Genomic DNA, 57,671 nt, shown 5'->3' on the forward strand with positions numbered 1-57,671 from the left:
GCCTTCTCATCTGCCAGGCCGACCGCCATCCCCCGGCCCTCACCGTCCTGCAGACAGTCGCCGACGGCTACCGCGAACTGGCGACGCAGCAGATCAAGCTTGCCCACGACCTCGACGACCTCATCACCCGACGCATCGTTCAGACGGCAACCGCTGACAACGACCCGCTGCGAGCGGCGATCAGCCAGCCCGACGACGCCGAAGCAGACGGACGAGTCGCCCTCGTGCAGGCCGTCCGCACCGCCCGACATCTACTTGCCACACAGGACCGAGCGCCCGTCCTGCTGCCCGCGCCCCGCCAGCCCGCGGTCATCACCCGCGACGACGTCTCGACCGCCGCGCAGCCCCTCCTCGATCAGGTACCCGACGCAGTCGGCGAACTCCTCGACGCGGCTGACGTCGACAAGCAGCACCTCGCCGGCGTCGTGTTGAGGCCAGCTCACGGTCTGCCGGCGCTGGCGGACCACCTCGCCGCAGCTACCGGCACTGTCCCCACTCTCATCGACCAGTCCCATGCCCTCGCCGACGGCGCCCTGCACCTCACCACCACCCACCAGCCGGGCCCCCGTGCCGCCGCCGCACGGCTACCCCGCGTCCGGCTCCGCATCAGCGACCTCACCAGCGCCCTGGTCATCGGCGCCTGCTCCCTCACGCTCCTGCTTCAGGCGGTTCTTACCGCGTACATCACCACCGTCCAGCTCCGGGTCGTCGGTGTGCGCACCTCATTGCCGCAGCTGGGCACCGCCGGCGCGCTCGCAATGCTGACCGCTTTCGCCGTAGCGCATCTCGCCCCCACCACCTGGCTCGCTGGACCGCCCACGCCATCGGCGCCCGAACCGGCAACAGGCAGCCTCATCCGCCGCGGATACTTCGCCGCCGCCGTCGGCGGCGCGGTCGCCGCAGCCCTCTACGGCCTCGCCACCGGCACCGCAGTCGGGTACGACTACACCCCGTACCTGAAGTGGACCCTCAGCGGTGCCCTACCACTGGCCGCCTGCGCCGCTGTCATCGCCACCATCGCGCCCCGGATCCCCGCCGACGCCCTGCCGGCCTGGCTGGCGCTGACCCGCCCAGCGATCACCCACGTGGCCATCGCCACTGCCGGAATCTTCCTCATGCGGGCAGCACTGACCCTCACCACCCCCGTCGACCTGACCGGCATGCCCGGCCTCGCCGGCAGCGCCGGAGCGGCCCTCGTCGGCGTGGCCACCGCCCTGACCGCCAGCCGAAGCCGCACCATCCGCACCATCACCGCACCCGGCCTGGCCATCGGCCACGCCCTCGTCTTCACCCACGACACCACCACCGCCCTGACCGTTGGCTACCTCATCGCACTCACCTGGTGGGGCATCCGACTCACCGCACAAACCCTGCGACTCGCCTTCCCCACCACGGCAACGGCACTGCACCACCTCCTCGACCGCACTAACGGCTAGAACCCCCAAAAACGCAGGCGTAGGCACCGTCGGCTCCACCAATCGTTCGGAATGCTCCTCGTCCACCTTCACCCGGATCCAACGCACACCGAGACGCGGGTGGCACAGCGCAACGGCCACCGCCCCCGCACCCTCACGAGACGGCCGGTCGCCACCGGCGTACGTGCCGACGGCTGGCGGGAAGTCCTCGGCTTCGCCGTCGGTGACAGCGAAGACGGCACGTTCTGGCCCGCCGACAATCAACCGCAAAATTGAACAGCCCAAAGCGCCTCACGCAGACGACCTACACCACGCCGCGGGACGTGACGCGGCCCGCCATCGGCGGGGCGACCATCAACGGTGCTGGTTGCTGGGCAAAGACCTTCCCGTCGACCCATCCGGGGAGGTCCGCGTCCCGGCAACCTGCGTCGCCATCCGGTTCATCGTCTGGGTCAGCTGCTGGCTGCCTTCGTTGAGGTGCTGGACGGCGGACTGGAGGTGCGAAATCATCATCTCGCCGAAGATCCGCAATGCTTCCTGGGTGGCTGCCGTGTGGTTGACGTCGTTGCCGGCGTTGCGCCGGTAGTCCTGCACGGCCTGCTCGGCCTCCTGGCGGGCGTTCTCCACCGCTGCCTGCATGTAGTTGTCGTACTGAGCGCGGGCGTACTCGGCGACTCGGCGGGCGTAGTCGTGAGCCTGGGCGATGATCTGCTCGGCCTCCCGCTGCGCGCCGGACAGCACGTTGACCTGCTCGGCCGCCGGTAGCTTGGCCGCGGTGTCGGTGCTCGGGATCACCCCATGTCGATGCAGCTCGAGGTGATCGTTGAGCCGCGCGTTCTCCGCGTGGATGTTGGCCACATGCGCGGCCAGCAGATCCAGCTCGTCGGCTACCTGCATCCGGAACCGGTCCACGTCCGTCGGCTCATAGCCCCGCCGGGTGAACGAGGCGCTGTCGAACCGCCACCGCCGCACCCGATCGGCAGTCATGCGTACCGGGGCGCTCTGGGCGACGTGCCTGCCGTCGTACCTGCTGATCGGGGTCGCGCTCACCGGACACCTCCGGACTTGTCGGGCGCGGCTGGTGGTCGCCACGCCGGCCCGTACCAGTGCTCGCCGAACCCTTCGTGGTGAAGCTGATCGGCGTGGTAGCCCGCCTGGGTCAACGCGGTCACCGAGTGGGCCACCATCTCGTCGGAGCCGCACACGTACACGTGCCGGGACCGCCAGTCCCCGTCGGCCAACGCACGGTCCACCGGGCGGATCACCTCGCCGGGCCGCCGGAAGTCCATGCCCGCCACATAGGTCACCGTCAGCCAGGGCCAGGACGACGCCAACTTGTCGATCGCGTCGGTGTCGTAGAACTCGAGGCGGGTCCGCGCCCCCAGATACACGGCGACCTCTCGTCGGGAGCCTTCTGCCGCGACCTGCTCCAGCAGCGCCTTCATCGGCGCCCACCCGGTGCCACCGGCCAGAATCAGCAGGTCGCCCGAGCCGGCCAGCCGAAGGTTGAGCCGGTCGCCCACGGGCGCAGCCAGGTGAATCCGGTCCCCTGGCGCACAGCCGTACACCAGCCGCGAGGAGACAGCGCCGCCGGGCGCTGCCCGCACGTGCAGCTCGATCGTGCCATCACGGCGGGGGGCGTTGGCCGGCGAGTAGTACCGCCAGGCACGCACCACCGGGTGCGAGACGCCAATCGACTGGCCGGGCGTGAACTCCAATAGGTAGTCGGGTCGTACCGTCAGCACCGCCACGTCGAACGTCCGCAGCTCGTGGCTGACGATCTCCGCCTCCCACCACGGAGGGTCCACCGCCTCGGCCTTCTCCGCGGCCTCGATCATGACCTGAGCGATCAGCCCGTACGCGTCGCTCCAATCCTTGGCGAGCTCGTCGGTCCACGCCTCGCCGAGAAAATGCCGCAGCGTCACCAGCAGCGCCTCACCGACCGCCGGGTAATGCTCCGCACGCACCGCGAACTTGCGATGGTCCGCCCCGAGCTGCCGCAGAAACTCCACGAGCCTGTCGACCTGATCCACGTGGGACACGATGTGCCCCAACGCGGTCACCAGCCGGTCCCGCTGGCCGGCCATGTTCGTCGGGAACATCTGCCGGGTCTCGGGATAAGCCAGGAACAGGGTGGAATAGAAGTACAGCGGGACCTGCTCTCCGTGCGCGGCGACCAGGGACCAACTCTCCTTCAGCCGTGCCACATCCATGTCAGACGCCCTCCGGCCTGGCAGGCGTCACCACCTGGTCCTGCACCTTTGCCAGGACGTCTCGAACATGGGCGATGACGTCCTCCGGAACGCCGAGCTCGGTCAGCGTCGCCACCAGGTGCGCCCCGACGATGTCGTAGTGGGCCGCCGGGATGCGCAATGGTCGATGCGCCTCGGCGAGCCCGCGACCCGGGTACTCGTCCGGACCACCGAGCACCACAGTGAGCATCAACGCCAAGTGCCGCCGCTGCTGCGCCATGTCAACGTGATCGAAGTACCCCGCCACCTCCGGGTCGGCGAGCACCTTGTCGTAGAACACGTCCACGGCCGCCTTCACGGAAGCGGCGCCACCGATGCGCTCATAATGGGAAAGGCGGTTCTCTTCCGTAACCGTCACGGTCAGTCCTTCCAAGGGGCGGTTCCCGCACCTCGACGCTGAGGGCTCGGACCTATCGGCGCGATGGCGGCAATCCGCCCCCCATCGACACCTAATAGGCCGTGTCGGACCATAGCCGTTCGCCGCCGATCTCGCGAGCCCCCGTGTGAGCAGGCAAGACTCGTCGCAGACGCGGACGCGACCGCATCCGAGTCCTGACCACATCGCTGTGACCGAACATGATCGACCTGTGTGGGAAACGCCGGCTCCCAGGAGCGCGGATTCGACTCCCCCGTCCCCCGCGGGTGTTCCTCAGACGCGACATCGGGGGCCCCACGTCCCGTCACAACAGATCACGGTGGTACTGGCGGGGCATGCAACCGGGCACGAGAGGATCGACAGGCAGGGCACGCTACTCGCGGCTGTCGAAATGTCACTCCGACGTTCGAGGCCCCGAGGTCAGCTGCGAGTCTGGGGACGGCGCGAAGTCCGATGCGCCTTGCTGCTCATGCGGGTCCGGGGCGGGCCGGGCTCCATGTGGGCATGGTGTTCACCTCGTCAACCCTCGCTGTCGCGCTGCTCCCGCTCGACGACACCCCGGCCGAAACTGACCACATGGTTTCCGGGCGGTTTTCAGGAACACGATTCTCACGATTCAGGCGCGTTGACAAACCAACCACCGGCCCGGGCGAGCAGCGTAGGACAGCGAGGGGACGGTGGCAGGGCCCACCGATCATGAGGCGCGGTAGCGAGCTCCCCCGCGACGTGCGCTGTCGACCGGTGGGGGGCACGTCCCGGTAACGGATGTCGGGCGGGACGTGGAGGTGGAGGACGCCCCGCCCAACTGCGGGCAGCCGGGGTGCATGTCCTTGACGGTATGTGCATCAACGATGGGGCATGGCGTTACAGCGGCTTCGGCTCTCCTGGAAGCCTCCCCATTCGCCTCGGTCGGGACTCGCCGTCATCATCGACACGTCCAGGTCCGCGGCCCCAGCGTCATGGCCGACCGGCCTCGACCGACTGCGTGTTCGACCGATGGGGAGTCTCAGAGCCCGGTCGCGGGTCCGCGTCCTCCCGCCGGCGCCGCCGAGGCCGCGACGCGGACGTTTCCTCGATGGACCCTTCGCCGGCGTCGGGAACGGTGCCGGGTGGTGTGGTACGGCTGGCCGCGGTGTCTACCAGGTCCGGCAGGTCCCGACCGGCAACCAGGGGCAGGTCAGGCTTGCCTGCCACGATCGCCTCGCCCTCCGGGTCGGCGACTGGGGCTACCGGTGCCCATCCAGTCGCGGTTCGCGGTGCCGTTCTGCGGGCCGCTGCTGGCGGCGCGGCGTCGACCGGCTCCGCGACTGAGCCTGGCGCCTCCTTGGTCGGCGATGCCTTCGCTCGTCTGGTGGCCGACCGGTCTGATGTTTTGCGCGGCGTCCGGCGCGGTGCGGCTGCCGGCAGGAGTGGGGCGAGCTCGGCGTGCAGCGCCGCCCAACCAGAGGCGCGGGACGGGTCGGGCTGACCCGTGGTAGTGAGCGCGTCCGTGCTTTCGGGCCGCTCCGACTGCCGGTCGGTCTGGTCCCGCTTCGCCGCCCGGGACCGCTGCGCTGGCGGTCGCTCGGCACCGTCTCCGGCCTGTTCGGTGGCGTTCGGCTGCTGAAGGGCGTCCCCGGTCGAGCTCAGCGGCCCTGAGCCGTTGGAGGCTGCGTGCGCCGAAGGGAGTACGGCGGCAGCGTCCGCCACCGGAGCTGCGTCCGGCGCGGTGGCCGAGAGCGTGAGCGGCGCAGCGCACCTCGGCCCGCCGGCGCGACAATGGCGGTCGGACCCGACGGCACCGTCGTGGGCAGCGTGTCTGGCGGCTGCGTGGAAGGTGCCGTCTATGACCTGTGCGCAGAGGTCATCGAAACCGGCCGACCGCGCGTGCAGCGCTACGGGATAGGCGACGACGACGCGTTCACGGTCGGGCTCACCTGCGGCGGCACCATCGAGGTACTGGTGGAGCGGATCGATCGGCACACGTTCCCCCAACTGGACGAGGTCGCACGGTCGATCGAGTCGAGCGAGCCGATGGCGGTCGTCACCTGCGTGGACGGGCCTGCAGACCGGCTCGGTGCCCGCCTGCTGGTCTGGGGCGACCGCCACGCCGACTCGCTGGGATCCGCGCGGCTGGATGCCGCCGCCGACGACGACGCCCGAGGGCTGCTCGCCGCCGGCCGGACCGGCGCGCTTCACTACGGCCCCGACGGCGAACGGCGGGGTGAAGGGCTGACACTGTTCGTCGCGTCGTACGCACCGCCGGCTCGGATGATCATCTTCGGGGCAATCGACTTCGCCGCGTCCGTGGCGCAGATCGGCAAGTTCCTCGGGTACGACGTGACCGTGTGCGACGCTCGACCCGTATTCGCGACGCCGAAGCGGTTTCCCGGCGCCGACCGGGTGGTCGTCGACTGGCCGCACCGCTACTTGCGCGCCGAGGTCAACGCCGGCCGAATCGACAGCCGTACCGTGGTGTGCGTGCTCACCCACGACCCCAAGTTCGACGTGCCAGTACTGCAAGTGGCACTGCGGGAGAACCTCGCGTACGTCGGGGCGATGGGCTCCCGCCGCACTCACGATGACCGGCTCGCCCGGCTGCGCGCGGCGGGCCTCACCGACAAGGAGTTGGAGGCGCTCTCCTCCCCGATCGGGCTCGACCTCGGCGCCCGCACCCCGGAAGAAGCCGCCGTGAGCATCGCCGGTGAAATCATCGCAGCCCGCTGGGGTGGCACCGGGGCCAGACTGACATCACTGGCCGGCCGCATCCACCACGGCTGATGCCTGCCGCGGCCCACAGATCCGAGAGCTACCCGGATCGTGGGCAACACTCAAGGCTGGATCTGACGTAGGGGTGGCAACCCCGTCGCAGCCCTGCCGACCGCGGAACGTGTTCGTCCACGCCTCGTCCTACGACGGAGGCATCTGCCGGCGCGGAACGTCGTGCTGCTCACCACCGTCCTGTCCGTTCCCGTGCTCGCTGGGATCGCCGTGCTGCTCGGCTGATCACGATATCGTAGAGATATCGGCCCATAGCCGGGCAAACTTGGACAGACATCGTCGTGGCTCCTAGCGTGGGGGGTTTGATCGTGTCGAGGAGCGGCCCGAGCGAGGACTGGGACGTCGTCCTCGTCGGTGGCGGGATCATGAGCGCCACCCTGGGCGTGCTGCTGAGCGAGGTGCAGCCGGACTGGCGGATCACTGTCCTCGAGCGGCTCGACGAGGCTGGGCTCGAGAGCTCCAGCGCCTGGAACAACGCCGGCACCGGCCACGCCGGGCTCTGCGAGTTCAACTACACCCCGCAGCGGCCCGACGGCACCTTGGACGCGTCGAGGGCCATGCGGATCGGCGAACAGTTCGTCTCATCTCTGGTGTTCTGGGCCCGTCTCGTAGAGCGGGGGATGCTCGGGCCGCCCGAGTCGTTCATCCACTCGGTCCCGCACCTCGGCTTCGGTCGCGGTGCGGATGGCGTGGCATACCTGCAGGCCCGGTGGGAGGCCCTGCGGGGCCACACGTTCTTCGCCGACCAGGAGTTCAGCAAGGACCCCGACGTCCTCGCCTCGTGGATGCCACTGATGTTCGAGGGCCGGAACGGCAACGAACCGGTGGCGGCCACCCGCTCGGCGCAGGGGACCGACGTCGACTTCGGCGTCCTCACCCGGCAGCTGCTGTCGGCCCTGCAGCAGCGCGGCGGCGTCGTGCGAACGCGCCAGGAGGTCAAGGCCCTGCGCCGGCATGGGCAGACCTGGGTGGTGCAGGTCAGCGACCGCAGGACGGGGCATCGCCGGCGGCTGCGGACGCCATACGTCTTCGTCGGGGCCGGCGGCGCCACGCTGCCGCTGCTGCAGTCGGCCCGGGTCCCGGAGATCCGGCGGCACGGGGCCTTCCCGATCAGCGGGCAGTTCCTGCGCACCGACCGGCCCGAACTGGTGGCCGCCCATCGGGGAAAGGTGTACGGGCATGCAGCTCCGGGCGCCCCGCCCATCTCTGTCCCGCATCTCGACCTACGGGTGGTGGAGGGGCAGGAGGCGCTGCTCTTCGGACCGTTCGCGGCCTTCTCGCCTCGCTTCCTCACACGTGGCCGGCTGACCGACCTCCCGCGATCGGTCCGGCCCGGCAACCTCCCCGCCCTGCTGGCCGCAGCGCGGGACAACCGCTCGCTGGTGGCCTATCTGATCCGGCAGGTGATCCAGTCCGCGGATGCCCGAACGGCCGCGCTGCGTCAGTTCGTGCCATCGGCGCGCGGAGACGACTGGACGCTGATGACCGCAGGGCAGCGAGTTCAGGTTCTCAAGAAGACCGGCGGCCGCAGCACAGTCGGATTCGGCACCGAGATTGTCACCTCCGCCGGTGGCTCCCTGGCCGCCCTGCTCGGCGCCTCGCCCGGCGCCTCGACCGCCGCGTCGACGATGCTCGACGTGCTCGCGGCGAGCTTTCCGCAGCGCATGCCGGAGTGGGCGCCACAACTGGACCGGCTCGCGCCGGCGACGCAGACGGTGCGGCAGCTCGACCCCGACCGGCTCGGCGAGGAGGTGACGCGGGCCCGCAGGGTGCTCGGGCTGCTGCCGGCGTGAGCACGACGGTCCACGGGCCAGGGCCCGTACTCGGCCGGGACCTCCTGCCACGGGGCACCGATGCCGGATCCGCCACCGGATCCCCGCGGCTGGCCGGAGGCGGAGTGGGCTATCTGTTCGATCGGAACCAGTTGCGACCGAGCTTGTGGCGCCAGGCTTGGCCTGCCTGGCTAGCCAGGTCGCTTGATGGCATGAAGGAGCGGGGCCTCGCTCCTCGTGGGTCCCGGGCGGGATGCTCGGGGTGCTCACGTCTCACGACGAAGGAGGCCCCTCCATGCAGGCAGAGTACGACGGCCGGCAGTTCGTGGGTATTGATCTGCATCGGCGTCGGTCGGTGATTGTGCGGATGAGCGAGGCGGGCGAGAAGCTCGCCACGGTGCGGATCGACAATGACCCGGTCGCGTTGGGGTTGGAGATCGCCAAGGCCGGCCCCGATCCGGAGGTGGTCTTGGAGGCCACCTATGGCTGGTACTGGGCGGTGGATGTGCTGGCCGCGGCCGGCGCCCGAGTGCATCTGGCGCATCCGTTGGGAGTGAAGGGGTTCGCCTACCGGCGGGTGAAAAACGACGCCCGTGACGCCGCTGACCTGGCGGATCTGCTGCGCATGGGCAGGCTGCCGGAGGCGTATGTGGCCCCGCCGGCGGTGCGCGAGTTGCGGGAGCTGGTGCGGTATCGGGCCAAGCTGGTCGCCTGGCGCAGCGGGTTGAAGGCATCGGTGCATGCGGTGTTGGCCAAGCAGGGCGTGCACATCGCTGTCTCGGATCTGTTCGGCGTGGGTGGGCGGGACCTGCTCGCCCGGGCGCCCTTGGATGGTGCGTATCGGGGACGGTTGTCCTCGCTATGCCGACTGATCGACGCCGTCGATTTCGAGATCGACGCGGTCGCCGGGCCGATCCGGGCCAGACTCGCCGGGCACCGCGGCTATACCGCGATCCAGGCCATCCCTGGTGTTGGCCCGGTGCTGGCGGCGGTGTTCGTCGCCGAGGTCGGCGAGGTCGACCGGTTCCCCGGCCCGGCGCAGCTGACCTCCTGGGCCGGGCTGACTCCCCGACACCGTGAATCTGACCTGGGTGGTGCACCGGGGACGGATCACCAAGCAGGGCTGGACCCTCGTTCGGTGGGCCGCGGTCGAGGCCGCCCACGGCGTCCCGCACACCGCCGGCTGGCTGACCTGCACCCGCGCCCGCATCGCCGAACGACGCGGACGCAACATCGCCACCGTCGCGGTGGCCCGCAAACTGCTCACCCTCGTCTACTACGGCCTCCGCGACGGACACATCCGCGCCCTCGCACCGGCCGTCGCGGCGGCGTGAGCAGGTTCGGACGTGACCGGACGCGCGGCCGTTCTGTGTCTGACCCCCGTCGGTCGACGGCGAGGCCGCCCGCTTGATTGACCCCGTCCGGTCACGGTCGCACACCACCATGCCCCCGAACCCAGGCGGGGCGAATGGATGACCGGCAGCCGAACCCGGCCTGCCCCTTTCCGACAGCAGTCGGACCCTGGCGACGCGACCACACCCACAACACCGACTTCCGGCACCATCACGATGGCGTCCACGGCACCGGCGTCAAGGCCAAGCCCTACGGGTGGGCCTGACCTCGCGGGCGAGCCACACGGGCACCGGTGGTTCACCACACTGGCTCTGGCCGCCCTCGCTGTCCTGGCGATCTGCGCCGCCGATGCGGCCCACTAGGACCCGGCCGACACCGGGCTGATCAAGCTGACGGTCAACGAAGTCCGCCGCCTCATCAACGCCTGCATTCCGACCGATCAGCGATCTCAACCATCGTTTGCGCTGCTCCCAGTGGCGGCGCCGGCATCAAGCCTGAGCTCGACGATCCCACTACACGCCCCGACTCAACCTCGAACTCCAGCCATGATCTCGAACGGCGGCTGCCGTACTACCCCCGAGCAAGTCGACCGGTTCGACATGTTGACCGGTACCCGTTCGGCCGGCCTGCCGTAATCGGCGGACAGCGCGGCATCGAACGCGAGAAGATCTCATCGGAAGGGACTGTAAGACGAACGGTGTAACTCCTGATCAAGGAGCAGCACCTGATGTCCGATGGATCGATGGCCGCCGTGGATACTGCCGCGGTGGCGAAGAACGGGGCGGGACACCCCGCGGAGGGTGTCGACGCGGAGTTGGTCGCCCAGCTGGTGGAGCAGGCCCGGGCGGCGGGGCTGCAGCTGACCGGCGATGGTGGTCTGTTGCAGCAGCTCACGAAGCGGGTCCTGGAATCGGCGCTCGAGGGTGAGATCACTGATCACCTGGGCTATGACAAGGGCGACCCGGCGGGTAAGAACGGCGGGAACTCCCGCAATGGTGTGCGGGCCAAGACGGTGCTGACGGACGTCGGCCCGGTCGAGATCGAGGTGCCGCGCGATCGGGACGGGTCATTCACGCCGCAGATCGTCCGCAAGCGTCAGCGCCGACTGTCCGGCGTGGACGACATGGTGATCTCGCTATCGGCGAAGGGCTTGACGACCGGGGAGATTCAAGCCCACCTGGCCGAGGTGTATGGCGCCGAGGTGTCGCGGCAGACGATCTCGACGATCACGGACAAGGTTGTCGAGGGCATGACGGAGTGGCAGAACCGGCCTTTGGACCCGGTCTATCCGGTGATTTTCCTCGATGCGGTGCACGTGAAGATCCGCGATGGGAAGGTCGCCAACCGGCCCATCTACCTGGCCCTGGCCGTCACCGTCGACGGCACACGCGACATCCTCGGTCTGTGGGCCGGCGACGGCGGCGAGGGCGCCAAGTTCTGGCTGCAGGTCCTCACCGAGTTGAAGAACCGGGGCGTCGCGGATGCGTGCATGGTGGTCTGCGACGGGCTCAAAGGGCTGCCCGATGCGATCGGTGAGGTGTGGCCGGAAGCGGTGGTGCAAACCTGTGTGATCCACCTGCTGCGGGCATCGTTCCGGTATGCCGGCCGGCAGCACTGGGACGCCATCGCTAAGGCTCTCGAGCCCGTCTACACCGCGCCGACTGAAGCCGCTGCCCGAGCCCGGTTCGCTGAGTTCACCGAGGCTTGGGGCGGGAAGTATCCGGCGATCGTCCGGCTGTGGGAGCAGGCCTGGGCGGAGTTCGTGCCGTTCCTGGCCTTCGACGCCGAGATCCGCACAGTCGTCTGCTCCACCAACGCCATCGAGTCCGTCAACGCCCGCATCCGCCGCGCCGTGCGAGCCCGCGGCCACTTCCCGAACGAGGCCGCCGCCCTCAAGTGCGTCTACCTCGCGGTGATGAGCCTCGACCCGACCGGGCAGGGCCGCCGGCGGTGGACCATGCGCTGGAAACCCGCCCTGAACGCCTTCGACATCGCCTTCGAAGGACGCCTGTCCGCAGGCCGCAAGTAGTCGTCAACAACCCGAGTTACACCGTTCGTTTGACAGAGCCTGACCAGGTGCTATCGCCGCCTTGACCGGCTCAGGAGTCCCAACCCGGAATCCTTGCGGATCCAGACCGACCACCAGTACGCGTCCCAGTGCCATGCATCCTCCTCCCGGCGGAGGGGCCGGCTCTCGTGGGAGAACCCCCGCAGCGTGGGCGATGTTCTCGCGTCCGCGATCAGCTCTGCGGCTCGCATGGCCGATGCCTGCCTGGGCACGTCCCGGGTATACCGCGCCGACATCGGACGCGGCGGGGGTGACCATGGGGCGATACGACGACGAGGTGGCCGGGCTGGCAGCGCCGCTGGCTGACCCGGGTGACCTGGACGTGCTGCTGGACCGGATAGGGGACGCCCGGGTGGTGATGCTCGGCGAGGCGAGCCACGGCACGCACGAGTTCTACACCTGGCGCGCGGCGCTCACCCGGCGACTGATCGAGGAGAAGGGTTTCTCGTTCGTCGCTGTGGAGGGCGACTGGCCCGACTGCGACCGGGTGGACCGCAGCGTGCGTTGCCAGGCCGCCGCGCCCAGCGACCCGCGGGAGGCGCTCGCCACCTTCGAGCGCTGGCCGACCTGGATGTGGGCCAACGAGGAGGTCGTCGACTTCACCCGCTGGCTGCGCACGCACAACGTTGGGGCGGACGAGCCGGACCGCGCCGGCTTCCACGGTCTGGACGTGTACTCGCTGTGGGAGTCGCTGCGCGAGATCATCACCTGGCTGCAGGAGCACGACCCGGAGCAGGTGCCGACGGCGCTGGCCGCGTATCGGTGCTTCCAGCCGTACGACGAGGACCCGCAGCAGTACGCGCTGGCGACCCGCTTCGTGCCGAAGAACTGCGAGAACGAGGTAGTGGACCTGCTCGTCGGGCTGCGCGAGCGGGCCGCGGCCGACGACGCCGGCCGCTTCCTGGCCTGGCAGAACGCCGAGATCGTCGCCGGGGCCGAGCGCTACTACCGGACGATGGCGCGCGGTGGCCCGGAGTCGTGGAACGTCCGCGACCGGCACATGGACGACACCCTCGACCGGCTGCTGCGACACTACGGGCCGGGGTCGAAGGCGGTCGTCTGGGCGCACAACACCCACGTCGGGGACGCCCGCGCCACCGATATGGTCGACGCCGGAGAGGTCAACATCGGCCAGCTCGCCCGGGAGCGGTACGGTCCGGACCAGGTCGTGTTGGTCGGCTTCGGCACCCACCACGGCACGGTGGTGGCCGGGGACGCCTGGGGCGCGCCGATGGAGGTGATGCCGGTGCCATCGGGCCGCCGGCACTCCCTTGAGGACGCCCTGCACGCCGCCGCGCCGGCGCAGGCCCTGTTCGTCTTCCCGTCCGACGGCAAGCCCGACGTGCTCACCGACGAACTTGACCATCGGGCGATCGGTGTCGTCTACCACCCCGAGCGGGAGAGCATCGGCAACTACGTGCCGACGGTGCTCGGCGATCGCTACGACGCTTTCTGCTGGATCGACGAGACCCAGGCGGTCCGGCCGCTGCGCGTGCGTCCCGCCAGCCTCGCCGAGCCCGAGACGTACCCGTCCGGCATCTGACGGCGGCCGGGCGGTTCAGTCGAGGCGGTTTGCCGCCGCACTCCCGGGGCAATCGCGCCGCACACCACCGTCACATGGGAGGAGCCGCAATGAAGACCCACGACCCGTCCAGTCAGGCGATGCAGAAGGACTACGACATCACCGACATCGAGCGCCTGATGGGCAAGAAGGACTGGAAGAGCTACGACGACGTCATCGGATGGCTGAAAAAGTCGGGCGACGAGGACCGGCGGTTCACCCCCGGCGAGGTGCAGCGCATGATCGACGACTTCTCCCGGCTCCGGGATAAGGGCGCGCCGTTCGTACGCGATCCCGAGAAGCTCTGCGACCAGCTCAAGAAGAGCCGTTAGGAGTCGGGTTTCGACCGGGTGCCGACCGTGAGACCAGGCCGGTCGGGACGACTCATGCCGCGCGCGGTTGAGGCGACATGATCGGGTTACGCAGCGTCCCGATGGGCTGCAGCCCGGTGAACGGGAAGATCCACTCCTGGCGCGCCGCGGAGATTACCTGCACCCCGAGATCCTCGACTACTGTCCTCAACAGACTGAGGTGGGGTTTACGAGACGTCGCTTAGGCGGAGTCGAGCCTCAGCCCCGCCTGGCAAGTTGCGCTCGCTACGGAATGCAAAGATCGCCTCCTTGCGGCGCCCGCTGTCCGTAAGACCTTGCACTCGGCTGGCGAGATCCGCCGGGCATTGGGAAGTCCGGGAGGACCTCACCGGATCGAAGACGCGACGCGGCCACCTTGGCCTCGGATCGACCGAGCTGAGCCTGCTTCCGCAGCACGCGCACGGCCTGGCGAAGCTGCCTGACTGGATCAGGTCATGGGCGCGAACCTATATGTCGACTGGCAAGAACAGTGGCAGCTCATAGAAGACGCGAACCCGAAGCCTACCCGGCCGCCGGCGGCCAAAGCCGCCGCAACGGAACGGCGTCCCACCCTGCATTGCACAGAGTGGGACGCCGGCGGAGTCCGGATCGTCAGTGCAGGTTGTTGAGGTCGACGGCCTGCGCCATGGCCAGGTAGCCGGCGTCGTTGAAGTGCAGGCCGTCGCGATAGTCATAGCGTCGGTCGATGCGTACCGGGTCGCTCGGGTCCCGTACTGCGGCGTCGAAGTCCACGACCGCGTCGAACTCGCCACTGGTTCGGATCCACTGGTTCACCTTATGCCGGATCGCCTCGCCAGCGGCCGTCCAGTTCCGGGAGCTTCCGTACGGCGTCAACGTGGCGCCGACAACCCGCACACCGTGCGCGTGTGACCGTCGGACGTAGTCGCGGTAGCCCTTGATCAGGTCGGCGGCGGTGACGGCCTGATCGGGAAGCTGCCGGGACTGGATGATGTCGTTGATGCCCAGGTAGAGGATCACGGCGGAGACGTCGTCACCGGCGAGGTCACGGTCCAGACGAGCCAGCCCACCGGGCAGCGACTGCGGATCCGGCTCGGAGGGGGGCGCGTCCCGCAACAGTCGCCCGGCCGCTATGCCATTGTTGACGACCGACACACCGCCGCCCGGTCGCCGCAACAACCGGTCCGCCAGCTGGTCGGGCCAGGTCTTCTCGGCGCCGACCGTGGATCCCAGCCCGTCAGTGAGGGAGTCGCCCACCGCGACGATGGATCCACGATTGGCAACGTTCTCCACCTCGACGCCGGAGACGAACATCCACGACTTCGAGACCGGCCGCAGAGCGTCCGCCTCCAGGTCGGCCGTGTGGTCGCCGGCCGACACGAAGCCGGTCTCGCGCGCGAGGTTGTGCGTGCTGACCTGGCCGGTCCGCCCGGCGACGTAGACGCTCACCGCGAGTTCCTGCCGATCACCGGTCGCCAGCGGCACGCGGTCGGACACCACTTCGGATCCCGCGGCCGCGGTGATCGACTCCTTGCCGGCGAAGCGCAGTTCGTGCATGGTGCCCGGGACGAGTCGCCCACCACCGGCGTGAAGCCCAACGGTGACTCGGTTGAAGGTGACGTCCTGGTTGCCGAACTCGTTCGACAACCGCACCCGTAGGCCACAGCCTCCGGCTGTCGTTCGCATGACCATGCGCAGCGTCTGGTCGGCGAACCCTTCCTCCGCAATGCTGTTGGCGAGACGGGGCGCCGACATCGCGGTCCGCCAGGTGCTGACCCACGAATCGTCGGTTGGGGGCTCGGGCGGGCACAATGCGGCCGTGGCCGTTGGAGGATCGGCACGCAGCAGGTACTCCCGGATGAGGGAGAGGAGGCGCGAGCGGACGTCCGCGTCGACGAACTTTTCGCCTGGCACGCCCGAGAGCAGGTTCCTGGTCCCCTCCAACTGCTCACGTGCTTCCACGTACCCCCCGTTCGCCAGGTGCGCCCGGGCCGCCGACAGATGATCCGTCAGCGGGTCTCGCATCTGGTGCTTGATGCTGCCGACTGCGATGTACCGCTCCACCTCGGCGGTGAGTACGTCGACCAGGATCTCGCGTTGGCCCCGTGCCACCCGGTGGATCCGCACGTCGTCGATGCTGCCGCGGAAGTAGCTGCTCCCGTCGGGGCTGCGGCCGATCGAGTCCGGCTGGGTGGGCCGGCCGAACCCGTATCGGTCGCTGCCGAACCGGTGTCCGGAGTCGCTGACGTCGGCGCGTTCGACGCCGTCGACGTAGAGCCGGACGGTGTTGTGTTCGAAGTCCAGCATGGCAGCGACGTGGTGCCATTGCCGCGGTCGGATGGTCGCGGCGTCGAAGACCAGCTTTCGATAGGAGTCGCCGGGGGCCCGGCTGCGGCCGGCCACCGCGATCCGTGCCTGGCCGTTGGAGTTCTCGAAGGTGACCTCGAAGCCGGCGGTGCCACCGTTGATCCGCGTGCCGAACAGCCGCTGCGCGCCATTCTGCATCGAGTGGGGGTTGACCCAGGCGCTGAACGTGATTCCGGACGCCCCATGAAGGTGGGGGCCGACGGTGTAGCTGAGGTCGACGTAGTCGTTGAACGCATCGAAGGTCAGGCCGCTGCCGGTGTGGCCGGGCGTCCAGGCCGCCCCGTCCACGATGCCGTGGTTACCGTAACCCGAGTCGTCCGTGGCGACATGGCCCGTCCCCTCGTTGAAGTCCCACGATCCGACGAGGTCGGCGAGCTCGCCCTCCGGCTGGGGCCTGCGCTCCGGCAGCTTGGCTCCGTAGTTCCACCGTTGGTAATAGAGGTGCCCGTCCTCGGCGCTGATGAGCAGCGACGGCTCGTTGCGGCCGTCCCAGTTCACGACGGTGGGGGCGGTGTCGTGGCCGACAAGTCGGCCGTTGGAGACGGCACCGGCGTCCCGGAATCGCCACTCATCGCCGGTGCCCACGTTCTCCAGCAGGCGAACGTTGACATCGCCGTTCCCGATGATGTCCAACCTGCCGTCGCCGGTCCAGTCGACCATGGTGAACTTCCGACGGCCGCTGCCGCCGTTGATCTCCTGGTTCATCTGCAAGGGTCCAGCGGCACCCGCCTGCGGCACGCCGTTGCGGTTGAACTTCGACGAGCCCTGCTCACCGATGAAGATCCGCTTGCCGGGCAGCAGGGTCAGCTTGCCGTCGGTCTCGGTGCGCTCGAAGTACGCGAGGTACCCGTCGTGGTCGAGCATCACCAGGTCGGTGAGGCTGTCCTTGTTGAGGTCGACAACGAACGGTGTGGTCCGCCACTGGGTGACCAGCTCGTTGCCGGCCGGGTTCCACCAGTTCCATTTCGGCTTCGGCGCGGGGCCGTCCCACGCGATCTCGATCGGCTTCCGGGCGGCCAACTGGGGGCTGGTGCGGGTGCCGACGTTCTCGTACCAGGTGACCTTGCCCCAGATGTCGTTCACGACGATGTCGGGCAGTCCGTCATGGTTCCAGTCCGCCACTACCGGCGCCGTGTAACCCCACTTGGCCTCGGACGGTCCCTGGATCGATCCGTTGAAGCCGGCCTGGTGCCGGATCTCCTTGCCGTCGGCGCTCAAGCGCTGGGGCGTGGCCCAGGTGGGCGTGTCGCCGTCGCCGCCCAGGTTCTTGACGAAACTCAGCCGACCCGCCGTGTCGCCGACGACGAGGTCCTGTCGCCCGTCGCCGTCCCAGTCCACCGCGCTCGGCGTCGACAGGGCGCCGACCTTGACGTACTCGGCCTTCTGCTGGAAGTACGCCGGCTTCTTGAACACCGGCAGACCGTCGCGCAGGGTGCCGGTGTTCTCCACCAGAGAGACCCGCCCGTCCTCCTCCCCGATCACCAGGTCGACGTGACCGTCCTTGGTCCAGTCGATCGCGGTGACGACGATCATCTGCAGGTCCATCGCCAGCGTTCCCCCGCCCTCCAGCGGGATCGGCCGGCCCGCCGCGTACTCGGGAGCGGTGCGGGATCCCACGTTGTCGAAGAACAGCGGAGTGTCCAGGAATTCACCGGTGATGATGTCGAGGTCACGGTCACCGGTGAAATCGGCGACCACCGGGGTGGGGGCACCGTAGACGTCGATCGGCTTACCGGCCGCTTCGATCTTGACCGGGTCGGCGTACACCGGCTGTTCGGTCGTGCCCCGGTTCTCGATCAGGTAGACGTAGCCGTGGAGCGGCCCGTTCGTCCACTCCCCTTTGTCGTTCCAGGCATCGGCCGCCTCCCCCAGCGACCCGTACTCGCTCCAGTCGCCGACGCCGACCACGATGTCCAGCGCACCGTTGCCGTTGTAGTCCACCATGTGCCACTGGACTCCGCGCAGGCTACCGCCGGGCACGTCAGGCTCGTGCACGACACCGTCGAACGGGATCGCCTCACCGCCGGTGAGTCCGGTCTCCTTGACATTGGGATAGAGCCGGCCCGGGGTGGTCACGTAGACCTTGCCGTCAACGTGCGAGATGTGGCTGTTCTGCTTGCCTTCACTCAGCCGCACCGGCTCGGCGAACAGTGGCTTGCTGTTGCTGCCGGTGTTCCGGAAGTACCAGACCCCGTTGAAGGGTGCGTCCGGTGAGTTGACGAGCAGGTCGTGCGTTCCGTCGCCATCGACGTCCATCGGAAGCGGCCAGGCCCACAGGCCGACGCCGAGGTCGACAGTCAGGTCAGGGTTGTTGTATTTCAGCCGCTCAAGAGCAGGCGGAGGCGGCGGAAGGACGATCTCCTGCGCCGCGGCCGCCGGTTGCGGTGCGAGGGCGACGACGGCGGGGGGCGTCAGTAGCGCGCAGGACAGCGCGCCGAGGAGTGCTTTTCGTGGTCGGTACCTGAGCATGCTTCTCCTTCGACCAGCGGCCGACGTTGATCTCATGTCGGCGGGTTTTCGTGACCGCCCGTGGCCGGTACGGGCGTGGCGACCGGCATCGTCGATCCGCCCGCACCGGCCAGGCATCAGTGGTCAGCGTGGAGTGTTCACGTAGTGGCATGCAGACGGTTGGTGCAGCGCTCCATGCCGGAACTCGACGGGAACCGCACGGGAGTCGGATGGCAGGTCAGACCCGGCCCGCACGAACTCCTCATTGAAGACGAGGTGCCGCATGGACTGACGGCGGTGCGTGTACGCGAGGTGGATCATGCCGTCGCCGGTCTGCAACAGATAGGGATACGAGAACTCGGCGCCCGGCTCGGATTCGACATCCACGTGACTCGTCCATGTCTCGCCCTGGTCGGTCGAGAGGGACAGCCGCAGGATGTTGCGACCAGACGTGACCGGGTTGTAGGCGAGGACAAGATTGCCGTTGGCGAGCTTGGTCAGGGCTACCCGGGAGTTGTTGTTGGGCAGTCCCGTCGGTTCGGCAACTGTCCACGTCCGGCCGTAGTCGAACGATTCGGTCTTGTAGATGGCCCGGTCACGAGTGCGCAGGTACGCCAGAAGATGGCCGGGTTCGAGCTCCACGGTTGCCGGCTGGATAGCCCCGTTCGGCGAGCGGGGCCAGTCCGCGTCGTCGTCTGACGGATGGGGAACCCACGTGGTGTAGTTGTCGCTGGGGATGTACCAGCCGGCGGACCAGAGCGTCTCGCTGTAGATGGGAACCAGGACCTCGCCGTTCGACATTCGGAAGGGTCGGGTGCCGAAGAGCCAGCCCCACTGCTCGCGGATCTGTTCGGGCGCACTCCAGGTACGGCCGTTGTCCTCGGAGCGGATCAGACGAAGATCCGCCTCGGTCCAGCCACCTCCACGGATGGTGGAGAAGAACAGGTAGGTGGTGTCACCGTCGGCCCAGAGCACGGCGTTGCCGTCCGGCTGGCCGGGTTCGTCGAAGATCACGCGCGGCTCGGTCCACGTCTTGGACCCCACCGCGAGTCGGCTCAGGTAGGTCGCGACGTCGTCGGCGCCCTCTCGGGTGCCGGCGTAGAAAGAGTAGAAGAGGTTGCCGTCGGGTGCCTTCTCCAGCGACGCGACATGTACGCCCGGGTAGTCCGGGTCCTGCGGGTGAATGTCCTGGCGGCAGGCATAGGCACGGAAGACGTCGCTCTGTCCGGGGGGCTCTGCGGCTCGGGCGGCTCCTGCTGCGGGTACGGCCAACACGGCGGCAAGGCCGGGAACAAGCACTCGGCGCAGCATGCTCAGATGCGCGAACATCAAGTCTCCTCTGGCTCGGATGTGCTGTTACGGGCGGGGGAACTGAGCACGCACAAGGCGGTGCGCGTATCGGCGCTATGCGATCGCTGTGCCGACCGGCTGCGGCGCGACATCGACGTGTGAAGAAGCCATCCAAAGAGGAGATGCCCGGCATCTCGCCTCCGTTAACCGTCTACTGTTAACAGTAGGTTGCCAGTGGCTCACCTCGATGTCAACGACTTCGATGAGGAACCTCGGGTGCGATCCGCAACGGGCGACGCCGGATGTGGACCAGATGCGCGAGCGGGAGCCGGCCACGCCGGCTCCCGCTCGCTGCCACGACGCCGCTCGATGTCCTAGTGGCCGGCGGCGGCACCGGCCTGTTGCAGTCGGGCCAGCACATGCGCCTGGTCCCGCGTGTTGCGGTACAGCGACGTGTACTGCTCGAACAGTAGGTCGTAGGTGCCGCGTATCGCGGGATCGGGTTCGATGATTTCACCGGGACGGGTCCAGTCGGTCTCCGGCGGCACGAGGCCGCTACCGATGGCGGCCATGAGCGCGTCGCCGTAGCTCGCGCCGATGGTGACCTGCGGAACTTCCTGCCGGTGCCCGGTGACGTCGCTGACGATCCGGGTCCACAGCCCGCCCTGCGTCCCGCCGCCGACGGCGACCAGCCGGTGCACCGGATTCGCCTCCGTGTCGAGGAGTCCCAGGATCTGCCGGATGCCGAAGGCGATGCCCTCGTACACCGCCCGGAACAGGTGTCCGCGCCCGTGCCGGAGGGTGAGCCCCGCGACCACGCCCCGGGCGTCCGGGTCGAAGATGGGCGTCCGCTCGCCGGCGAAGTACGGCAGCACCAGCAGTCCCTCGGAGCCGGCCGGGACCTGCGCCGCCTCCCGCACCAGCGTCTCGAACGGCACGTCCCCCACCAGTTCCTGGATCCAACTCGTGAGGCTGCCGGAGGTGGCCATGCCCGCGGCGAGGCAGTAACCGTCCGGCCCCACACCGGCCGTGTTCCACAACTGCGGGTGGCGGGCCAAATCACGCAGGACCTGAACGAAGAACATGGTCGAGCCGTACATGAGCATCAGATCGCCGGGGTTCCGCACGCCGACACTGAAGGCCTCCGCCCACGCGTCGACCGTTCCCGCACAGACCGGGGTGCCCTCCGCCAGGCCGGTCGCCGCGGCCGCCGCAGCGGTCACCGTGCCGACGGTCTCCGCGGACCAGGCCAGGCGCGGTACGGGCAGGTCAGCGACGACGTCGTCGTACCAGGGCTCGTGCCACCGTCGCGCCTCGATGTCGTACAGCGGCACGCACTGGCTCGCCGTGTGGTGGTCCATGACGTACTCGCCGGTGAGCCGCCGGACGATGTAGGAGCTGGAGTTGTACCAGCGGCGGGCCCGAGCCCACACCTCCGGCTCCCAGCGGCGGACCCACAGGGCCTTCGGGCCCACGGCCTGCGAGGTGATGGGTGTGGCGCACCGGTCGAGCACCTCATCCGCGCCGTACCGGTCGGTGAGTTCGCCGATCTCCGCGATCGCCCGCATGTCGATGCCGTACAGTATGGCCGGCCGTACGGGCCGGTCGTTCTCGTCGCAGAGCACCAGGCACGGGCCTACGCCGCTGACGCAGACGGCAGCGATCGGGGCGCCGTCCGCCTTCGCCGTCAGTTCGGACGCGATGGCGACGACGTCCTGCCACCACACGTTCTCGGCGTCAACCTCCGCCCAGCCTGGGCGAGGCATGGACATCGACTGTGGGCGGGACCGGATGGCGGTTGCCACCACCGTCCCGTCCGGGTCGGTGAGGACTCCTTTGCTGCTTCCGGTGCCCAGGTCGATGCCGAGCAGGAGTGGACTCATCAGATCCGTACGTCCCCACACAGATGCACGGCCACCCCCAGGGCCTCGAACATGGCTGCCTTGGCCAGCAGGGCGTTGTCCGCGGTCTGCGGGTCGGGCGCGTACACGACGTTGAGGTGGTTGGCCTTGTGCCGGGCCATCAGCTGGTCCCGGCCGACCCCGTGCAGGACCGCGTGCATGATGGGCCACTGCGGCGTCGTGGCGTCGAGGCGGCGCCGGGTCTCTTCCGCCGGCAGCTCCACGACGGTGCCGCGCCCCAGGTCGACGTGCAGCGCGCCGTCCATGATGAAGACCCTGGACCAGATGATCTCGCCCGGCTTGGACACGCCGCTGAGCGTGCCGCCGCCGAGGGGGAAGTACATCGGCGGCTGCCGCATGCTGTAGCTCTTGTCGTAGCCGCCGTTGTGCGAGGCCGGCACGGACCCGGAGATTTCCATCACCCAGACGAACTGGCCGTCGTACTCCTCGCCCCACCGGATGTCGTGCAGCGTGGTGGCCGGGTCCAGGCCCATGGCGGTCCAGATGCGGTTGGTGACGAGGGAGTCGACGGCCACGCCCTCGTCAACCTCGTTGAAGTGCGGCAGTGGCCGGCCAGCGTACAGCTCCCGCTTGCCGTCGCGGCTCCGCACCGGTGGGCGCTCCGCGTTGTTGAGCAGCCCTTCGGCCAGGTCGCTGGCCGGAACGGTGTCCTTCAGGCCCTGCTGGTACTGGATTCCGACGGCGTCCAGGCCGAAGTCGTCGGAGATCCGCAGAGCGGCGATGTACATCCGGAACTGGCTGAGCAGCTGCGTGTCGGTGAGTTCGGTTGCCTCATCGGTGCCGGTGTAGAACGTCATGCCAGCGGCGTCCAGCCAGTCACGGACGGCCTGCGCCTCGTCGTCACTGACCCGGGCCATCTCCGCGACCAGCGCGCTCTGCGAGAGCCGCTCCTTGTAGATGCCCAGGGGGTTGAGCAGCTCGTCGTCGATGATGGCGTTGTACATGCCCATGCAGCCCTCGTCGAAGACGCCGATGATCGCCTTCTCTCGCCTGAGCTGCGCGGCGAGGGCGCGGCCCAGGTCGACCTCTGGGGCAAGCGGGAGCTCCGGGAGATCCCGGACGTGACTCTGGTCGTGGGTGAGCGTGCCGGTCTCCAGCCAGGTTCGGAGTCCCTTGAGCGCCCAGTCGTCGGTGAAGTTCTCACTCCACAGGATGGAGTGGGCGACGCCCGCCTTGGTCAGGCTTGCGGTCAGGCCGAGCAGGCCTACCAGTCCGGGGTACTGGCCGCTCCAGTTCGCCACGACCAGGATCGGCCCGCGATGGGTACGCAGCCCGGCGAGGACGTGGTGGCTGTACTGCCACACCGCCTCGGCGACGATCACCGGAGCCTCCGGCGGGATCGTCCGGAACACCTCGATGCCCTGTCGCTGGCTGGCGATGAACCCGTGGCCGGCGTCTGGGTCCACGGGGTGCGCGCGCTGCGTACGCCAGCCCAGAGAGGCGACGGCCTTGGCCAGATTCGCCTCGAACTGCTGCTGCACCGGCCAGCAGGTGACGTTCGCGCTGAGCCGCAGGTCACCGCTTGCGACGGTGTAGACGACGCCCGGCTCCGCAGTTGCTTCCTCTGCCGGGACGGGAAGGGTGTAGGTGGTCACGGACGGCTCCTCTCGCGGGGGCGGGTAGGTCAGAGCAGGTCGGCGATGTCGGCTTCGAGCGCGCGGCGCTCCTCGGGCGAGATCGGGTCAAGTGGAGCCCGCAGGCCGCTGGCGGGGATACCCCGCAGTTCCAGGACCGCCTTCAGGTGGGCGAGATTGCCCTGCCGGGTGGCGGCGACGGCACGGTGGGCGCGTTCGCGAGCGATGTCCAACGCTGCGGCGTCCCCGCTGCGCAGGGCGTCGCGTACCGCTAGGAAGGGTGCCGGCAGCGCCGAACTGACGCCGGAGACCACGCCGGCCGCGCCGAGGTTGACCACCTCGGCGAACTCGGAATCGGCCCCCGAGTAGACCGGGAGCTTCCGGCCGTCGAGTGCGGCAAGGTACTGGCTGACGACAGCGCTGCCCTCGCCGCTGATCTTGACTCCGGCGATGCCGGTGTCGGCCACCCTGGCGAGCAACGCCGGTGTCACGGAGGTGGTCGTCCGGACCTTGAACAGGTACCCGTAGACAGGAACGTCGCCGGCCTGCGCGACCACCGCCTCGTAGTAGCGCAACAGGGCCGACTCGGTCGCGGCGTAGTAGTGCGGCGTCAACGCCGCGAGGCGGCGGGCACCGCGGTCGACCGCGGCCGCGGTGAGGCTGGCCGCCTGGTGCGCGGACGCGGCGCCGACGTGCCAGTATGTCCGGTCGGGGCCGAAAGCGTCGTTGGCAGCGGCGCAGATGGTCAGACGCTCGTCGTCGGTGAGCGTGGTGAATTCACCAGTCGTGCCGGCGACGAACACACCGTCCAGTGGCGCCTCGGCCAGTTGCGCGTAGGCCGCCTTCGTCGCTCCGATGTCGAGAGCACCCTCCTGATCGAAGAGCGTCGTCAGGGCGCTGATCAGGTTGGCGGCGGGAAAGGCAGTCACAATTTGCTCCGGTTCGAGGGGTTGAGCAGGGCGAGCACGATGCCCCGTCGCTGCCAGGTGTAGGTCACGGCGAGCCCGTCGGGCGTGCGGACGAGGCATGGGTAGGAGAACTCGTTGAAGCCGGTGGTGATCACGCCCGAGTCGGCCGGGTGGTAGGTCTCGCCGTCCGCTCCCTCAAGCGATTCCTCGAGAGTTGCCCAGGGCTGCCAGGAGGCGCCGTCGTCGGTCGATCGTGAGATCAGCAGTGGTGCGCGTGATGCCCAGTTGCCGCTGGTGGGGTTGTGGGCCAGGTACACCGTCTCGTCGACGGCACAGACGCTGATACCGGAGTTGTTGTTGGGGACGCTGCTCAGTACTCCGGCGGACCAGGTCTCGCCGTCGTCGGTGCTGGACGAGGTGACGAGCCACCCGGCGGTGCTGCGGGCAAAAAGGCGGACCTCCCCGGCTGGGGTCTGCCACAGTGCCGGCTGGATGATCCCGGCGCCGGGGAACGTGTCGTGGTCGATGCCGATGTCCTCGGTACGGCGCCACGATCGGCCGTCGTCGTCGCTGATGTCCACGAAGGAATCCCAGCGGGGCGTCACTCCCCAGGTCTCGGTGGAGGCGCCGGCGAGCAGCCGACCGCAGCGCAGGCGAAGGGGAGGCGTCCGCACGGGTCCACGTCCGCCGGGGTCGTCGGTCGACAGCGGTTGGGGCGCCGACCACGTCCCGCCCCCGTCCAGCGACGTGGTGTGGAACGTGCGCCACGACGAGATGCTCTTCCCCACCTTGAAGAACAGCAGCAGGGCGCCGGAGTCCTGCCGGTGCAGGACGGGGTTCCAGCACGGTGCCAGGTCCCCGCTGACCACCTCGGGCGCGGTCCACTCGCCGCCGGCTCCGCTGCTGAGCCAGATCCGAGAGTTGGCGGCGCCTTCGTGGTCGCCCTGGAACCAGGCGACCACGAAGGAATCCCCAACCTGGCAGACCGTGCTGCCATGGCACTGGCCGGGAACGTCCCGAACGACGAAGTGCTTTTCGGTCACCTGCCGACTCCGGCCGGGTCCTGAGTCTGCGTCGGCTCCGGCTGTGCAGGGCGGCGGCGAGCCTTCATCCGGGAGCGGATCCGGGGCACCGCGAGGGCCAGGACGGCGACGATGAGCAGGAAGACGGCGATCGGGCTCGTGTAGATCGTCTCGAGGCCGCCGAGTTCCATCGAGCGGCGGAAGTTGCGCTCCGCCAGGGGGCCGAGGATCAGGCCGAGCACGACCGGTCCGGCGGGGATGCCGAACCTGCGGAACAGCAGGCCGATCACGCCGAACAGCAGCATGAGGCCGACGTCGAAGATGCTGTTGTTGACCGCGTACGTCCCCACGATGCAGAAGGTCACCACGACCACCCACAGGAAGCGGCTCGGCAGCTCGAGCAGCTTGGCGACTCCCCGCATCCGCAGGAGGCTGAGGCCCAGGGTCAGCAGCGTCGCGAAGATCAGGATCCCGGCGATGGAGTACACGAGGTCGGGCTGCTGGGAGAAGAGGCTGGGACCCGGCTGGATGCCCCAGATGATCATCGAGCCGAGCATGACGGCCATCACCGAGTCCCCGGGCACGCCGAGGGCGAGGGTGGTCAGGACCGATCCGCCCACACCGGCGTTCGACGACGAGTCCGCTGCGGTCAGTCCCTCCAGCGAGCCCTTGCCGAAGAGTTCCGGTTCCTTGGAGACCCTCCTCGCCTGGTCCCAGGCGACGATGCCGCCGATGTCACCGCCCGCTGCGGGCAGGATGCCGACGACGGTGCCGACTGCCGACCCCACGGCGACGGGCTTGATCATGGCGCGGTTCTCGGCCTTGTTCGGCCACCAGCGACCGAAGCTGCGCACCGCCTTCTCGTGGGTGTGCGCCCGTTCGAGCATCTGGCTGAACACCTCGGTGATACCGAACAGACCGATGATGACGGCGATGAACGGAATGCCCTCGACGAGTTGGTCGATCCCGAAGGTGAAGCGATCCGAGCCGTCCAGGGGGTCGCGCCCGATGGTGCCGAGGGCGAGGCCGAAGAGGCCGGCGATCATGCCCTTGATGATCTTCCCGCCCGAGACCTCGATCATCATGGTCAGACCGAAGACCACGAGGGCGAACATCTCCGGTGATCCGAACTCCAGCGCCAGGTTGCTCAGCGGGATGGCGGCCACCATCAGGACCGCGATCCCCACCAGCCCGCCGATGGCCGAGGCGTACGCCGAGGCGGTGAGCGCGATGCCCGCCTTGCCCTGGCGGGCGAGCGCATAACCGTCGAAAGTCGTCGCGATGGAGGCCGGGGTGCCCGGGGTGTTGATGAGGATCGCGGGCACGCGGTCGCCGAACTGTGCGGCGACGAGGATGGTCAGGAGCACCGCCAGTCCCGGCAGCGGATCCATGGTCAGGGTGAAGGCGCTGGCGAGAGCGACCGCCATGGTCGCGCTGATGCCCGGGAACGCTCCGACGAGCATGCCGATGGCGGCACCGGCGATGACGCACAGGCCGATCTGAAGGGTGAGGAGGGCGCCGAAGCCCTCGACGAGAGCATTCATACCGGAACTCTCAGAACGATCGCGAACAGGGCGTACAGCACCACCGTGATGCCGGCGGGAAAGAGGATGAGGTCCTTGATTCCACGCCCGCCGGCGATCCACGTGAGCGCCGCGACGAACACCATCCCGGACGCCAGGAAGTGGATGTAGTACCAGAGCACGCCGAACGCGAGGGTGGCCAGCACGAAGCCAGCCACCCGCAGCACGCCGACCCGGGTAGCCGGCTCGAGATCGTCACCCTTGGGCGCAGAGATGAACACGCTGACGATCTGCAGGACCGACATGCCGATCATCCCGATGCCCAACGACTCGGGCCAGATGCGAGGGCTGACGGCGAGGGCACGGCCGGGCAGTTCGATCGAGCGGGCGAGGACGAGGATCACGACGCCCAGGACCAGGAAGACCCCTCCCAGTGCTGCCTCGCGCCATGGCGAGGCAGCACTGTGGTCACCCTGCGGGACCGGGTGGGTGTGGGTCATTACTTGTAGATTTCGCCGAAACGATCGAACTCGGACTGGGCGAACGCGGCGGCCTCGTCAGGCGAGGTTGCCATCGGGGTGTTGCCCGCCTTCGTCATGACGTCCTTGAAGGTCTGCGACGATGCCGCCTTCTTCACGGCGTCAGCGAGTCGCTGCTTGACCTCGGACGGCAGGTTCGCGGGCGCGCCCATCAGCCCCCAACCGCCGACGACGAGGTCGACACCGAGTTCCTTCGCGGTCGGGACGTCGGGCAGCGCGGTAACCCGCTCCGGTGCCATCACGGCGAGGATCCGCAGCCGGCCGTCCTTCGCTGCCGCGCCGGACTCGCTCACGCCGGCCATGACGGCGTTCACCTCACCCGACACGCCAGCAGCGACGGCCGGAGCGCCACCGTCGTACGGGACGGGCTTGAAGGTCACGCCGGCGGCGTCACCCAGTGCCAGGGTGGCCGCCTCCCAGATGGCGCCGGCGCCGGAGTTCGAGACGGTGATGGTGCCGGGAGCGGCCTTGGCGGCGGCGATGAACTCGTCGAACGTCTTGTAGGGGCTGTTCGCCGGTACCGAGAGGGTCGCGGGTGCGTTCATGACCTGGCCGAGGATCGTGTACTGATCCGGCTTGATGTCGGCACCCTGGTGGCCGAGCATCGACACCTCCACCGGAATGAAGCCGATGCTGTAGCCGTCGGCGGGCCGGTCCTTGAGGTAGGTGAGGCCGACGCGGCCGCCGCCACCGGTGCGGTTCTCCACCACGATCGACTTCCCCAGGTCCGACTCCATCTCCTTGGCGAGGGTGCGGGCGGTCAGGTCGGACCCGCCTCCGGCGCCGGCGTGGACCACGAGAGTCAGGTCCTTCTCGGGGTAGTTGGCGGAGGAGGTCTCTTCACCGCCACGGTTGGCGCACGCGGTCAATGCGAGGCTGCCCGCGGCAGCCAGGGCGACGATCTTGACCAGTCTTGAACGCATCGCTAGGTCACTTCCTTTGGACGGGGGTGAGGGGCACTGCGGCCTGAAGCCGCGAGCAGGTCGTCTGCAGGTGGCGGTGCAGCTCGACCTTGACTTCGGTGACCTTGCCGGCGGCGATGAGCGCCGCAAGCTCGTGGTGTTCCCGCGCCGAGGGTGCGAGGTCGTCCATGCGCTTGCCGGAGGCGTGTAGCAGGCCCTCGATCGTGGGGCGGAACTGGTGCCACAGGACGCTGAGCCGGGTCAGGCGAGCGGCCTTGAAGAAGGCGCTATGAAAGCGGATGTCGGCCGTGGTGAAGGCCGTCGAATCGCGATCAGCCACCGCTGCGTCCATGTCGACCAGGGCCGCCCTCAGCTCGGCGGCGAGATCATCGCGGCTGGTGGCGATGGCACGTTCCACCGCGAGCAGCTCGAAGGACTCCCGCAGGGCCATCAGCTCATCGATGTCAGCCTCGCTGAGTGAGCGGGTGACCACGCTGCGGCCGGCACCGGTGACGAGTCCCTCCGCGCGCAGGATCTTGATGGCGTCCCTGACGGGGCCCCGGCTGACCCGGAACGACTCGGCCAGTTCCTCCTCGACGAGGCGCGTGCCCTCGGGTAGGTCGCCCACGATGATGCGGCGACGCAGCTCGTTCGCGAGCCTCTCCCCTAGGGACTCCACCCTGATGGGCCTGACATCCAACACTGCAGCCTCCCGATAACTGTTAACAGTTAACACTTGGTTCCAACGGCGGTCAACGGTTGACAAGAAGAGAGTCTCCCCCGCTGCGCGGCTTCCGGCCGGGAGCACACGACCGGACAGATCGGACGCGCAACGGGCCGCGGAACGAACCGGGCAGCCGGGGAGCAAGGGCGCGAGAAGCCCTGCATCAGCCGTCGGCGCCGTCGTCGTAACCCGGCGTCCACCTCTCGCGAGGAGCCTCAGTCGTCCGCACGGCAATGGGCGAGACCCGGGTGCGGGCCGTGAGCCCTGCTGCCTGGTATCCACGGACCGTCAGCGGACGGGCGCGCAGGCCCCGAGTTCCCGGGCACGCAGGGCCATCAGGACATCGGCACGCACGAGCTCCGACGGTCCGGACACCCCGAGCGCCTCCTATAGCAGTCAACGGGCACTGTGGAGAAGCAGCCGCTGGCCGGGGTGGTCATCATCGCTGCTCGCTACGGCCCTCACCCCGGTCGGCCCGCCGCGAGCGGCGTGAGGGCTGCCGCGAGGTGCACTACTCGAGCAGGTCTCGGATGTCGGCGGCGGTCAGCTGCGCGGAGGCGAAATCACCGCCGTCGAGGACGCTGCCGAACAGTTCGGCCTTGCGGGCCTTGAGCGCCATCACTTTCTCCTCGATCGTGTCCTTGGCGACTAAGGCGTGTTTCATAAGCCGGTCAGAGCCACTCCGTGATGATGGTGATGGTCAGGACGGCTTGGAAGCGGACTACCAGCTTGTCGTAGCGGGTGGTGTCGGGGTACTCGTTGGAGTGCAGAGGTGAGTACGGCTGATCTTGCAGAGGTCAGGTGTCGTGGTGGGCGCCTTGTTCGTCACGGTGGGTTGCGTCTTGCAGGCGCAGGCGGGTGAGGCCGAGCATGTCGATCAGCCATCCGGGTCCGCCGGTGATGCCGCGGGCGCGTAGGAGGGTGTCGACCTCGTTGTGGGTTGCCGCAGTGGTGTGGGCGAGGAAGTCCGCGCAGATCTGGAGCAGGAGTTGCAGCAGGTCTCCGTGGTTGGTGTCGCTGGTGGTCGCGGGGTCGTCCGGGTTGGCCGGGGTGGGCATCAGGCGACGTTCTCGATGGCGGTGAGGCGATTCTTGAGTCGGTAGCTGGGGCCGTTGATGGGGACGACGTCGCAGTGGTGCAGGAGCCGGTCGAGGATGGCGGTGGCTAGTGTCCCGAGTCGTTGATCCGTTACCAAAGTTGGTTAGGCTGTGGGTATGCCGCGAACGGGTCGCCCGAAAGCCGAGCTTGTGTTGTCCGATGTGGAACGTGAGACGTTGCTGTCGTGGTCGCGTAGGGCGAAAACGGCGCAGGCGTTGGCGTTGCGGGCGCGGATTGTGTTGGCGTGTGCGGAGGGTACGACGAACAAGGACGTCGCCGCGGCGTTGGGGGTGTGGCCGCAGACGGTGAACAAGTGGCGGGCCAGGTTTGTTCGTGACCGGCTGGAGGGCCTGTCGGACGAGTCGCGCCCGGGCGCGACTCGGAAGATCACCGATGAGCAGGTCGAGGCGGTGATCGTGAAGACACTCGAAGAGGCGCCGACCAACAACGACACGCACTGGTCGACACGGTCGATGGCCAAGGCCGTCGGGTTGAACCAGACCGCGGTCTCTCGGATCTGGCGGGCGTTCGGCCTCAAGCCGCATCTGGTGGACACGTGGAAACTGTCCAAGGACCCGCAGTTCATCGAGAAGGTCCGCGACGTGGTCGGGTTGTATCTCGACCCGCCCGACAAGGCCATGGTCCTCGCGGTCGACGAGAAATCCCAGATGCAGGCGTTGGACCGCAGCGCGCCGACGCTGCCGATGATGCCGGGTGTGCCTGGGCGGCAGACCCACGACTACATCCGGTACGGCACCACCAGCCTGTTCGCGGCGCTGGACGTGGCCACCGGCAAGGTGATCGGCCAGCACCAGCGCCGCCACCGGCATCAGGAGTTCCTGCGGTTCCTCAAGACCATCGACGCGAACACTCCGCCCGAGTTGGATCTCCATCTGATCTGCGACAACTACGCCACCCACAAGACCCCGGCGATCAGGACCTGGCTGGCCGCGCATCCCCGCTTCCACCTGCATTTCACCCCGACCTCGGGCAGCTGGCTCAACCTGGTCGAGCGCTGGTTCGCCGAACTGACCCGCCGCAAACTACGCCGCAGCAGCCACCGCAGCGTCAAGGACCTCGAAACTGACGTCAACGCCTGGATCGCCGCATGGAACGAAGACCCCAAGCCCTTCGTATGGGTCAAGACCGCCGACGAGATCCTGGACAACCTCGCCAACTACTGCACCAGAATTAATCAACTCTCCAACGACTCAGGACACTAGGACCTCGTCGCCGAAGACTTGGCCCCATTCGCCGAAGCCCTTGTTCGAGGTCAGCAGGGTGGAGCCCTTCTCGTAGCGTTTCGAGATCACCTGGAAGACGAGGTTGGCTTCGGGCCGTTCGAGGGGCTGATAGCCCACTTCGTCGATGACCAGGACGGTGGGGCGTAGGTAGGTCTGCAGCTTGCGGGCCAGCCGGCCGATCGCGTCGGCGGCGGTGAGGTGGCGGACCATGTCGTCGAGGGTGGTGAAGTAGACGGTGAACCCGGCTCGGCAGGCGGCGACCGCGAGGGACACCGCGATGTGGGTCTTGCCGACGCCCGGCGGGCCGAGGAACGCGACGTTGGCTTTGGCCTGCACGAACGCGAGGGTCGCGAGGTCACGGACCTTGCGGGGGTCCAGGTCGGGTTGGAAGCTGAAGTCGTAGTCGTCGAGGGTCTTGTGGTGCGGCAGCTTCGACAGGCGCAGCCCGGCGCGGAAGCGGCGTTCGTCGCGGACGGCGAGTTCCTCTTGCAGGACGAGGTCGAGGAACTCCAGGTAGCCCATGGCCTCGGTGTCGGCCCGACCGGTGAGCTCCTGCAGCGTCTTGGCCAGGTGAGGCAGGCCGAGTTTGGTGGCGCTGGCGTGGATGCGGTTGGTGACCAGCTCACTCACTTCGAGACGTCCTTCAGGTGTGGTCGGTTGGTGAACGGGCTGGCCGCAGCGATCTGCTCATAGACCGACAGCGGGCGGGCCTCGACGGCGATCTGGGCGGCGGCAGCCCGGTTGAGCAGGGCTTGCAGCGGTCCCTGGCCCCCGTCGAGGCGGGCGGGTCGGCGTGTGGTCGACTGCGGGCTGTCGGGGTCGCCGGTGGTGACGGCACGGGTGTGTCCGTCGGGCAGACCGTCCCAGTGGCTCTCATCGACCACGCGGGCGCCGCGGCCCACGGCCCGCTGGTGGGTGGCCAGCAGCGTGGCGCCGTCCAGGCCGCCGACGGTGGCGTGGATGGTGATGGTGGCGGCGGTCGCCCGGATCTCCACGAGTTGGCGATGGCGGACCCGTCGGGCCGGCACGGAGTAGAGGTTGCCGGCGTAGGCGACCAGGCAGTCCTTGCCGACGTGCCGCAGATGCCGGTCGGCGACCACATACGCCCGGGCGGGGATCGGTCGCAGCGCGGCGTGGTCACGGACCGCCCGCACGCCGATGATCTCGCCGTGGGTGCGGTGCCTTACGGCCCGCCGCTGCGGAACCCAGGCCATGAAGGTGGCGTCGAGCTCGGCCAGCGAGGAGAACGCCCGCCCGGCCAGGACATGATCACGGACGATGGTGACCTGCCGTTCGACCCGCCCTTTGCCGGTCGGCCGGTATGCGGCCAGCACATCGATGTCGAAGTCGTAGTGCCCGGCGAACGCGACCGCTTCCGGGTGCAGCGGCACCGCCTGACCCGGGGCGACGTGCCGGCGGACCACGGTCTTGGTCCGGTCGTAGACGATCACCCCGGGGACCCCGCCGAAGTGCGCGAACGCCCGCCGGTGACACTCCCAGAACGCGGCCAGGTCCTGGCTGGTGGTGAAGCAGCAGAACGGATCCCGCGAGTACGACAGCACCATGTGAAACGAGTACACCTTCGGGATCCCGACGTGAGCGAGGATGCCGCCCTCGTCGCCCCAGTCCACCTGCGCCTGCGCACCCGGAACGACCTCGAACCGGCGATGCAGCCCGGCCAGCTGATCCGGGCTGATCCCCAGCTCCGCCGCGATCCGCGGCCGGGCCTGCTGCAGATACAACTTCACCCGCTGGTAGTTACCGGTGAACCCGTACTGCTCGACCAGGCGTTCGTGGATCACCGTGCCCTTGAGCAGCAACTCCGCCCGCAACCACGCATCGACCACATGCGCGAACACATCGATCAGCTGCCCACGAGCCGGCCGCGCCCGAACCGGCGGCGCCACCTCGCCGCCACCAGCAGCCAGGTACTTCTTCACCGTCCGCCAGTTCAGGCCCGTCTCACGAGCGATCTCCGAGACACTCGCACCAGCCTCGTGCAACGCCCGGAACCGGCGCACATCCAGCCACCGCTGCTCATCCATCGCCCCCATCGCCAGCCGCCCCACGTCTGCCCGATCACGACCCGAGCAGCCTCACCCTCAGTCACCCGCTGACGACGGACAAACAGTGCGCACCTCTGCAAGATCAGCTGTACCTAGCTCTGCACTCCAGGCCGTACCCCGACAGGTGGCGACGCCGCGGTGGCGTTTGAGTCGGTTGATGCCGTTCTCGACGGCGTGGCGTAGCCGGTAGAGGTCCTTGTCGAACGCGGGTGGGCGCCCGCCTTTGGAGCCTTCGGCCTTGCGGTGGGCGTCCTGGTCCGTCTTGCTCGGGATGCAGGCCTTGATCCCGCGTGAGCGCAGATGGCTGCGGTTGCCGCGGCTGGTGTAGGCCTTGTCGGCCAGGACCAGGTCGGGACAGGTGCGGGGCCGACCCACGCCCAGACGCGTCACGCGGATGCGGCGCAGGACGGGGATGAACTGTGGGCTGTCACCACGGTGCCCGGCGGTCACGATCAGGGAGAGGATCTTCTGTCCCTGCTCGCAGGCCAGATGAGTCTTGGTGGTCAGCCCACCACGCGATCGGCCCAGCGCGTGATCGGCCGGCTCGTCGTGCACACCGCCGGGCGGCTCCTTTTGCAGATGCGCGTTGGTGCGGGCGCCTGCGGCGTGCTGGTGGGCGCGGCTGGTCATCGAGTCCACGCTCACCGTCCAGCCGATGCGGCCTTGCGCGTCGCCGGCCGCCTGCAACGCCGACAGGATCTTGTCCCAGGTCCCGTCCCGCTGCCACCGACGGAACAGGCCGTAGACAGTGGGCCAGGGCGCGTACTCAGCCGGAACGTCCCGCCACGGGGCACCGATCCGGATCCGCCACCGGATCCCGTCGATGAGCTGTCGTTTCTCCCACTTCGGCGGACGACCCGTCGTCGGCGCGGCAGGCAACAGCGGAGCCAGAACAGCCCACTGCCTGTCGGTCAGGTCATGCCGCCTCGTCACCGCTACGCTGGGCACGAGGTCTCCGGTATGAAGTTCTTGCTTGGTCGCAGAACCAGATACCGGAGACCTCTTCAGTTGTCGATCACCGCCACGCCGTGACCTCGACGCTGCCCACCTGACTTACGAAACACGCCTTAGACGCGGACCTGAAAGCGGCGTTCGACCGCTTCGACCACCACCACCTACTCATCCAACTCGGCGGGTTCCCGGCCAGGGATCAGATCCGGGCTTGGCTGACGGCCGGAGTGGTCGAGCAGGGCCTGCTCACCCCGACCGAGGAGGGAACTCCCCAGGGCGGGGTGGTCAGCCCACTGCTGTTGAACATCGCGCTGCACGGGATGGAACACGCCGCCGGGGTCCGTTACCGCACTGTGGGAGCCGACGGTGTGGCCACGGTCCGCGACAGCCCGCCGGTTCTGAGGGGGCGGCGGCGCAGCAATGCGCCGTCGCTACCCGGCCGATACGCGCGTTCAGCGCCGCTCCCGCCACGTCCGACTCTGCCGATGCGCGCAGGTTTGATCATGGCTCGTGCTCAGATCGAGTAGCTGGGGTGGTGAAACTCGTCCCAGCTACTCGACCTGAGGGCAGGGCCGTGTGCGTGTGGGTATGGCCGGAGTGTTCGGCGTTACGGGATCGCCGGCTGCGACCGCGCGGCGATTGCGTTACTGGAGAGATCCGAGCGCTTGGACGTGGAAGGGCACGAGTTCGCCGTGCCGGCCGTCGCGGATCTTCGCTGTCCAGGCGGGATCGGCGAGCAGGGCGCGCCCGGCCGCGACGAGGTCGGCTTCGCCGCGTTCCAGTAGCTGCACGGCACTGTCCAGGCTGCCGCTGCCAACGACTGCCCCCGTGCGGATGGCGTCCAGGAATTCCGGTCCATCGAGCCCCACCGAGCCGACGGCGATTGTCGGGCGACCGGACAACTTTCGGGTCCACCCGGCCAGCGTCAGCGGCGAGTCCGGGAACGCGGGTAGCCAGAAACGCCGGGTCGAGCAGTGGAAAGCGTCGACACCGGCGGTTACCAGTGGCGCGAGGAGCGACTCAAGCTCGGCCGGTGTCTTCGCCAGCTGTGCCGTGTAGTTGTCCATCTTCCATTGGGAGAAGCGGAGGAAGATCGGAAAGTCCTTCGCTACCACGCGCCGGCACGCGGCCACGATCTCGGCGGCGAACCGGGTTCGCCCGGCAAGGTCCCCGCCGTAACGGTCGCTACGGCGGTTGGTTCGCTCCCAGAAGAACTGGTCGATGAGGTAACCATGCGCGCCGTGGAGTTCGACGCCGTCGAAGCCCAGGCGCTCGGCCTCGGCCGCCCCTTGCGCGAATGCTGCGATCACGTCATCAATCTGCGCCTGTGTCATCGGTGCCGTGACGGGCTCGCCGCTGCTGGAAAGTCCCGAGGGGCCAACCGGTGGGACGCCAGGGTTCGGTAGGTCACCTGGTTTGCGGTCGGTACCGACGTGCCACAGCTGCAGGACGATCCGGCCGCCGGCGCAATGCACCGCGTCGACAACGCGAGCCCAGCCGGCCAACGGGGCGGCGCCGAAGATGCGAGGGACCGCCAGGCTGCTCGCCGAGGCGGGGTGATCCACGACCGTGCCCTCGGTGATGATCAGTCCTGCCTCGTGTTCGGCGCGGCGGGCGTAGTACGCGGCGACGTCCGCGCCCGGCACGCCATCCGGCGAGTGGGTCCGCGTCATTGGGGCCATCACGATTCGGTTTGGCACGGTGAGCCGGCCCACGGTGAACGGTTGAAACAGGGCCGCGACGGGGTCTGCGGTCTGTGTCGGCATGCTGAATCCTCGAAATCTGATCGGTTGGCTGGAGGCTGGTGGGCGACTAGCGGAAGTCCGCTGCATGGTCGTGGGCCCACTGCCGGAACGTGCGGGCCGCAGTTGCAGTGACCTGCTCCACGGTGGTGGTTATCAGCTCCGGCACGTCGACCATTGCCGACCAACCATCGAGCGCCATGTCGACGAACGCCGGATCGCCCCACGCGGCCAGCAGCAACTCGCGCGCCTCGGCGCGAGGCTGCTCCTCCCACCGCAGGTCGCGGTCGATCGCCGTTCCGATGAGCCGTACCTGCTCCTGTTGGCTGACGGCCTCGGGCCCGGTGAGGGTGTACGTCGCCCCGATGTGCCGATCCTCGGTCAGCGCCAGCGCGGCCACCGCGGCCAGGTCCTTCTCGTGAATCAGCGATCGGCGGGCGTGCCCGTACGGCCACCGCACGACCCCTCGGGTGCGGATCTGCTCGGCCCAGCCCAGCGTGTTGGCCGCGAATCCGCTCGGCCGAAGGAAGGTCCATTCCAGCCCGGTCCGCTCGATCAGACCCTCGATTTCGCCCCAGAATCCGACCGGGCGTTCGCCATCTCGCCCGCCCACCGCAGACAGGTAAACGACCCGACGAACGTACGTTGCGAGCCTGCCCACGGTTGCTGGTGCGGCCGCGGTCGACAGGCCGGGCCACACGAGGAAAACCGAGTCGACCCCGGCCAGGGCGACGTCGAGCGTGTCCGGCCTGGTCAGGTCACCGCCGACGACGGCAACACCGGCGGGCAGCCTCGCGGCGCCCGGTTCGCGGACCAGTGCTCGGACATCGGCGCCCAGCTCCAGCAGCCTGTTCACCACGTGCCGACCGACGTTGCCGGTGGCTCCAGTGACCAGGATCGTTCTGCGTGTATTCATTGACGGCTCCCCGGTTCGTGACGTGTCGCGCGCCGATTCCGGCCGACCCGGCAAACGGCGTCCGGCACACTCTCGAACTTGAACAAATGTTCAAGTCAAGTACTGTGGTAGCCGTGGCATCGCTCGCCCCCGACGCCGACGAACTCACGATCGGTGACCTGGCCGACCGCAGCGGCGTGGCCCCCTCGGCGCTGCGCTTCTACGAACGCCAGGGCCTCATCCGCAGCCGGCGCACCGTCGGCAACCAGCGACGCTACAGCCGCGCCACCCTTCGCCAGGTCGCGTTCATCCGCGCCTCGCAGAATGTCGGAATCCCGCTGGCGGCAATCGGCAGCGTCCTCGCCCTGCTGCCCGAAGGGCAGACACCGACGCGCGAGTTCTGGATCCGCGCCTCCGAATGCTGGAGCGCCGAACTCAACGCGCGGATCCGGCAACTGGAACGCATGCGCGACTTGTTCACCGAATGCATCGGCTGCGGCTGCCTGTCCCTCAAGCAGTGCGAATTGATCAATCCAGACGACAGGTTGGGTGCCCTCGGGCCCGGCCCGCACCGACTGGTCAAACACCCGCGGACGTCATAGCCGACTACAGGCACCGGGCGCCGCGATGCCGCTATCGATCCACTCGAGCAGCCGCCGCCAGTCGCGGCGAGCCGTGCGCCCGGTTCACCGCGCCGGCAGGGCGTACGGGTGGCCGGCACCGTGGACCCGGCCACCCGTACGTTCGACACCGCGGTCCACGCCGTCGGGCCGACTCCCGCCGGCCTTGAGGTCACCAGAGAACCCGCCGGTAATCACACTCAACGGCAGCGCCGCGCGGGAAGACACCCACGTCCTCGTCTGCCGCCGTTGGTGCGCCGACCGCAGCCGTTCGTCACGATGCCGGGACTGGTGAGCGGGGCGATGAGCTCGCGCGATCGTAGCCTCCTTGTTGCTGGCGACCCCGGTCATAGCCGGCAAGAGCTTCGTAGGGCGAATCCGGGCCATGGAGCCTGTGGCCACCCGCTGGGACGTGGGGCAGCCGACGTGGTAGCGACGGATGACGATGGGATCTTGGTTGTATTAGCCTTCGCGCCATGGCCTTGCATCCGGACCAGTTTTATGACCATGCGGTGGCCGTCGCGGACAGCGAGCGGCGGCTTCCGCTGGCGCGCATGACGGGATGGGACATCAGCCCGTTCGAACAGGATGGATTGCGCGTCGCGCCGCTGCGCCCGCCGGTGCTGCCCGAGCCCGCCCGGCACGGCGAGGATCCGGCGGAGTGCCGGAACTGTCGGGAACGCGACGAGGGAATCTGGTTCAACGATCACTGGCGGCTGGCCCGTGTCCCGGGAGTGGGCATGCCGCTGGTGTTGATGCTGTACCCGCGCGATCACTATGACATGGCGGATCTCCCCGACGATCTCGCCGCAGAGCTGGGACTGCTGACCACGCGAATCGTCCGCCACGTGCAAGCTCTGCCGCACATCTCGCGAGCCCACGTCTACCGCGTCGGCGACGGCGCCGCTCACCTGCACGTCTGGTTCTTCGCCCGGCCGGAGGGCCAGGCGCAGCTCTACGGATCCTGGCTGGTCGTCTGGGACGACCTCCTGCCGGAGTATCCCGCCGACGTCGCCGAGGCGGACGCCGCGATCGTGGCTGATGCCCTGATCGCCTCGCATGGGGGCCGCCGATCGGCGGCCACCGCACGGCGTGCCTGACCGGGTGATCCCCAGCAGCAACCGCTCCCGTCACCGCCGTGCCGCCATCCTCATCTGCCGCCGAGGGCGCTCGGCAACGATGGTGCGCCGGCGGACCCCCGGATCGTCGTTGCCTGACCGCGGACATGAGCACAGCCGGATCAGCGCCGCGAGCCGTCCGGCCCACGGCCCGCGGTGCCTGCTCGATCTCATCGCCAAGGTGCTCCGCCGTCCAGGGTTTCTCAGGTGGCGGCCTTGGCCGATCGGCGGTCGGGCGCAATTGGCTGCACGTCCCTTCGGCAGACTTCAGCTGAGCTGTTGGGCCAGTCCGACGATGATGCCTTCCGGGCCGCGGACGTAGCAGAGCCGGTAGGTGTCCTCGTACTGCGCCAACTCGCCGACGAGCTCGGCGCCGTGGGTACGCAGGCGGGCAACGACGTCCTCAATGTCGTCGACGGCGAACATGATGCGACGAATGCCCAGCGTGTTCGCCGGTGCATCCTTCGGCTCGGCGCTGATCGCCTTCGGCGTATGAAACATCGCCAGCTCGATCCGGCCGTGGCCGTCCGGTGTCCGCAGCATTGCGATGTCCTGTCGGACGTCGTCGATCCCGATGACACGCTCGACCCAGCGTCCCTCGATTGGCCCCTTGCCCTCCAGTTCCATGCCGAGTTCGACGAAGAACGCAATTACGGCGTCGAGATCGTCGACAACGATGAGGACGTTGTCCATCCGCTGGATCGTCATGCGGGGTCTCCTTAGCCTTGTGCGGCCACGGTGACCGCATCCGCTCCTGGGACGGAGCCGCCAGGCCGTTCTCGACAGACTGTGCACCATCTTCTGCCGGAAATCTCGTGGCGGGCGGGTGGAGTCATCCGCGACTCCTCGCCGGGCCCGGTACGGCGCCGCCGCCGGCGGCCTGCGCGGCGGAGGTGGCGCTCTGCTCGACGTGCACTCGCATCGCCTGCTCGGCGCGTTCGGGATCGCCACTGGCCAGGGCCTCGTAGATGGCCTGGTGCTCGATGACCGCGAGGTCGGGTCGGCCGGGCTCCCGAGTGGACAGTGACCGGTAGCGGTCGACGTGCCCCCGGATCTGGTGCAGCAACTGGTCACACCAGCGGTTCCCGGCGATCTCGGCGATCCGGGCATGGAACTCCCGGCCGATGCGCAGCACCTCGGTCTCGTCGCCGCGTAGCCGGTGCATCAGGTCGATCAGCCGGGCCAGCGCGTCGAGGTCCGGCTGGGTCATCCGGGTGCAGGCGTCCCGGGCCAGCAAACCCTCGAGGCGGGCCCGGATGTCGTAGACCCGGCGGATGTCGGCCGGATCGAGCGGGGTCACCCGCGAGCCGCCGGTGGGCAGCTGGTCGACCAGACCTTCGGCGATCAGCAGCCGGAGTGCCTCGCGTACCGGGGTCCGGCTGACGCCCAGCGTGCTGGCCAGTTCCGGCTCGGTGAGCCGGACGCCCGGTTCGAACTCCCCCGAGATGATCCTGGCGCGCATCAACTCGTACACCACCTGCGCGCCGGACTGCCGCCGCAGGATGCCCTGCCCTCTGTTCACCGTCTCATCCTGCCATGAATCGCTGTGTCTGCACTATTGCATACAAGTACCCACGGGGTTACGTTCTCGTTCACAGCCGGAGAAGTTCCTGGTCTGCCGGCCCGCCAGCGAGGGAGAGCGCCGTTGTCCATCAGTCCCGCCCAGCAGTTGCGCGCCCGGTTGGCCGGCCCGGGAATCGTCGTCGCGCCTGGCGTCTACGACGGGCTGTCAGCGCGGATCGCCGCCCTCGCCGGCTTCGAGGCGGTGTACCTCAGCGGTGGGGCGGTGGCCCGAAGCACCGGCGTGCCGGACCTGGGACTGCTGACCATGACCGAGGTGCTGAGCCGGCTGCGTGAGGTGGTCGACGCGGTCGACGTGCCGGTCATCGCGGACGCCGACACCGGTTACGGCAACGCGCTCAACGTGCGCCGCACCGTACGGGAGTTCGACCGGCTGGGCGTGGCAGCGCTGCACATCGAGGATCAGGTCACCCCGAAACGCTGCGGGCACTACGAGGACAAGCAACTCATCTCCGTCGACGAGATGACCGGCAAGGTCCGGGCCGCGGCCGACGCCCGCGGCGACGACGGCCCGCTGCTCATCGTCCGCACCGACGCGATCGCGGCGGAGGGCTTCGACGCCGCCATCGCCCGCGCGCACGCGTACGTCGGGGCCGGCGCAGAAATGCTGTTCATCGAGGCGCCCACCTCGGTGGCACAGATCGAGCGGATAACCGACGAACTGCACGTACCCCTACTGATCAACATGTTCTCCGGCGGAAAGACCCCGCTGATGAACGCGCAGGACCTGGCGCGGCTCGGCTTCAAGTTGATGATCGCTCCGTCCGACCTGCAACGCGCGGCCATCCGGGCGATGCAGGACACCGCCCGGGAGCTGCGCGTAAGCGGCTCCACCGACCCGCTGGCAGACCGGATGGCGACCTTTACCGAGCGTGACGACATCATCGGCCTGCCCAGCTACCGCGAACTGGAATCTCGATACGCCTAGCGAACCCCCCGGCACTCCTCCGTCCCCCCAAAGGAGAAGCACCATGCGCATCACCAGAACTGGCACCGTCGTGGCCGTGTTGGCCGCGCTCGTCGCGACCGTTTCCGCGTGCGGTGGCGGGTCCGCCAAGAGCGGCGGCGATCAAGGCGCCAAGCAACTCGCCCGGCTCAACATCATCGCCCCGGCCGCGCCCGGCAGCGGCTGGGACCAGACTGCCCGGGCGGTACAGGACTCGCTGCAGGAGGCCGAGCTGGCCCGCCAGGTCGAGGTGACCAACGTCCCCGGTGCCTCAGGCACCGTGGCGCTCGCCCAATTGGCGCCGCAGAAGGGCAAGAAGGACCTGCTGATCATGTCGGGGCTGGCGATGATGAGCGGCGTCCTCACCAACGGCACGGACGTGACCCTGGACGACCTCACGCCGGTGGCCCGGCTGATCGGCGAGTACGAGACGATCGTGGTACCGGCCAGCTCGCCGTACCAGAAGCTCGACGACCTGCTCGCCGCGATCAAGGCGGACCCGAAGAAGGTGCCGATCGCCGGTGGTTCGGCCGGGAGCGCGGACCAGATCTTCATCGGCCTGCTCGCCAAGGAGTCCGGGATCGACCCGTCCACGGTGAACTACGTGCCGTTCTCCGGCGGTGGCGAGGCCACAACCGCGCTGCTGGGCAACAAGGTCGCCGCGGGCGTCGCGGGCACCGGCGAGTTCCAGGAGCAGGTGAAGGCCGGCAAGCTGCGGGCGCTCGTGGTCTCCTCCGCGAAGCCGGTGGAGAGCATGCCGGGCGTGCCGACCATCACCGACGTCGGACACCCGGGCGTCGAGTTCTACAACTGGCGGTCGATCATGGCGCCGACCGGGCTGACCGACGAGCAGAAGAAGGCGTACGTGGACGCGGTCACCGCGATGCACGCCTCCGATGCGTGGAAGGCCACGCTGAAGGAGCGGGCCTGGGAGGACACCTTCCTGGCCGGTGACGAGTTCGGCACCTGGCTGGGCCAGGAGCAATCCCGAGTGAGCGGCGTCCTGGCCGAACTCGGACTGGTCAAGTGACCTCTCCAACCGACCAGCCCGGCACGGCCGGCCCTGTCGAGGGTCCGACCCCGGTCGGCGGTACACCGCCGACCGGGGCGGCCCAGGGCCGGATCGCGTGGGGTGAACTCGCGTTCGGCGTCCTCCTGCTGGCGGTCGCGGTGACCGTGCTGGTCGACGCGGCCGGACTGCGCGCATCGACGTCGGCCTCCGGCGTCGGCCCGGCGTTCTTCCCGACCATCGTCGGGGCCGCCCTGCTCGCCGTCGCCGCCGTCCTGATCGTCGCGGTGCTCCTTGGCCACCGGGGCACCCCCGATGAGGGCGAGGGTGACGTGGACCCGTCCCGCACCCAACTCCGCCCGGCGCTGCTCGTGGTCGGCGCGGTGCTCGCCCACGGGCTGCTGCTCGACCTGGCCGGCTACCTCGTCGCGGCGTTCGTCGCGTTCTGGGGCATCGCGTACGCACTCGGCGCGCGCCACCCGGTCCGCACCCCGGTGATCTCACTCGCCGTGGCGGCGGTCGTCTACCTCGGCTTCACCTACGGCCTCGGCATCGACCTGCCCGTGGGCCCGCTGGAAGGGATCGCCTGATGGACGGAATCAGCCAGCTGCTCGCGGGCTTCGCGGTCGCCCTCACCCTGGCCAACGTTGGTTACGCCCTGGTCGGCACGGTCGTCGGCACGATGATCGGGGTGCTGCCCGGCATCGGGCCGGCACTCACCATCGCCCTGCTGCTGCCGTTGACCTACGGCCTCGAACCGTCCGGCGCATTCATCATGTTCGCCGGCATCTACTACGGCGCGATGTACGGCGGCTCCACCACGTCCATCCTGCTCAAGACCCCCGGTGAGTCCGGCTCGATCATCACCGCAATCGACGGCAACAAGATGGCCCGGGCTGGCCGGGGCGCCGCGGCCCTGGCCACCGCCGCGATCGGCTCGTTCCTCGCCGGCACCATCGCCACCGGCCTGCTGGCCGTGGCCGCGCCGAGGATCGTCGATCTGGCCGTACGCCTCGGCGCCCCCGATTACCTGGCGCTGATGGTGCTGGCCTTCATGTGCGTGGGTTCGCTGCTCGGCAGGTCGATGCTGCGCGGCTTCGCCAGCCTCGGTCTCGGCCTGGCCATCGGCCTGGTCGGAATCGACTTCCAGAGCGGGCAGGCACGGCTCGACTTCGGCCTGGTCCGGCTCCTCGACGGCATCGACACCGTGCTGCTCATCGTCGGGCTGTTCGCCATCGGCGAGGTGCTCTACGTCGCCGCGCACCAGCAGGCCAGCACCTTCGGCATCGCCTCAGTCGCCGGCCAGCGGTGGATGACCCGGGAGGACTGGCGCCGGTCGTGGAAGCCGTGGCTGCGTGGTACCGCGATCGGCTTCCCGCTCGGCACCATTCCGGCCGGCGGTTCCGAGGTCCCGACCTTCCTGTCGTACTCCCTTGAGCGCCGGCTGTCCAAGCGGCCGGAGGAGTTCGGCAACGGCGCGATCGAGGGCGTCGCCGGTCCGGAGGCGGCCAACAACGCCAATGCCGCGGGCGCGCTGGTCCCGCTGCTCACCCTCGGCATCCCCACCTCCGCGACCGCCGCGGTGATCCTGGTGGCCTTCCAGCAGTACGGCATCCAGCCCGGCCCGCAACTCCTGGACACCGAGCCGGAGCTGGTCTGGGGATTGATCGCCAGCCTGTTCATCGGCAACGCGATCCTGCTCGTGCTCAACCTTCCGCTGGTCGGGCTGTGGGTGAAGATGCTGCACATCCCCAAGCCCTACCTGTACGCCGGAATCGGGCTGTTCGCCCTGGTCGGCGCGTACGCGGTCAACGGCTCGTCGTTCGACGTCTACCTGCTGCTGGTGGTCGGCGTCCTGGGCTACTTCATGCGTCGCTTCGGCTTCCCGATCGCCCCGCTCATCGTGGGCGCCATCCTGGGCCCGCTCGCCGAACTTCAACTGCGCCGGGCGCTGGACATCGCCGGCGGCGACATGACCGCCCTGGTCAGCACCCCGTTCACCGTGACGATCTACAGCCTGCTGGTGCTCGTGCTGGGCGTCCCGGCGCTGCTGCGGCTGCGGGCCCGGCGGGCCCAGCAGGCCGCCGCTCCGACCCCCGACCGCGAATCCTCCACTGTTTAGCACGATCTGATAGGAGAGCTGATGTCCGCCGGCTACGACGACGTCGTGGTACAGATAGCCGAGTATGCCGCCCACCCGGAGCGGATCGAATCCGAGCTGGCCCTGCGTACCGCCCACCTGTCCTTCCTCGACGCCACCGCCTGCGCCTTCCTCGGGCTAGCCGACCCCGAGTGCCGGCGGACGGCGGAGCCGCTGTTCCCGACCGCCACACCGCACCCCAGTCGGGTGCTGGCGACCGGCCACGCCACCGACCCGGTGCAGGCGGCTTTCAGCACCGGCACGCTGATCCGCTGGCTCGACTTCAACGACACGTGGCTGGCTCTGGAGTGGGGCCACCCGTCGGACAACCTGGCCGCCATCCTGCCCCTGGCCGACCACATCGCCCAGCGGGCCCGGGCCACCGGCGGCACCCCACCGACCGTACGCGACGTGCTGGTCACCATGATCCAGGCGCACGAGATCCAGGGTGTGCTGGCCCTCGGCACCGCGCTCAACCGGCACGGGCTGGACCACGTCACGTACGTCCGGATCGCCTCGACCGCGGTGGCCACCCGGCTGCTCGGCGGTTCCGAGGAGGACATCCGGCGGGCGCTCGGGCACGCCTGGGTCGACGGCGGTGCGCTGCGCACGTACCGGCACACGCCCAACGTGACCTGGCGTAAGTCCTGGGCGGCCGGTGACGCGGCCAGCAGAGCGGTCCGGCTGGCCTACCTGGCGCTGCGCGGGGCAGAAAGCCCGCATACCCCGCTGACCGCGAAGGGCTGGGGCTTCCAGGACTCGCTGCTCGGCGGGCACCAGGTCACCCTGCCGCAGCCGCTCGGCAGCTACGTGATGGAGAACGTGCTGCTCAAGCCGTGGTTCCCGGCCGAGTACCACGGCCAGACAGCGGTGGAGGCCGCCTTTCGGCTCGCCCCGGCGGTACGCGACCGGGTCACCGACATCGATCGCATCGAGATTCGCACCCACGAGGCGGCGGTCCGGATCATCGACAAGACCGGACCCCTGGCCAACCCGGCCGACCGGGATCACTGCCTGCAGTACATGGTGGCCATCGCCCTGCTGCACGGCCGGCTCGACGAGGAGCACTACACCGACGAGGCGGCGGCCGACCCTCGGGTGGACGTGCTGCGCAAGCGGATGATCGTCACCGAGGAACCGGAGTACAGTCGCGCCTACCTCGACCCCGCTGAGCGGGCCGTGGCCAACGCGCTCCGGATCACCTTCTCCGACGGAACCGACACTGGTTGGCAGGAGATCCGCATTCCGATCGGCCACCCGCGACGCCGCCCCGAGGCCGAGCCGCTGGTGCGGGACAAGCTGCGCCGCGGGCTCGGCGCGGCGCTGTCCGCCGAACGCGCGGACCTGGTGGCCGAGCGCCTCGCCGATCGTGACAACCTGCTCGCCACGCCGGCCAACGACCTGCTCGACCTGCTCGTCGTGCCCTGACCGTGCGCCCCCGCGACGCGCTGCGCGCCACCGGCGGTTGGCCGTGGGCGTTGCTTCTACACGCCGTGCTCGTCCAGTCGGTCACCTTCCTGCTGCGGCCCAGCACGTCGTACCGGGCGCTCGAACTGGGCGTACCGGCCGCCTGGCTGGGGGTCATCTCGGCCAGCTTCGCGGTGCTGCCGCTGCTGACCGCGCTCCCGGTCGGCCGGGCGACGGACCGGTACGGGTCGCGCCCCGCCCTGCTGGCGGGAGCGCTGCTCGTGCTGGTCGCCGCCGCCGGGCTGACCGGGCACGCCGACTCGCTGACCGGGCTGGTGTTGTGGAGCGCGGTGCTCGGCTTGGGCCACCTGCTCTCCGTCGTGGGGGAACAGGCATGGGTGGCCCGCTCCACCGTGGATGCCGGGCTGGACGTCGCCTTCGGGCGTTACACGTTCGCCGTGTCGCTGGGCCAGGCGATCGGACCCGTCCTGATCAGCCTGCTCGGCGGCGGCGGGCTGGTCCCGGACACCGGCCAGGTCTTCGCCGGCGCGCTCGCCGGGGCCGGTGCGCTGCTCGGCGCCAGCCTGCTGCTGCGGCCCCGGCGGCACACCCAACCGGCGGGTCTGCCCGGCCGGGGCGACCGGATGGGGGCGCTGCTGCGGGTGCCCGGCCTCGGCCGGGCCATCCTGGCCAGCCTCACCGTGCTGGCCGCCGTCGATCTGCTTGTCATCTACCTGCCGGCACTCGGCGCCGAGCAGGGAATCGCGGCGCGGGTGGTCGGCGTACTCCTCTCGCTGCGGGCCGGCGCCTCGATGGTGTCGCGGCTGTTCCTCGGCGCGATGGTCGGGCGGCTGGGACGGATGCGACTGCTGGTCGGAAGCATCGTCGCGTCCGCCGTGGCGGTGGCGCTGCTGGCGGTCCCGCTGCCGCTGTGGGCGCTCGGCGTCGCGGTGGTCGCCGCCGGTCTCGGGCTGGGCATCGGGCAGCCGCTGACCATGTCCTGGATCACCCTGGCCGCTCCGCCCGGGGCGCGGGCCACCGCGCTCGCGCTCCGGCTCAGCGGCAATCGGCTGGGCCAGCTCGTCCTACCGGCAGGGGTGGGACTGGTGGCCGCGAGCGCCGGGGTGGCCGGCGTCCTGCTGACCACCGCGGTCGCGCTCGGCGCGGTCGCCGTCTCCACCGCGCGCCGCCCTTCGCAACCGTGACCACCCCCCGAGCGGGTGGATATCGATGCGGTGGCCGGGCGCCAGCGCAGCGCGCGCAGCAGGCCGCGTTCGGTTACCCCGGCCGGAACGGTCCGGGCGAGCCAGACGGATCAGGACCTCGGTGTTCCACAGCCACCTGGCGGGATCATTCCTTGGCCAGGCGCCGGGCCAGCCGGGCGGCGTTCAGTTCGGCGATGACCGCGTTGACGGCCGCCTTGTCGGTGAGGTCGATACCCCGGGCGGTCAGTTCCGCGGCGATCTGCTTGGCCGGTCCTGAGGCGGACTCGTCGTCCGCCGCGGCGAGGAACTCGGGAAGGTAGGTGTCGACGGCCGCAACCACCGGCTCGATCCACCCAGCGTCGACCTCTCGCCGGTCCAGCGCGAACCGTACCCAACGGCGCAACGCCTCGGGCAGAACCTCCCGCTGTGCGTCGTCGAGAAAGGTCTTGCGGGGCAGCCAGTCGCCCAGGAACACCGCGACCCACGCGGGGCTCCACGCCAGCAGACCGGGTGTGATGTACCCGTGGCCGTAATCGACGAAGATGTCGGCCAGCGACCGCACCACCTCCGGATCCACGTCGCCATTGCCCGGCACGTCCGCAGCCGCGGCGCCGGGCGGGTACGCCTCCGCGACGAACGCATCGATCAGCTCCTGCCGCTGCTGCTCGGGCAGCTCAGGCGCGTCCGGCCAGTCCGGCAGGTACTCCCGGCAGCGCGACCAGGCTAACGCCCGTACCTCGGCATAGTCCTCGTCGTCGTGGCGTGGCCAGTACATGTCGGTGGTCCGCAAGGCAGCGGCCAAGTCCGCCAGCGCCTGGGACACCGGTACCTCGGCCACCGGCATCGGCACGTCCCTCGCGTCGCGGGTTTGCGACCAGTGCTGTGCCGCGCCTTCGCGCAAAACACCCAGCGTGGCCACTATCGTCCCGCCCGGCTCGGTGACCTGCGCCATCAGCGTATGCCGCCTCGCGTGGGGGTCGCTGGATTCGTACTCGATGAACAGCACCCGCTCGCTGTCCCACACATCCACCGCGCGATGCGCCCGTACCGGCGCGAACTCCGAGACGGAAAGCCACGACGGCGCCGGCTGGCTCTCCACGAGGATTTCCACCGTCTCATCCAGTAACGACCACACGTCCGGCGACACCACCCGCCGCAGCGCGGCGACGGCGGCCAGGGCGGCCGGTGACGGACGCGAGCAGGCCCGACCCACCACCTCCATGCACAACCCATGCTCCGGCTGTCGCTCCCCCAGGTCAGCGCCCAGCCATGCCTGCCCCAGCCAACCGCTGGCCCAGACCTCGGCATCCAAAGCATCCGGCGTCGCTGCGACCGACCGCGCGTCACGCAGGACATGGTCGGACAGTCGCAGCTGGCGCACCGGTCCCTGACGCTTGCGTTGCGGCCGGCCCCGCCCGGCAGGACGGCCGCGGCTCTTCGGACTCACCGCGCCAGTCCACCACATCAACAGGAGCGGTTGCGAACGGACAGGTCCGGCCAGGCTTCGCCTCGGACGTCGAGCATGCGGCTGAGCTGGGTAAATACGGAGGCGGGCCGACTCTCGGCCCCCGTTTGAGATTTCGCTTTTCGACCGGGGGTGGACGCGAGACGATCACCCGGCCGAGCGGGGATGATTCCGGTAAGTAGGCCAGGCCGCCCGTTCCACTTCTTCCCGCCCGCCTCTGCTTGGAGTCCCGCCACGGCAGTCCTGACGGCCGGCTGATGGCTCGCCCGCAGCGCCATGCCCACCGCCACCGGCCCTCCCCCGTCGCCCCGGTTCGTCAGCGCCGGGCGCGGAACGGTCCGGGCAGTAGCAAGTCTTCAAGGCCGCGACGAGTTCCACGCCGGCGCGCCGGGCGTGGTCGGCGCCGGTCGACGCGGTGAGGACCTGGCGAATGGTGGTGAACACCAGCTTGGCCAGCGCCTCGTCGTTGATCTTGTAGTGCACCGGCATCACCTCACGTTTGGCCCACCGGTTCGCGAAGTCTCCGACCTTGCCGGACGTTCCGTCGGGGGTCGTTGACGCAGTCGATCAAGCCGCACCGGTGCAGCGTGTCGGTGGTCCGCCAGGCTGCGCGTGTCCGCCTGGAATAGGGTCATCCGGTCGTCGCCGCAGAGGTAGATGCCCTCGGTGCCGTGCCGGTACGGGTACCGCTCGCGCTGGCGGGCCATGGCGAGGTAGATGGCCAGCTCGGTGTCCGTGAGCGCGAACAGCCAGAGCTTGGTGAACAGGTGCGGCGAGATCCAGATGCGGTCGCCGGCCACGGTGTAGTGAGGTGCTCCTCTGGCCTGCTCGCCTCCGACAGCAGCCGCAGTCCGTCGTACTGCCGTCGCCGGCCGTCGGGGGCGCGCGGGATCGAGACGAGGTGCTGCTGCTCCAGCCTCTGGAACGCCTCGGTCGTCTGCACTCCCCTGTCGTTGCGCTCCGGCCCGCCGGTGCACCCGGCTGAGGCGGATCCGGGGGAGCCCCGGGGAGCCGCCGGGGAGGCGACCGGCCGTTGGGATGGCAAATCGGGTGGGTGCGCAGGCAGACAGCTGGGTCACGGCGGCGGCCGGAAGAACAGGGGCACCCGTCGTCGGTCACGACGTGACCGAATCCGTCCATTGCGGTGCCAACGGAATGCCGGCAATGCTCGTTCCTTCCCTTGACAAGGATCCGCACGACTCTTGCGACGAGGAGCAATCTCTCCATGGCAGCCTCGCGAGCCCGCGACATCGGGTCGGCTTGGCTCGCACGACTTTGTTCCGCCGATGAAATCCCAGATGCCGCCGGCTCGAACCCGTTAGCCGGCCGTCTGGATGGGGTCGAGGTGGGGCTGACTCGCACCCTGCTGGTCGTCGCGGCCGCGACAGCTGCCGGTTGGCTCGCCGGCTGGTTCATCGGCGTGCTGATCGGGAAGGCGGCGCGGGGTCGCTTCAAGTGGCTGCTGATGCCCACCTACCGCGCCTGCCGGCGGCTGACCATCGTCATTTTGGTGCTCGCTGCGCTGTACGTCACGCTGCGGTTCACCGACCTACCCGAGGACTGGTTGCCCCGCATCCGTCATGTGCTCGGGCTCTTGGAGGTCCTAGCGATAGCGCGATTGGTGGTCAAGGCGCTGCGGGTCGCGGAGCAAGCAGTGCTGCGGGAACTGCCCGCGGAGAGCAAGGATGCGACCGTCCGGCGGCTGCGCACTGAGGTCAGGTTCTTCCGCAGACTCGCCGGAACCGTCGTCACCGTGCTGGCCATCGGCTGGGCCCTGACGACCTTCAGCGCCCTGCGGACATTCGGGGCGTCCGTGCTCATGTCCGCCGGAGTCATCGGCATCATCGTCGGCCTGGCCGCTCGACACACCCTCGGCAACATCTTCGCCGGCCTGCAGGTGGCCCTCGCCCACGTGCTGGCGGTCGACGAGTGGTCGTGGTGAACGACGAATGGGGCAAGGTCGAGGACGTCAAGCTCACCCACGTCGTGGTGCGGATGTGCGACGAGCGGCGGCTCACCGTGCCGACCACCTACTTCACCGACCGGCCGTTCCAGAACTGGACGCGTTGGGAATCCCGGGTGATCGGTGAGGTGGCGCTGCACCTGGACCACACGGCCCAGTTGCAAGAGCTCCGCACCGAGGCGCAGCGCATCCTGACGGAGTCGCAATACTGGGACCACGGCAAGTGGCAGCTCCAGCTTGTCGACATGACGCCGCAGACGATCGTCATCCAGATGCGCGCCTGGGCGATGGACTCGGGGAGCGCCTGGGAGCTGCGGTGCGAACTGCGGGAGCGGCTGCTCGAGTTCGTGCGCGACCACCATCCGCAGTGGCTTCCGCGCACCCGAGGGGATTACCACCCCTAATGGGCCGGGATTCGTCCCGGCAGCGGTCGGTGGGCCGCCCCAGGCCGTACCGCCGTGTGGCGCCGCCCATTCACTTGATCATTGTGGGTCTCCGCCAACATGCCGGTCAGCCCCACCCCCGAACTCCTGCTCGTTCAGATCAGTACCTTTCACGCGTTGGTATACACATGCGACGCTTCGTGGAAGGGAACCGCCGTGGGTTACGAGACCACGTTCACCGGCCAGGTGACGATCACTCCTCCGCTGAACCAGCACGAGATCGACTACCTGCTGGCGTTCGCCGAGACCAGGCACGAACCCCGGTCCACCGGCCCCTACGCCCTCGGCTACGGCGACGAGATCGAGGACGCCAGGGATCCAGACTCCAGCAAGCCCGGGTACTGGTGCAAGTGGGCGCCGACCGCCGACAGCACCGCGATCGCCTGGAACGAGCACGAGAAGTTCTACGATGCCGAATTCTGGATGGGGTACCTGGTGCACACGTTCCTGAAGCAGACGCTACCGTCGCGCGCGAGCGGGTCGACCCGGTGCCCGGCCGGGTGTATCCGCCCGCGCTGGACAGGTTCACCTTCGACCACGTCGTCGACGGCGTCATCGAGGCCGAGGGCGAGTGGCCCGACGACCGCTGGCGTATCGAGGTGCGCGCCAACGCCGTCTACGTGGTCCGGCTGCTGACCGAACCGGATCACGCCGAGTACCCCCGCACCCACCGCGACGACTGGACCGACGAGCAGCGGGCCGATTTCGCCGCGCGGACCCGGCACAATTTCGTGTACCTGGTGCGGGACGGGCGGTTGCACGAGGTGGGCCCGGCGGACGGAACGTCGTTCGATCCGATCCCGGCGAACGTGGACTGAGCGCGGGCCCGGGATGTCCGCGTGGGCAGGGCAGGGTTGCGTCGGCTGGTCAGCGATGAACAACTCGCCATGGGGCGGGTTCCGCAAGACCGCCGCCCGTTGCTGGGTGGGGACCCACTCGGATGACTCCCAGCCCGCACGGTCGGCGGCAGATGAGTACGGCGAAGCGTTTTCGTCGGCCGGCTCCGGGGGCGGCACTTTTCTGGCCGCCCCCGTGCCTGGTCGAATCCTTGCCGCTACCGCAGCGACGTCGCCCCGGTGCCGGCCACGCCTCGGCTCAAGCCTCAGCCGACGAGTGACGATCTCATCCCTGCAAGACGCGCCGCGGCTTGAACCGGCGAACCTCCTGCGGCCAGCCGCATGCCTCCGCGATCTTGCCGGCCCACATCCGGGCGGTCGCCTCATCCGGCACGTCCACGATGGTCAGGCCACCCAGGAACTCCTTGGTCTCGACATAGGGCCCGTCGGTGAAGACCAACGCACCGCTTGTGGCGTCTGCGTTGAAGACGGGGCCGTCCTCTTCCTCCAGGCCCCCGGCGAAGACGAATGCCCCGGCGGCCTTGATCTCATCAACAACCGCCCTGGCGAGTGGACCGCGCCCGCGGAACCACTCCTCGGTGTGGTCACCCACCCACTGCTGATTGAAGTAGATGAGGTACTCAGGCATGTCCGCTCCCTCTGATCGTCCCCGGACCCGACGTCCGTCTCTGCATACACTTCGAACGGCATCCGGCAGATCCGACACTCTCCAGCCAGATTTCTGTCAACCGGTCAACCGTCGCACTCACATCGGCAGATCCGGATACGAGCTGTGGTCGGCCCTCTGTGCGCCGCCCGGTGTAGGCAGGGCGAGTTCCGAAATGGAGCTCCAGCGCGACGGCTTCGAGCCATTCGCCAACCGGAAGCCTCCTGGGGCTGGCAACTGTCACGGTCGCGAGCCCTTATCGAGGCAGCGGTTGGACAGGTGGTGGAGGAAGTTGGCCTGTCCCGCTGACGTCCGTCGAAGCGGCGCCGCGAAGCGTCCCGCCTGCTCGCCGCGCTCGGTGACCCACACCGAGGCTTCGATGCTGTCGTCATGGGGAGCCGCAGCGCGCCTTGTACGGCAGCCATGTCGGCTCACCGTTCCGCTGTTCGACCACTACGGTGTCGCGCTGTGGGTGCCCGAGGTCGGTGGGGCCGTCGACCCGGGTAGCGAGGCCCACGATCTCGCCACGGGGAGGCATGGGCAAGGGGCGAGCGTAACCGCTGCGGGACGCGCTCAGGATGGCTGGCGTGCGGCGTGGGTTCGGATGAGTCCCTCGACGCCGCGGAGGAAGGTCTCTGAGATCAGCGCCCGGTCGAAGAGGCAGCCGGCCGCCATGGCGCCGTCGCGGAGCATGACGAAGTGCCGCGCGGCGGGCTCGGCCTCGGTTTCCTCGATCGTCGCCAGCAAGGTGTTGATCGTGTCGAGGAACCACTGCCGATGCGCGAGGACGGCCTGGTGCACGGGGTGGTCGGGATCGGGAAACTCGGCCACGGCGTTCAGGAAGGCGCAGCCGCGAAAGCCGGTGGACCGGATGTCCCGGGCGATCCCCTCGGCAACGGCCCGGAGGGCCTCGGGCGCCGGTAGGCCGGCGGCGACGGCGGTGTCCACCTGGTCGCGGATGGCCTGATCGGCCGCGTTCAGATAGGCGAGGACGAGATCTTCCTTGCCGGGGAAGTGCCGGTAGAACGTGGCCCGGGTCACTTTCGCCTCGGCGATGATCCGATCGACGCCGACCGAGTGGATTCCCTCGGCGTAGAAGATCCTGGACGCCGTGTTGAGGAGCCGCTGTCGCGCCTCGGACGGTCGGACGCCGGTCTCGCTACGTGCCATGCGCCCATGGTAGCGATAGAACGTTCGGTCTTGCTCTTCGTCCGTCGGCTTCAGCCATTTCTCGCCGGGCCCGATGGCGTATCCGGCCCGGGCGGACATCCGGGCAGGCTCCTCGCACGGCAGCCAGCGCGCACCCCTACCGCAATGGGGTAGAACGTTCTGTCTTGACAGGCCGGGGCGGCGTCGGCATCATTGGCGAGACAGAACGTTCGTTCTACCGCGTGATGTTCGCGCCTCGGCCCTGCTGGTCGCGGTCGCCCTCGCCACCGAAAGGATCACCATGACCACCCTTGCCGCACCCGGCATCTCGACGACGGCTTCCACCCTGCGGCGGCTGTACTTCGTCCGGTTCGCGTTCGCCATCGTCTGGGCCCTCGTGATGTTCACGACCGCCACGCACCTCGGCCCGCTCGCCGTCACGCTGCTCGTGCTCTACCCGCTGTTCGACGTCGCCGCCGCCGTCATCGACGCCCGCGCGTCACGCGCCACCGGATCGCCCACCCTGCTGTACGTGAACGTCGCGGTCAGCCTGCTCGCCGCGGTCGGCCTGGCCGTGGCCAGCGCGTCCGGCATCCCGGCGGTCCTGCGCGTGTGGGGTGCCTGGGCGGTGGTGGCCGGGCTGGTCCAGCTGATCGTGGGGGTCACCCGCCGCGGGATGGGTGGCCAGTGGCCGATGATCATCAGTGGCGGCATCTCGGTGCTCGCCGGTGGGTCGTTCATCGCCACCGCCGCCGCGGACAACCCGGTGCTGACCAACGCCATCGGCTACGCCATCCCCGGCGGCATCTTCTTCCTCATCTCGGCCATCCGCCTCGGCCGCGCCGCCAGGGCCAACTGACATGGACAACGCCACGTATGACGTGGTCGTCATCGGCGCGGGGCCGGTCGGGGAGAACGTCGCCGACCGGGTCGTGCGGGGCGGCCTGACCGCCGCCATCGTCGAGCGGGAACTCGTCGGTGGTGAGTGCTCCTACTGGGCGTGCATGCCGACGAAGGCGCTGCTGCGCAGCGCGACCGCGCTGCGGGCGGTACGTCGGCTGCCCGGGGCGCGGGAGGCGGTGACGGGCGACCTGGACGCGACCGCGGTGCTGCGCCGGCGCGACGCCTTCGCCTCAAACTGGTCGGACGAGGGGCTGGTGTCGTGGCTCGACTCGGCCGGGATCGCGCTGTATCGCGGCCAGGGCCGGATCAGCTCCGACCGGGTCGTCGAGGTGACCGGCGAGGACGGCGTCTCGGCCTCGCTCACCGCCCGGCACGCGGTCGTCGTCGCGACCGGAAGCAGCGCACTGGTCCCGGACGTCGCCGGGCTGCGCCGGGCGGCACCGTGGACCAGCCGGGAGGCGGCCGCCGCGAGCGCGGTACCGGGTCGGCTCGCCGTCATCGGTGGTGGCGTGGTGGCGGCGGAGATGGCGACCGCGTTCGCGAGTCTCGGATCCGTGGTGACGGTGCTGGCCCGCGACGGTGTGCTGCCGCAGGCGGAGCCGTTCGTCGGTGAGCGGGTCACGCAGGCGTTGCGGGCGGCCGGCGTGTCGGTACGTCTCGGCGCCGAGGCCGCGTCGGTGGCCCGCGACGGCGACGGCACGGTGCACATCACGCTCACCCACGGCGAGCGGGTCGACGCCGACGAACTCCTGGTCGCCATCGGCCGTACGCCGAACACGCAGGACATCGGCCTCGAGCGGATCGGCCTGAAGCCCGGCGCCTGGCTCACGGTCGACGACACGTTGCGGGTCGTCGACGCCGACGGGGCGGTGATCGGTGACGAATGGCTGTACGCCGCCGGTGACGTCAACCGGCGCAGCCTGCTGACCCACCAGGGCAAGTACCAGGCGCGCGCGGTGGGTGACGTCATCGTGGCGCGGGCCAGGGGCGAGGCGGTCGAGGATGGCCGGTGGGGTCGGCACGTCGCCACCGCCGACGAGCGGGCCGTGCCGCAGGTCGTCTTCACCGACCCGGAGGTCGCGTCGGTGGGGCTGACCGCAGCCGCCGCCGAGGCCGCCGGGCTGCGGATCCGGGTCGTCGACTACGACCTGGCGGCCGTCGCGGGAGCCGCCCTGCACGCCGATGGGTACCAGGGACACGCCCGGATGGTCGTCGACGAGGATCGGCAGGTGATCGTCGGCTGCACGCTCGTCGGCCCGGACGTCGCGGAACTGCTGCACGCGGCGACGGTCGCGGTCGTCGGTGAGGTTCCGCTGGATCGGTTGTGGCACGCCGTTCCCGCGTACCCGACGGTCAGCGAGGTGTGGCTGCGCCTGCTGGAGGCGTACGGCCGCTGACGGCCCGGCCGGGTCGTCGATGGGTCACCGTCACCATTGCCGTGGCGCGGCAATGGTGACGGTGGCCGGCCAGTCGGTCAGCCGAGGGTGATGCGTCCTTCCCCGTCGTGGCGGAGGCGGCCGCTGGTCAGGGCGACCTGGAGGCCGTACCGGAGCAGCTTGTCGATCTTGTCGGTGCGCCGCCGGTAGCCGAGGCGCTCCAGCCCGGCGCGCAGCAGCCGCTCCTCGTCCATTCGCGGCACGTCCCGCAGGACGTGTGCGAACGCGTTGGCCACCTCCTCCGGCGGGATTTCCTCGAACGCCCGGTCGTTGCTGGCCTGGGTGACCCGGTACGCGCGGTAGGTTTGCGGGTCCGTGCCCTCGGGCCAGGCGTACCGGCCCACGGTGGGGTGGTCGTAGAGCCGGCGCGCGTCGACGAGGGCGAGCACGGCGACGCGGCGGTCCTCCCGGGTGCGGAGGAAACCGAACCGGGCCAGCGCCAGGCGGGCGAGCCGGTGCTGTTCGATCGGCCCCTCGGCGGCGATGATCTCGCGCAACGCGTCCCGGACCAGCCCGCGCACCCGCTGGTCGCTGGCGAGCAGGTCGAGGTCGCTCTGGTCACCGAGCGGCGTCCCGGCGTACGGGACGAACGGGTTGACCGCGATGCTGCCGGCGGCCGCCGGCGGTGCGATCGCGACGGGGGCCGGCGCGGCGGCCAAGCCGGTGACCGGTGGCGGCAAAGCATCGGCGGCGGGGTCGGTCTGCTCCGCCACGGGCGGCCGCGACAACTCGACGTGGTCCGTCCGGCGCGGCTGCTCCACCATCTCCGCGGGGCGCGCCGGCTCGGCCTCCTCGCCGGCGCGGGGTGACGGCAGGTCGACCTCGTTGGCAGACGCGGCGGGCTCCGTCGGCTCGGCCGCGGCGGCCTCGGCTCGGGCGATCGCCTCGTCGACCCGCTGCACCAGGGCGGACCGGTCGTGGATCCACGCCGGCAGCCAGAACCGAACGACCTCCGGCCAGCCCATGATCGACCGGAGCAGCCCCGGCGCGGAATCCCGGTCGGCCACGGTCGGGCGGGCGCCCCAATCGGGGCCGTCGAGCATGACGGCCACCTGCCAGCGAGCGGATCCCGGCCGGCGCACGGCAATGTCCACGGTGAAGTCGGACAGGCCGTGCGAGGTCCGTACCTCGTAGCCCTGCTCGCGCAGTGCCGCCGCGACCTCGTCGCGGATCCGGCTGCGCCGCTCGGTCCGGTCGGTGACCAGGTCGCCCAGGCGGTCCGCGCCGGCGGCGGCCATCTCGCAGTACGCCCGCAGGTGCTGGGTGCCCACCGCCGAGGTGCGGGACAGGTCGATGTCGGACGGGTCGAACGACGAGAACAGCACCACCTGGCGGCGGGCCCGGGTGATGGCCACGTTGAGCCGGCGCTCACCGCCGGCCTGGCTGAGCGGGCCGAAGTTCAGCGGGAGCTGGCCGGTCTCCGGGTTGGTGGAGAACGCCAGCGAGAACAGCACCACGTCCCGCTCGTCGCCCTGCACGTTCTCCAGGTTCTTGACGAAGATCGGTTCCGGGACGGCGCCGGAGAGGTGCTCGCGGATGAGCGGGTCGGTGCTGTCCTCCAGCAGGTTGAGGATGAGGTCGCGCTGCTGGATGTTGAAGGTGACCACGCCGATGGACTGGCCGGCGGTGGCTGGGTCGTGCAGGCGGCGGGTGATGTCGGCGAGGATCGCCCGCGCCTCGAC

Annotated in this window: 51 protein-coding genes and 2 pseudogenes (2 of these 53 cut by a window edge); 24 read left to right on the plus strand and 29 right to left on the minus strand. The window is 69.3% G+C overall.

What is annotated here, in order from left to right:
* Both FHX32_RS30025 and FHX32_RS30030 read left to right on the plus strand, forming a co-directional pair.
* Positions 1–1,436: the 3' portion of an acetate and sugar kinases/Hsc70/actin family protein gene (locus FHX32_RS30025; protein ID WP_167190683.1), read on the plus strand. 334 nt of this gene lie to the left of the window's left edge; the window shows 1,436 of its 1,770 coding nt (coding positions 335–1,770); the start codon falls outside the window, past its left edge; it ends in the stop codon at positions 1,434–1,436.
* A gap of 147 nt (positions 1,437–1,583) precedes the next feature.
* Positions 1,584–1,664 (plus strand): annotated as a pseudogene (locus FHX32_RS30030) (transposase); the annotation flags it as partial.
* Positions 1,665–1,769: 105 nt separating this feature from the next.
* Here FHX32_RS30030 and FHX32_RS30035 read toward each other — a convergent pair.
* The 3 genes from FHX32_RS30035 to FHX32_RS30045 are packed head-to-tail and all read right to left on the minus strand — an operon-like array spanning position 1,770 to position 4,025.
* Complete coding sequence (locus FHX32_RS30035) at positions 1,770–2,465, minus strand: DivIVA domain-containing protein (protein WP_396836634.1); 696 nt, start codon at positions 2,463–2,465, stop codon at positions 1,770–1,772.
* A complete protein-coding gene (locus FHX32_RS30040) occupies positions 2,462–3,628 on the minus strand; it encodes a globin domain-containing protein (protein WP_167190686.1) in 1,167 nt (388 codons plus the stop codon). The genes FHX32_RS30035 and FHX32_RS30040 overlap by 4 nt, the downstream gene beginning before the upstream one ends.
* Position 3,629: 1 nt before the next feature.
* Positions 3,630–4,025: a group I truncated hemoglobin gene (locus FHX32_RS30045; RefSeq protein ID WP_396836635.1), complete on the minus strand. Its 396-nt coding sequence runs from the start codon at positions 4,023–4,025 to the stop codon at positions 3,630–3,632.
* A gap of 1,671 nt (positions 4,026–5,696) precedes the next feature.
* Here FHX32_RS30045 and FHX32_RS30050 point away from each other — a divergent pair.
* The 6 genes from FHX32_RS30050 to FHX32_RS30075 all read left to right on the plus strand — a co-directional run bounded on the left by FHX32_RS30050 (position 5,697) and on the right by FHX32_RS30075 (position 13,889).
* Positions 5,697–6,803 carry an XdhC family protein gene (locus tag FHX32_RS30050; protein ID WP_486481405.1) on the plus strand — a complete coding sequence of 369 codons (1,107 nt, stop codon included), beginning with the start codon at positions 5,697–5,699 and terminating at the stop codon, positions 6,801–6,803.
* Positions 6,804–7,111: 308 nt separating this feature from the next.
* A complete protein-coding gene (gene mqo, locus FHX32_RS30055) occupies positions 7,112–8,596 on the plus strand; it encodes a malate dehydrogenase (quinone) (protein ID WP_167191063.1) in 1,485 nt (494 codons plus the stop codon).
* Positions 8,597–8,870: 274 nt separating this feature from the next.
* Positions 8,871–9,986, plus strand: coding sequence for an IS110 family RNA-guided transposase (locus FHX32_RS30060; RefSeq protein ID WP_208419490.1), 1,116 nt, complete (start codon positions 8,871–8,873; stop codon positions 9,984–9,986).
* Positions 9,987–10,670: 684 nt separating this feature from the next.
* Positions 10,671–11,957, plus strand: coding sequence for an IS256 family transposase (locus tag FHX32_RS30065; RefSeq protein WP_396836645.1), 1,287 nt, complete (start codon positions 10,671–10,673; stop codon positions 11,955–11,957).
* Between the two features lie 295 nt (positions 11,958–12,252).
* Positions 12,253–13,539 (plus strand): erythromycin esterase family protein, encoded by a 1,287-nt coding sequence (locus tag FHX32_RS30070; RefSeq protein ID WP_167191070.1) that lies wholly within the window; start codon positions 12,253–12,255, stop codon positions 13,537–13,539.
* An 89-nt stretch (positions 13,540–13,628) separates the two neighbouring features.
* Entirely contained in the window at positions 13,629–13,889 is a 261-nt protein-coding gene (locus FHX32_RS30075; RefSeq protein ID WP_167190691.1) for a hypothetical protein, read from the plus strand.
* Positions 13,890–14,519: 630 nt separating this feature from the next.
* On the opposite strand, the gene FHX32_RS30080 is transcribed toward FHX32_RS30075, so the two are convergent.
* On the minus strand, positions 14,520–18,722 hold the full coding sequence (locus FHX32_RS30080; RefSeq protein WP_167190693.1) for a LamG-like jellyroll fold domain-containing protein: 4,203 nt from the start codon (positions 18,720–18,722) through the stop codon (positions 14,520–14,522).
* A 123-nt stretch (positions 18,723–18,845) separates the two neighbouring features.
* A complete protein-coding gene (locus FHX32_RS30085; RefSeq protein ID WP_167190695.1) occupies positions 18,846–20,030 on the minus strand; it encodes a sialidase family protein in 1,185 nt (394 codons plus the stop codon).
* Here FHX32_RS30085 and FHX32_RS35500 point away from each other — a divergent pair.
* Positions 20,019–20,153, plus strand: a complete 135-nt coding sequence (locus FHX32_RS35500) for a hypothetical protein (RefSeq protein WP_396836640.1) — start codon at positions 20,019–20,021, stop codon at positions 20,151–20,153. The genes FHX32_RS30085 and FHX32_RS35500 overlap by 12 nt on opposite strands.
* A 212-nt stretch (positions 20,154–20,365) precedes the next feature.
* Here FHX32_RS35500 and FHX32_RS30090 read toward each other — a convergent pair whose 3' ends face one another.
* The 11 genes from FHX32_RS30090 to FHX32_RS30140 all read right to left on the minus strand — a co-directional run bounded on the left by FHX32_RS30090 (position 20,366) and on the right by FHX32_RS30140 (position 30,300).
* The gene (locus FHX32_RS30090; RefSeq protein WP_167190697.1) at positions 20,366–21,874 is read right to left on the minus strand and encodes an FGGY-family carbohydrate kinase; all 1,509 of its coding nucleotides are present in this window, start codon (positions 21,872–21,874) and stop codon (positions 20,366–20,368) included.
* Complete coding sequence (locus tag FHX32_RS30095; protein WP_167190699.1) at positions 21,874–23,508, minus strand: fucose isomerase; 1,635 nt, start codon at positions 23,506–23,508, stop codon at positions 21,874–21,876. The genes FHX32_RS30090 and FHX32_RS30095 overlap by 1 nt, the downstream gene beginning before the upstream one ends.
* 29 nt (positions 23,509–23,537) lie before the next feature.
* Positions 23,538–24,416, minus strand: a complete 879-nt coding sequence (locus tag FHX32_RS30100; RefSeq protein ID WP_167190701.1) for a dihydrodipicolinate synthase family protein — start codon at positions 24,414–24,416, stop codon at positions 23,538–23,540.
* Positions 24,413–25,438, minus strand: coding sequence for an exo-alpha-sialidase (locus tag FHX32_RS30105; protein WP_167190703.1), 1,026 nt, complete (start codon positions 25,436–25,438; stop codon positions 24,413–24,415). The genes FHX32_RS30100 and FHX32_RS30105 overlap by 4 nt, the downstream gene beginning before the upstream one ends.
* Positions 25,435–27,063 carry a tripartite tricarboxylate transporter permease gene (locus FHX32_RS30110; protein WP_208419491.1) on the minus strand — a complete coding sequence of 543 codons (1,629 nt, stop codon included), beginning with the start codon at positions 27,061–27,063 and terminating at the stop codon, positions 25,435–25,437. The genes FHX32_RS30105 and FHX32_RS30110 overlap by 4 nt, the downstream gene beginning before the upstream one ends.
* Positions 26,958–27,440: a tripartite tricarboxylate transporter TctB family protein gene (locus FHX32_RS30115; RefSeq protein ID WP_167190705.1), complete on the minus strand. Its 483-nt coding sequence runs from the start codon at positions 27,438–27,440 to the stop codon at positions 26,958–26,960. Before FHX32_RS30115 ends, FHX32_RS30110 begins: the two co-directional genes overlap by 106 nt.
* The gene (locus FHX32_RS30120; protein WP_167190707.1) at positions 27,440–28,402 is read right to left on the minus strand and encodes a tripartite tricarboxylate transporter substrate binding protein; all 963 of its coding nucleotides are present in this window, start codon (positions 28,400–28,402) and stop codon (positions 27,440–27,442) included. Before FHX32_RS30120 ends, FHX32_RS30115 begins: the two co-directional genes overlap by 1 nt.
* A 7-nt stretch (positions 28,403–28,409) precedes the next feature.
* Positions 28,410–29,084: a GntR family transcriptional regulator gene (locus FHX32_RS30125; RefSeq protein WP_167190709.1), complete on the minus strand. Its 675-nt coding sequence runs from the start codon at positions 29,082–29,084 to the stop codon at positions 28,410–28,412.
* A gap of 532 nt (positions 29,085–29,616) precedes the next feature.
* Positions 29,617–29,769, minus strand: coding sequence for a hypothetical protein (locus FHX32_RS30130; protein ID WP_167190711.1), 153 nt, complete (start codon positions 29,767–29,769; stop codon positions 29,617–29,619).
* Positions 29,770–29,902: 133 nt separating this feature from the next.
* Complete coding sequence (locus FHX32_RS30135; protein ID WP_109906334.1) at positions 29,903–30,163, minus strand: hypothetical protein; 261 nt, start codon at positions 30,161–30,163, stop codon at positions 29,903–29,905.
* Positions 30,163–30,300 (minus strand): ATP-binding protein, encoded by a 138-nt coding sequence (locus tag FHX32_RS30140; RefSeq protein ID WP_486481406.1) that lies wholly within the window; start codon positions 30,298–30,300, stop codon positions 30,163–30,165. Before FHX32_RS30140 ends, FHX32_RS30135 begins: the two co-directional genes overlap by 1 nt.
* 19 nt (positions 30,301–30,319) lie before the next feature.
* On the opposite strand from FHX32_RS30140, the gene FHX32_RS30145 reads away from it, so the two are divergent.
* Positions 30,320–31,426: an IS630 family transposase gene (locus tag FHX32_RS30145; protein WP_109903726.1), complete on the plus strand. Its 1,107-nt coding sequence runs from the start codon at positions 30,320–30,322 to the stop codon at positions 31,424–31,426.
* Here FHX32_RS30145 and istB read toward each other — a convergent pair.
* The 3 genes from istB to FHX32_RS30160 are packed head-to-tail and all read right to left on the minus strand — an operon-like array spanning position 31,415 to position 34,461.
* Entirely contained in the window at positions 31,415–32,077 is a 663-nt protein-coding gene (istB, locus tag FHX32_RS30150) for an IS21-like element helper ATPase IstB (RefSeq protein ID WP_486481407.1), read from the minus strand. The two genes, FHX32_RS30145 and istB, sit on opposite strands and share 12 nt — an antisense overlap.
* Positions 32,074–33,492 carry an IS21 family transposase gene (gene istA / locus FHX32_RS30155; RefSeq protein WP_167190714.1) on the minus strand — a complete coding sequence of 473 codons (1,419 nt, stop codon included), beginning with the start codon at positions 33,490–33,492 and terminating at the stop codon, positions 32,074–32,076. The genes istB and istA overlap by 4 nt, the downstream gene beginning before the upstream one ends.
* Before the next feature lie 57 nt (positions 33,493–33,549).
* Positions 33,550–34,461 carry an IS5 family transposase gene (locus tag FHX32_RS30160; RefSeq protein WP_486481408.1) on the minus strand — a complete coding sequence of 304 codons (912 nt, stop codon included), beginning with the start codon at positions 34,459–34,461 and terminating at the stop codon, positions 33,550–33,552.
* Positions 34,462–34,583: 122 nt separating this feature from the next.
* Between FHX32_RS30160 and FHX32_RS30165 the strand changes: the two are divergent.
* Positions 34,584–34,991, plus strand: a pseudogene (locus tag FHX32_RS30165) (reverse transcriptase domain-containing protein); the annotation flags it as partial.
* Between the two features lie 117 nt (positions 34,992–35,108).
* Here FHX32_RS30165 and FHX32_RS30170 read toward each other — a convergent pair.
* Both FHX32_RS30170 and FHX32_RS30175 read right to left on the minus strand, forming a co-directional pair.
* Complete coding sequence (locus FHX32_RS30170; protein ID WP_167190717.1) at positions 35,109–36,230, minus strand: NADH:flavin oxidoreductase; 1,122 nt, start codon at positions 36,228–36,230, stop codon at positions 35,109–35,111.
* Between the two features lie 46 nt (positions 36,231–36,276).
* Positions 36,277–37,122, minus strand: a complete 846-nt coding sequence (locus FHX32_RS30175) for an NAD(P)H-binding protein (RefSeq protein ID WP_167191079.1) — start codon at positions 37,120–37,122, stop codon at positions 36,277–36,279.
* Positions 37,123–37,235: 113 nt separating this feature from the next.
* Between FHX32_RS30175 and soxR the strand changes: the two genes are divergently transcribed.
* The gene (soxR, locus tag FHX32_RS30180; RefSeq protein WP_396835529.1) at positions 37,236–37,703 is read left to right on the plus strand and encodes a redox-sensitive transcriptional activator SoxR; all 468 of its coding nucleotides are present in this window, start codon (positions 37,236–37,238) and stop codon (positions 37,701–37,703) included.
* A gap of 494 nt (positions 37,704–38,197) precedes the next feature.
* Complete coding sequence (locus FHX32_RS30185; protein WP_167190722.1) at positions 38,198–38,821, plus strand: HIT family protein; 624 nt, start codon at positions 38,198–38,200, stop codon at positions 38,819–38,821.
* Positions 38,822–39,106: 285 nt separating this feature from the next.
* Here the strand turns inward: FHX32_RS30185 and FHX32_RS30190 are convergent, their stop codons facing one another.
* Together FHX32_RS30190 and FHX32_RS30195 are read right to left on the minus strand one after the other, a co-directional pair.
* Positions 39,107–39,547, minus strand: a complete 441-nt coding sequence (locus FHX32_RS30190; RefSeq protein ID WP_167190725.1) for a VOC family protein — start codon at positions 39,545–39,547, stop codon at positions 39,107–39,109.
* A gap of 124 nt (positions 39,548–39,671) precedes the next feature.
* A complete protein-coding gene (locus FHX32_RS30195; RefSeq protein WP_167190728.1) occupies positions 39,672–40,361 on the minus strand; it encodes a GntR family transcriptional regulator in 690 nt (229 codons plus the stop codon).
* Between the two features lie 123 nt (positions 40,362–40,484).
* On the opposite strand from FHX32_RS30195, the gene FHX32_RS30200 reads away from it, so the two are divergent.
* The 6 genes from FHX32_RS30200 to FHX32_RS30225 are packed head-to-tail and all read left to right on the plus strand — an operon-like array spanning position 40,485 to position 47,127.
* A complete protein-coding gene (locus tag FHX32_RS30200; protein WP_208419492.1) occupies positions 40,485–41,348 on the plus strand; it encodes an isocitrate lyase/PEP mutase family protein in 864 nt (287 codons plus the stop codon).
* Positions 41,349–41,391: 43 nt separating this feature from the next.
* Positions 41,392–42,396 (plus strand): tripartite tricarboxylate transporter substrate binding protein, encoded by a 1,005-nt coding sequence (locus FHX32_RS30205; RefSeq protein WP_167190732.1) that lies wholly within the window; start codon positions 41,392–41,394, stop codon positions 42,394–42,396.
* Entirely contained in the window at positions 42,393–42,965 is a 573-nt protein-coding gene (locus tag FHX32_RS30210; RefSeq protein WP_167190735.1) for a tripartite tricarboxylate transporter TctB family protein, read from the plus strand. The genes FHX32_RS30205 and FHX32_RS30210 overlap by 4 nt, the downstream gene beginning before the upstream one ends.
* Positions 42,965–44,497: a tripartite tricarboxylate transporter permease gene (locus FHX32_RS30215; RefSeq protein ID WP_167190740.1), complete on the plus strand. Its 1,533-nt coding sequence runs from the start codon at positions 42,965–42,967 to the stop codon at positions 44,495–44,497. Before FHX32_RS30210 ends, FHX32_RS30215 begins: the two co-directional genes overlap by 1 nt.
* Before the next feature lie 21 nt (positions 44,498–44,518).
* Positions 44,519–45,943, plus strand: a complete 1,425-nt coding sequence (locus FHX32_RS30220; protein WP_167190743.1) for a bifunctional 2-methylcitrate dehydratase/aconitate hydratase — start codon at positions 44,519–44,521, stop codon at positions 45,941–45,943.
* Positions 45,944–45,945: 2 nt separating this feature from the next.
* Positions 45,946–47,127: an MFS transporter gene (locus tag FHX32_RS30225; protein WP_208419493.1), complete on the plus strand. Its 1,182-nt coding sequence runs from the start codon at positions 45,946–45,948 to the stop codon at positions 47,125–47,127.
* A gap of 145 nt (positions 47,128–47,272) precedes the next feature.
* Here the strand turns inward: FHX32_RS30225 and FHX32_RS30230 are convergent, their stop codons facing one another.
* From FHX32_RS30230 to FHX32_RS30240, 3 genes are all read right to left on the minus strand, one after another.
* Positions 47,273–48,574: a hypothetical protein gene (locus tag FHX32_RS30230; protein ID WP_486481409.1), complete on the minus strand. Its 1,302-nt coding sequence runs from the start codon at positions 48,572–48,574 to the stop codon at positions 47,273–47,275.
* Between the two features lie 165 nt (positions 48,575–48,739).
* Positions 48,740–49,075, minus strand: a complete 336-nt coding sequence (locus FHX32_RS30235) for a hypothetical protein (protein WP_167190749.1) — start codon at positions 49,073–49,075, stop codon at positions 48,740–48,742.
* A gap of 5 nt (positions 49,076–49,080) precedes the next feature.
* On the minus strand, positions 49,081–49,392 hold the full coding sequence (locus FHX32_RS30240) for a hypothetical protein (protein ID WP_167190752.1): 312 nt from the start codon (positions 49,390–49,392) through the stop codon (positions 49,081–49,083).
* Positions 49,393–49,817: 425 nt separating this feature from the next.
* Here FHX32_RS30240 and FHX32_RS35505 point away from each other — a divergent pair, with 425 nt between their 5' ends.
* The 3 genes from FHX32_RS35505 to FHX32_RS30250 all read left to right on the plus strand — a co-directional run bounded on the left by FHX32_RS35505 (position 49,818) and on the right by FHX32_RS30250 (position 51,816).
* Positions 49,818–50,534 carry a hypothetical protein gene (locus FHX32_RS35505; RefSeq protein WP_486481410.1) on the plus strand — a complete coding sequence of 239 codons (717 nt, stop codon included), beginning with the start codon at positions 49,818–49,820 and terminating at the stop codon, positions 50,532–50,534.
* Complete coding sequence (locus FHX32_RS35510) at positions 50,528–50,959, plus strand: mechanosensitive ion channel family protein (protein WP_486481411.1); 432 nt, start codon at positions 50,528–50,530, stop codon at positions 50,957–50,959. Before FHX32_RS35505 ends, FHX32_RS35510 begins: the two co-directional genes overlap by 7 nt.
* A 527-nt stretch (positions 50,960–51,486) precedes the next feature.
* Positions 51,487–51,816 carry a hypothetical protein gene (locus FHX32_RS30250; RefSeq protein ID WP_167190755.1) on the plus strand — a complete coding sequence of 110 codons (330 nt, stop codon included), beginning with the start codon at positions 51,487–51,489 and terminating at the stop codon, positions 51,814–51,816.
* Positions 51,817–52,120: 304 nt separating this feature from the next.
* On the opposite strand, the gene FHX32_RS30255 is transcribed toward FHX32_RS30250, so the two are convergent.
* Both FHX32_RS30255 and FHX32_RS30260 read right to left on the minus strand, forming a co-directional pair.
* The gene (locus FHX32_RS30255) at positions 52,121–52,483 is read right to left on the minus strand and encodes a YciI family protein (protein WP_167190758.1); all 363 of its coding nucleotides are present in this window, start codon (positions 52,481–52,483) and stop codon (positions 52,121–52,123) included.
* A gap of 591 nt (positions 52,484–53,074) precedes the next feature.
* Positions 53,075–53,770: a TetR/AcrR family transcriptional regulator gene (locus FHX32_RS30260; protein ID WP_396835537.1), complete on the minus strand. Its 696-nt coding sequence runs from the start codon at positions 53,768–53,770 to the stop codon at positions 53,075–53,077.
* A gap of 181 nt (positions 53,771–53,951) precedes the next feature.
* Here FHX32_RS30260 and FHX32_RS30265 point away from each other — a divergent pair, with 181 nt between their 5' ends.
* Positions 53,952–54,509 carry a hypothetical protein gene (locus tag FHX32_RS30265; protein WP_167190761.1) on the plus strand — a complete coding sequence of 186 codons (558 nt, stop codon included), beginning with the start codon at positions 53,952–53,954 and terminating at the stop codon, positions 54,507–54,509.
* A 1-nt stretch (position 54,510) separates the two neighbouring features.
* Positions 54,511–55,950, plus strand: coding sequence for a dihydrolipoyl dehydrogenase family protein (locus FHX32_RS30270; RefSeq protein ID WP_167190764.1), 1,440 nt, complete (start codon positions 54,511–54,513; stop codon positions 55,948–55,950).
* 77 nt (positions 55,951–56,027) lie between these two features.
* Here FHX32_RS30270 and proA read toward each other — a convergent pair whose 3' ends face one another.
* Positions 56,028–57,671 carry the 3' portion of an anti-phage protein ProA gene (gene proA, locus FHX32_RS30275; protein WP_167190767.1) on the minus strand. The gene runs 4,368 nt beyond the window's last position, so the window shows 1,644 of its 6,012 coding nt (coding positions 4,369–6,012); its start codon lies off the right edge, out of view; the stop codon is at positions 56,028–56,030.

This window comes from Micromonospora sp. CNZ280, assembly GCF_011759515.1.

Excerpts from the sequence above, each read along its gene's own strand:
- FHX32_RS30130 (WP_167190711.1), bottom strand. The coding sequence starts at position 29,769 with ATGAAACACGCCTTAGTCGCCAAGGACACGATCGAGGAGAAAGTGATG.
- FHX32_RS30065 (WP_396836645.1), top strand. The coding sequence starts at position 10,671 with ATGGCCGCCGTGGATACTGCCGCGGTGGCGAAGAACGGGGCGGGACAC.
- FHX32_RS30040 (WP_167190686.1), bottom strand. The coding sequence starts at position 3,628 with ATGGATGTGGCACGGCTGAAGGAGAGTTGGTCCCTGGTCGCCGCGCAC.
- FHX32_RS30255 (WP_167190758.1), bottom strand. The coding sequence starts at position 52,483 with ATGCCTGAGTACCTCATCTACTTCAATCAGCAGTGGGTGGGTGACCAC.
- FHX32_RS30120 (WP_167190707.1), bottom strand. The coding sequence starts at position 28,402 with ATGCGTTCAAGACTGGTCAAGATCGTCGCCCTGGCTGCCGCGGGCAGC.
- FHX32_RS30205 (WP_167190732.1), top strand. The coding sequence starts at position 41,392 with ATGCGCATCACCAGAACTGGCACCGTCGTGGCCGTGTTGGCCGCGCTC.
- FHX32_RS30145 (WP_109903726.1), top strand. The coding sequence starts at position 30,320 with ATGCCGCGAACGGGTCGCCCGAAAGCCGAGCTTGTGTTGTCCGATGTG.
- FHX32_RS30185 (WP_167190722.1), top strand. The coding sequence starts at position 38,198 with ATGGCCTTGCATCCGGACCAGTTTTATGACCATGCGGTGGCCGTCGCG.
- FHX32_RS35500 (WP_396836640.1), top strand. The coding sequence starts at position 20,019 with ATGCGCGAACATCAAGTCTCCTCTGGCTCGGATGTGCTGTTACGGGCG.
- FHX32_RS30080 (WP_167190693.1), bottom strand. The coding sequence starts at position 18,722 with ATGCTCAGGTACCGACCACGAAAAGCACTCCTCGGCGCGCTGTCCTGC.
- FHX32_RS30215 (WP_167190740.1), top strand. The coding sequence starts at position 42,965 with ATGGACGGAATCAGCCAGCTGCTCGCGGGCTTCGCGGTCGCCCTCACC.
- istA (WP_167190714.1), bottom strand. The coding sequence starts at position 33,492 with ATGGATGAGCAGCGGTGGCTGGATGTGCGCCGGTTCCGGGCGTTGCAC.
- FHX32_RS30090 (WP_167190697.1), bottom strand. The coding sequence starts at position 21,874 with ATGAGTCCACTCCTGCTCGGCATCGACCTGGGCACCGGAAGCAGCAAA.
- FHX32_RS30270 (WP_167190764.1), top strand. The coding sequence starts at position 54,511 with ATGGACAACGCCACGTATGACGTGGTCGTCATCGGCGCGGGGCCGGTC.
- FHX32_RS30060 (WP_208419490.1), top strand. The coding sequence starts at position 8,871 with ATGCAGGCAGAGTACGACGGCCGGCAGTTCGTGGGTATTGATCTGCAT.
- FHX32_RS30115 (WP_167190705.1), bottom strand. The coding sequence starts at position 27,440 with ATGACCCACACCCACCCGGTCCCGCAGGGTGACCACAGTGCTGCCTCG.
- FHX32_RS30265 (WP_167190761.1), top strand. The coding sequence starts at position 53,952 with ATGACCACCCTTGCCGCACCCGGCATCTCGACGACGGCTTCCACCCTG.
- FHX32_RS30075 (WP_167190691.1), top strand. The coding sequence starts at position 13,629 with ATGAAGACCCACGACCCGTCCAGTCAGGCGATGCAGAAGGACTACGAC.
- FHX32_RS30190 (WP_167190725.1), bottom strand. The coding sequence starts at position 39,547 with ATGACGATCCAGCGGATGGACAACGTCCTCATCGTTGTCGACGATCTC.
- FHX32_RS30260 (WP_396835537.1), bottom strand. The coding sequence starts at position 53,770 with ATGTCCGCCCGGGCCGGATACGCCATCGGGCCCGGCGAGAAATGGCTG.
- FHX32_RS30135 (WP_109906334.1), bottom strand. The coding sequence starts at position 30,163 with ATGCCCACCCCGGCCAACCCGGACGACCCCGCGACCACCAGCGACACC.
- FHX32_RS30220 (WP_167190743.1), top strand. The coding sequence starts at position 44,519 with ATGTCCGCCGGCTACGACGACGTCGTGGTACAGATAGCCGAGTATGCC.
- FHX32_RS30175 (WP_167191079.1), bottom strand. The coding sequence starts at position 37,122 with ATGAATACACGCAGAACGATCCTGGTCACTGGAGCCACCGGCAACGTC.
- FHX32_RS35505 (WP_486481410.1), top strand. The coding sequence starts at position 49,818 with ATGGCAGCCTCGCGAGCCCGCGACATCGGGTCGGCTTGGCTCGCACGA.
- FHX32_RS30170 (WP_167190717.1), bottom strand. The coding sequence starts at position 36,230 with ATGCCGACACAGACCGCAGACCCCGTCGCGGCCCTGTTTCAACCGTTC.
- FHX32_RS30085 (WP_167190695.1), bottom strand. The coding sequence starts at position 20,030 with ATGTTCGCGCATCTGAGCATGCTGCGCCGAGTGCTTGTTCCCGGCCTT.
- FHX32_RS30070 (WP_167191070.1), top strand. The coding sequence starts at position 12,253 with ATGGGGCGATACGACGACGAGGTGGCCGGGCTGGCAGCGCCGCTGGCT.